The organism is Caulobacter sp. FG7 (assembly GCF_057808875.1).
The window spans coordinates 1-56,795 of record NZ_JBMDIW010000016.1 but is presented as its reverse complement, the minus strand read 5'-3'; the positions used below and the strand labels follow the sequence as shown (position 1 = coordinate 56,795).

Genomic DNA, 56,795 nt, shown 5'->3' with positions numbered 1-56,795 from the left:
CGCGGCCGACCTGCGAGGTGCTCCTGGCGATCAGGGCCTTGATCTCCTTGGCGGCTTCGGCCGAGCGCTGGGCCAGGGCCCGCACTTCCGAGGCGACGACCGCGAAGCCCTTGCCCGCGTCTCCCGCCCGCGCGGCCTCGACCCCGGCGTTCAGGGCCAGGAGGTTGGTCTGGAAGGCGATCTCGTCGATCACCCCGATGATGCTGGTGATCTTGCCCGAGCTTTCCTCGATCTCGCCCATGGCCGCGACGGCCTCGCCGACGATCTCGCCCGAGCGGGTGGCGTCGATGCGAGCGGCCGAAGCCACCTGCGAAACCTCGCGCGCGCCCTCGGCGCTGCGGTTGACGGTGGCGGTGATCTGGTCGAGCGCGGCGGCGGCCTCCTCCAGGTTCGAGGCCTGGATTTCGGTGCGGCGCGACAGGTCGTCGGCGGCGATCGAGATCTCCTGGGCCCCGGCCCCGACGCTCTGGGTGGCCGAGGCCACCACGCTCATGGCCCCGTCCAGCGCGGTCATGGCGCTGTTGAAGTCCTCGCGCACCTTGGCGAACTGCGGGTCGACCGGCTTGTCGATGCGATAGGTCAGGTTGTTGCGGGCCAGCTGGTCCAGCCCCGTGGCGATGGCGTTGACCGCATCGACGCGCCCGGTGACCACGGTGGCGAACTTCACAACCTTGGCGATGCGGCGCTTGTGGTCGAAGATCGGGTTGTACGAGGCCTGGATCCACACCGCGCGGCCGCCCTTGCCCAGGCGCTTGAACTCGGCGGCGACGAACTCGCCGGCGTTCAGCCGGGCCCAGAAGGCGGCATAGCCCGGCGCATTGGCCTCGGCCGGCTCGACGAACATCCGGTGATGACGACCCTGGATCTCGCCCAGCGTATAGCCCAGGGCGTCGAGGAAGTTCTGGTTGGCGGTCAGGATCTCGCCGGCCGGGGTGAACTCGATCACCGCCTGGGCGCGGCCGATGGCCTCCATCTTGCCGTGCTGCTCGGCGGCGCGGCGCTTCTGCTCGGTGATGTCGGTGGCGATCTTGACGATCCGGGTCACCGCGCCGCGCGCGTTGCGGATCGGATTGTACGAGGCCTGGATCCACACCTCGCGGCCGTCCTTGCCCACCCGCAGGTACTCGCGAGCGTCGAATTCACCGCGACCGAGCTTGGCCCAGAACGCCGCATAGTCGCTGCTGGCCGCGTAGTCGGGCTCGACGAACAGGCTGTGGTGCTGCCCGACGATCTCGGCCAGGTCGTAGCCCATGGCCGAGCAGAAGTTCTCGTTCGCCGTCAGGATCCGGCCCTTCGGATCGAACTCGATGGTCGCCAGCGACCGGTCGAGGGCCGCGAGGGTCTCGACGGCCTGCACTTGCGAGCGGTTGAACATGGAAGCCCTTCCAATGCCGATCCGGGGTTTTCCCTAGATCGTTTCAGGCAAGGAGAAGCTTCGGGACGGTCAATAAATGATTGATACTTTCAAGACTGAAGGTCGCGCCGAGTATATCCTGCCCCGGTTTTCCGATTTTGCACAAAATGTATCGTATCTAAGTCGTTGTTTTTTCGACCTCGCCCCACGGCGGCCGGCGACCGCAGCAATACTTCGTCACGAAGTGCGGCAAATGCGCTCCCGCGGCGAAGGCTGCACAATCGCAGCGCACAAACCGCCTCGCCTCGCGATAGAAGTGAGCGCTAACATCGTTATCTCGCCCCTCGCCCGACCCTCAACGCCTTGCCAGCCAGGGGCTGTGGACGATTTGCCAAAAGATCAGGCTTTTCGATCGTTCGGCCCAGGAAGGCGGCGCCGTTGTCCGTTCGGACAACGGATCGAAAATATGGGGGCGCCTTATCGTCCAAGTGCGGTTGCGCCTGCGAAATCACGCTCCTATAACGCCGCCACATTCAAGAACCGTCGCGGAAGACCGGTCCCCTCATGAACATTCACGAGCATCAAGCCAAAGCCGTCCTCGCGGAGTTCGGCGCCCCCGTCCCGCGTGGCTTCGCGGCGTTCACCGTCGACGAAGCCGTCGCCGCCGCCGAGAAGCTGGGCGGTCCGGTCTTCGTCGTGAAGAGCCAGATCCACGCCGGCGGCCGCGGCAAGGGCAAGTTCGAGGGCCTCGGCCCCGACGCCAAGGGCGGCGTCCGCGTCGTCAAGTCGGTCGAAGACGTCAAGACCAACGCCGCCGAAATGCTCGGCCGCGTGCTGGTGACGCACCAGACCGGCCCCAAGGGCAAGCAGGTGAACCGCCTCTACATCGAGGAAGGCGCCGCGATCGCCAAGGAATTCTACCTGTCGCTGCTGGTCGACCGTGAAACCTCGATGGTTTCGGTCGTCGCCTCGACCGAAGGCGGCATGGACATCGAAGACGTGGCCCACGCCACGCCGGAAAAGATCCACTCGTTCTCGATCGACCCCGCCACCGGCGTGTGGCCGACCCACCAGCGCGCGCTGGCCAAGGCCCTGGGCCTGACCGGCGGCCTGGCCAAGGAAGCCGCCGTGCTGCTGACGCAGCTCTACACGGCGTTCCTGGCCAAGGACATGGCGATGCTGGAGATCAACCCGCTGATCGTCACCGCCGACGACCACCTGCGCGTCCTGGACGCCAAGCTGTCGTTCGACGGCAACTCGCTGTTCCGCCACCCGGACATCCGCGCCCTGCGCGACGAGAGCGAAGAAGACCCCAAGGAAATCGAAGCCTCGAAGTACGACCTGGCCTACATCGCCCTCGACGGCGAAATCGGCTGCATGGTCAACGGCGCGGGCCTGGCCATGGCCACCATGGACATCATCAAGCTGTACGGCGCCGAGCCGGCCAACTTCCTCGATGTCGGCGGCGGCGCTTCGAAGGAGAAGGTCACCGCGGCCTTCAAGATCATCACCGCCGATCCGGCCGTGAAGGGCATCCTGGTCAACATCTTCGGCGGCATCATGCGCTGCGACATCATCGCGGAAGGCGTCATCGCCGCCGTGAAGGAAGTCGGCCTGACCGTCCCGCTCGTCGTTCGCCTGGAAGGCACCAACGTCGAACTGGGTAAGAAAATCATCTCGGAAAGCGGCCTGAACGTCATCGCCGCCAACGATCTGTCTGACGGCGCCGAGAAGATCGTCGCGGCCGTGAAGGGTGCTCGCTAATCATGTCGATCCTCATCGGTTCTGAAACCAAGGTCATCACCCAGGGCTTCACCGGCGCCCAGGGCACGTTCCACTCGGAACAAGCCATCGCCTACGGCACCAAGATGGTCGGCGGCGTCACCCCCGGTAAGGGCGGCCAGACGCACATCGGCCTGCCGGTGTTCGACACCGTCGGCGAAGCCAAGGAAGCCACCGGCGCCGACGCCTCGGTGATCTACGTCCCGCCGCCCTTCGCGGCCGACTCGATCCTGGAAGCCATCGACGCGGAAATCCCGCTGATCGTCTGCATCACCGAAGGCATCCCGGTGCTGGACATGGTGCGCGTGAAGAAGGCGCTGCAAGGCTCCAAGTCGCGCCTGATCGGCCCGAACTGCCCGGGCGTCCTGACCCCGAACCAGTGCAAGATCGGCATCATGCCGGGTTCGATCTTCTCGGAAGGCTCGGTCGGCGTCGTGTCGCGTTCGGGCACCCTGACCTACGAAGCCGTGTTCCAGACCACGAACGCGGGCCTCGGCCAAACCACGGCCGTCGGCATCGGCGGCGACCCGGTCAAGGGCACCGAGTTCATCGACGTGCTCGAACTGTTCCTGGCCGACGAAGCCACCAAGTCGATCGTCATGATCGGTGAAATCGGCGGCTCGGCCGAAGAAGAAGCGGCCCAGTTCCTGAAGGACGAAGCCAAGCGCGGCCGCAAGAAGCCCATGGTCGGCTTCATCGCCGGTCGCACGGCTCCTCCGGGCCGTCACATGGGTCACGCCGGCGCCATCATCTCGGGCGGCAAGGGCGGCGCCGAGGACAAGATCGCTGCGATGGAAGAAGCGGGCATCCGCGTCTCGCCGTCGCCGGCGAAGCTGGGCGAGACCCTGCTCGAAGTCCTCAAGGGCTAATAGACTAGACTACCGAAACCCCGCCCAGCGCGGGGCCCAGGTTTTTTGCGACCGCCAGTCGACGATCCGAAAAAATCACCTGGGCCCGCCGCAAGGCGCGGGCGACGGGAGATTGAGAGACTATATTTACGGGACCGGTGTCTAAACCGGTCCCGTAAACGGATCCGAAGCGCAGCGGCCGAAAATGGATAGCGGCCAACCGGTCGTCGCGCTTCATGTTTGAAACGAGCTCGTGATCCCGCCGGATGGCCTCGGCGGGCGAGCATCGAGGCGAAGACGATGGCGGACGACGCAGGCATCATCAATCAGGTCTTGACCGAGACCTCCTTCCTCTACGGCGCGAACGCCGCCTTTGTTGAGGACCTCTACGCCCAGTGGGCGGAGAACCCCGGGTCGGTCGAGCCCTCTTGGAACGCCTTCTTCTCCTCGCTGGCCGAGCAGGCCGACCAGGTCAAGCGCGCCGCCAAGGACCCGGCCTGGACGCCCAAGAGCGTTCCCGCCGCCCGTCCCGACTGGCTTTCGGCGCTTGACGGCCAGTGGGCCAGCGTCGCCCCCGCCGTCGAAGCCAAGATCGCCAAGGCCGTCGAGGGCAAGGCCCCCGGCGCTTCCGCCGAAGCCGTCCGCGCCGCCACGCTGGACAGCCTGCGCGCCATCATGATGATCCGGGCCTACCGGATGCGCGGCCACCTCGCCGCCAACCTCGACCCGCTGGGCCTGGATCCCGCCAAGGACGCCAGCGAGCTCGACCCGGCCACCTACGGCTTCGCCGAGGCCGACTACGACCGTCCGATCTTCCTCGACTTCGTGCTGGGTCTGGAGACCGCCACGATCCGCGAGATCCTGTCGATCCTGCGCCGCACCTACTGCGGCAACGTCGGCGTCCAATACATGCACATCTCCGACCCGGCCGAGAAGGCCTGGCTGCAGGAGCGCATCGAAGGCCGCGACAAGGAAATCGTCTTCACCAAGGAAGGCAAGGTCGCCATCCTCAAGAAGCTGATCGAGGCCGAAGGCTTCGAGCGCTTCCTGCACAAGCGTTTCCCCGGCACCAAGCGCTTCGGCCTCGACGGCGGCGAAGCCATGGTCCCGGCCATGGAACAGATCATCAAGCGCGGCGGTTCGCTGGGCGTGAAGGACATCGTCCTGGGCATGCCGCACCGCGGCCGCCTGAACGTGCTGGCCGCCGTGATGGGCAAGCCCTACCACGTGATCTTCCACGAGTTCCAAGGCGGTTCGTCGGTGCCTTCCGACGTCGAAGGCTCGGGCGACGTGAAGTATCACATGGGCGCCTCGTCGGACCGTGAGTTCGACGACAACAAGGTCCACCTGTCGCTGACCGCCAACCCGTCGCACCTGGAAATCGTCAACCCGGTCGTCATCGGCAAGGCCCGCGCCAAGCAGGCCTTCCTGCTGCGCGAGACCCCGGACGCCGGCCGCGGCCACGTGCTGCCGCTGCTGCTGCACGGCGACGCGGCCTTCGCCGGCCAGGGCGTCGTGGCCGAGTGCTTCACCCTGTCGGGCCTGAAGGGCTACCGCACGGGCGGCACCATCCATTTCATCGTCAACAACCAGATCGGCTTCACCACCAGCCCGCGCTACTCGCGCAGCTCGCCCTACCCGAGCGACATGGCCCTGATGGTCGAGGCCCCGATCTTCCACGTGAACGGCGACGATCCCGAAGCCGTGGTGTTCGCGGCCAAGGTCGCCACCGAATATCGCCAGATGTTCGGCAAGGACGTGGTCATCGACATGGTCTGCTACCGTCGCTTCGGTCACAACGAAGGCGACGATCCGACCATGACGTCGCCGCTGATGTACGCGAAGATCAAGGGCCACCCCTCGACGCGCGAACTGTACGCCAACCGCCTGATCGCCGAAGGCCAGATCAGCCAGGCCGAGTCCGACGCCTGGGTCGGCGAGTTCGAGACCTTCCTCGACAAGGAATTCGAGTCCGGCAAGAGCTACAAGGCCAACAAGGCCGACTGGCTGGACGGCAAGTGGAAGGGCCTGGCCCAGCCGGGCGACGAAGAGCGTCGCGGCAAGACCGACGTCCCGCTCGCCAAGCTGCAGGAACTGGCCGCCAAGATCACGGCCATCCCGGAACGCATCGACGCCCACAAGACCGTGCGCCGCGCGATCGAGAACCGTCGTGACGCCTTCACCAAGGGCGAGGGCCTCGACTGGGGCGCCGCCGAGCACATGGCCTTCGCCACCCTGCTCGACGAAGGCTTCCCGGTGCGCCTGTCGGGCCAGGACTCGGTCCGCGGCACCTTCACCCAGCGCCACTCCGACGTCATCGACCAGAAGACCGAAGAGCACTACACGCCGCTGAACAACATCCGCCCCGGCCAGGCCAACTACGAAGTCATCGACTCGGCCCTGTCGGAAGAGGCGGTGCTGGGCTTCGAGTACGGCTTCTCGCTGGCCGACCCGAACACCCTGACCCTGTGGGAAGGCCAGTTCGGCGACTTCGTGAACGGCGCCCAGGTGGTGATCGACCAGTTCATCAGCTCGGGCGAACGCAAGTGGCTGCGCATGAGCGGCCTGGTGATGCTGCTGCCGCACGGCTACGAAGGCCAGGGCCCCGAGCACAGCTCGGCCCGCCTGGAGCGCTTCCTGCAGTCGTGCGCGGAAGACAACATGCAGGTCGTCAACTGCACCACGCCGGCCAACTACTTCCACGCCCTGCGTCGCCAGATGCACCGTGAGTACCGCAAGCCGCTGATCGTGATGTCGCCCAAGAGCCTGCTGCGCCACAAGCGCGCCGTCTCGAACCTGTCGGACCTGGCCGAAGGCACCGCCTTCCACCGCGTGATGGTGGACGGCGCCGAAGCCGGCTGCGACGTCGGCGGGATCACGCTGAAGAGCGACGATCAGATCAAGCGCGTCATCATGTGCTCGGGCAAGGTCTACTTCGACCTGATCGACCAGCGCGCCAAGAGCGGCCGCGACGACGTCTACATCCTGCGCCTGGAGCAGTTCTATCCGTGGCCGATGAAGTCGGTCATGGGCGTCCTGAACCGCTTCAAGAACGCCGAGCTGGTGTGGGTGCAGGAAGAGCCGAAGAACATGGGCGGCTGGACCTTCGTCGATCCGTGGATCGAGCTGACCCTCGACAAGATGGACATCAAGGCCAAGCGGGCCCGTTACGTCGGCCGTCCGGCCAGCGCCTCGACCGCCGCCGGCCTGATGAGCCGCCACCTCAAGGAGCTCGAAGCCTTCCTCACCGAAGCCTTCGCCTAAGAGCACCAACCTTCAAGCCGCCGCGTCCTCGGACTTGTTCGATAGGCGCGGCGGCCTAAGTTCGTTTAGACCCCCGACCGCCAGATCAAAGAGACATCGGAACCTGACATGGCCGACATCATGACCCCCGCCCTGGGCGAATCCGTCACCGAAGCGACGGTCGCCCGCTGGACCAAGAAGGCCGGGGAGGCCGTGAAGAAGGACGAGCTGCTCGTCGAGCTGGAAACCGACAAGGTCAGCCTCGAAGTCGTCTCGCCGGCCGACGGCGTCCTGGCTGCGATCAGCGCCGAGGAAGGCGCCACCGTGGTTCCGGGCACGGTCCTGGGCGTGGTGACCGAAGGCGCGACCGCCTCGGCCGCTCCGGCCGCCGCCGCCCCGGCCCCGGCCGCCGCTCCGGCCCCCGCCCCGGCTCCGGCTCCCGCCGCCGCGGCTCCCGCTGCTCCGGCCGCCGCTCCGGTCAGCCCGGCCCCGGCCCGCGTCGCCGCCGAGAACAACCTCGACCTGTCGAAGGTCGTCGGCACCGGCAAGGACGGCCGCGTGACCAAGGGCGACGCTCTGGCCGCCCTGGAAGCCCGCGCCGCCGCTCCGGCTCCGGCCGCCGCCCCGGCCGCGCCGCGCGCCCTGCACGAGCGCGAAGAGCGCGTGAAGATGACGCGCCTGCGTCAGACGATCGCCCGCCGCCTGAAGGAAGCCCAGAACACGGCCGCCATGCTGACGACCTTCAACGAGGTCGACATGACGGCGGTCATGGCCCTGCGCGCCCAATACAAGGACGTGTTCGAAAAGCGTCACGGCGTGAAACTCGGCTTCATGTCGTTCTTCACCAAGGCCGTCGTGGCCGCGCTGAAGGCGATCCCGGACGTCAACGCCGAGATCGACGGCCAGGACGTCATCTACAAGAACCACTACGACATCGGCGTCGCCGTCGGCACCGACAAGGGCCTGGTGGTTCCGGTCGTCCGTGACGCCGACGTGCTGAACCTGGCCGAGATCGAAAAGACCATCGGCGACCTCGGCAAGAAGGCCCGCACCGGCGGCCTGGCCATCGAGGACATGCAGGGCGGCACCTTCACGATCACCAACGGCGGCATCTACGGCTCGCTGATGTCGACCCCGATCCTGAACGCGCCGCAGTCGGGCATCCTGGGCATGCACGCGATCAAGGAACGCGCCATGGTCGTCAACGGCAAGATCGAGATCCGCCCGATGATGTACCTGGCCCTGTCGTACGACCACCGCGTCGTCGACGGCGCCGGCGCCGTGACCTTCCTCGTGAAGGTCAAGGAAGCCCTGGAAGACCCGCAGCGCCTGCTGCTGGACCTGTAAGGGTTTCAGTCTTTCGAGATACGGAAAGGGGCCGCGAAAGCGGCCCCTTTTTCTTTGATCCTCCCCCTGAAGGGGGAGGTGGCCCGAAGGGTCGGAGGGGGTAGCGGCTGCTGATACGCCGCTATCACTTCCCCCTCAGTCGCTCCGCGACAGCTCCCCTTTCAGGGGGAGCATCTATTATTCAGCGTCCCACCGGAACGCCGCGTCGATCCAGTCGCCGATGCGGCCGTCCGGACGGGCCAGGCCGTACACCGCCGCCATCTCGTCGTCCGTCAGCGCGAAGTCGAAGATCGCGAAGTTCTCGGCCAGACGGGCCGGGTTCTTGGTGCGCGGGATGGTGACCACGCCCTGCTGCACCTGCCAGCGCAGGGTGACCTGGCCCGGTGTCTTGCCGTACTTGTCGCCGATCGCCTTCAGCACCGGATCCTCGCCGACCTTGCCTTGAGCCAGCGGCGACCAGGCGGTGATCGAGGCGCCCAGCTTGTCGGCGGTGGCCCGCAGGGTCTTCTGCGACAGGTAGGGATGGTACTCGACCTGGTTGGTGGCCAGCGGGGCCTCCGACAGCTTCGCCGCTTCCTCCCACAGCGCCGAGGGGAAGTTCGACAGGCCGATCGCCCGGGCGCGGCCGTCGGCCTTCACCGCGTTCAGCGCGGCGATGGTCTCGGCCAGGGCCGGCTTGGGCTTGGGCCAGTGCAGCAGCAAGAGGTCGACCTGGTCGACCCGCAGCTTCTTCAGGCTCTCGTCGACCGAGCGCTGCAGGTCACCTTCGGCGAACTTGTCGATCCACACCTTGGTGGTGACGAAGATCTCGCCGCGGGCCACGCCCGTCGCCGCCAGGGCCGCGCCGACATCCTGCTCGTTGCCGTAGATCTGGGCGGTGTCGACGTGCCGATAACCGAGCTCCAGCGCCTGCTCGGTCATGGTCTGGGCCAGGCCGTTCTCCAGCTGGTAGGTGCCCAGGCCGATGGCGGGGATCTCGACATCGCCCGAACGGACGCCGGGGGTGGGGTTCGACATGGAAAGCTCCGCAAAATCTGGTCAGGCGGATATAGGCGCCCTCACGGGCCTTCGTCATGGGCCCTGGCGACCTTCTTGGGCACGCAGGCGCGCCAGTGACGCTCGAGCAGGCGCGTGACCGTCCCCGCCTCGGCCGCCGACAGCCGCGCCAGCACCATCGGATAGTTGCGATAGTGGTCGGTGAAATAGAACGCCTCGGGCGCCGCCTCGATCAGCATCTCGCGCTCGTCGAACGGCACGCCGGGCAGCACCAGGCTGTCGCCGTCCTCCTTCAGCCGGGTCAGGAACTTGCCGTTCGCCTTGAGGCAGGGATAGCCATAGGACGTCCCGTCCGCGACCAGCGGCAGGGCCAAGGCGAACGCGCGGACCTCGTCATAGGTGATGGGCATGGGCGAAGCTCCCCTGGCGCGACTATAGAGGGACCATGAGCGCGGAAAACACCCTGAAGACGCCGATCCTCGTGCTGGGCGCCACCAGCCTGATCGGGACCTTCCTGATGGAACGGCTGCAGGCGGCCGGGCACGAGCCCATGGGCCTGTCGCGTCGCCCGCCCTATGGCTTCTCGGCGAGCGGCGACGCCTGCTGGATCGACGCCGACCTCAAGGGCGAGGATCTCGCCGAACAGCTGCCCGGCGCGGCCACGGTGTTCTCGCTGTCGCCGATCTGGCTGCTGCCGGCCGTGCTGCCGCTGCTTAAGGCGCGCGGCATGAAGCGCCTTGTGGCGTTCTCGTCGACCAGCCGCTTCACCAAGGAAGCCTCGCCCGAGGCCTCCGAGCGCGCCGTGGCCAAGGCCCTGGCCGAGGCCGAAGCCGCCGTCGAGGCCTTCTGCGCGGAGCACGGCGTGGCCTGGACCATCCTGCGCCCGACCCTGATCTATGCCGAGGGTCGCGACGGCAATGTCAGCCGCCTGGCCGGGCTGATCCGCCGCTTCAAGGTGCTGCCGCTGTCGGGCGCCGGCGAGGGCCTGCGCCAGCCGGTGCATGCCGACGACCTGGCCGCCGGGGCCATCGCCGCCGCGAGCGCGCCCGCCGCTTTCGACCGGTCCTACGCCCTGGTCGGCGGCGAGACCCTGCCCTATCGCGAGATGGCCCGCCGGGTGTTCGAGGGCCTGGGCCGACGGCCGGCGATCGTGGTGCTGCCGCCCTGGCTGTTCGGCTTGCTGCTGACCCTGGCCAGGCCGTTCTTCCCCGGCGCCACCGCGGCCATGGGCGCGCGGATGAGCCAGGACCTGACCTTCGACGCAGCCGACGCGATTCGGGATTTCGGGTGGGCGCCGAGGGATTTTCGGCCGCGGTTCTGACCCCCTCCGGCCCTCCGGGCCACCTCCCCCAGAGGGGGAGGATCTATCGGCGCAGATGCTCCCCCCCTGGGGGAGCTGTCGCGGAGCGACTGAGGGGGCCCGCGAAGCGGGTCAAGCCAGCCCCGCCCGTCCGTAATACAGCATCCCCGCCGCCGGCCGCCTCAGCCCGCGGCGGATCCGCGGCCCGAACTTGGTCATCGACAGCAGGCGCGAGACCATCGCCTCGTCGCCGGCCCGGCGGAACGCCCGGGCCGAAGCCGACCACAGGGCCGTGGTCGCCGGATGCGGCAGGACGACGCCCGCCGCCAGGCCCAGGGCCAGCAGGCCATAGCCGGCGATGCGGTTCGAGATCGGGTCGGGACGGGTCATTGGATATCTCCTTTCGTGGGGTGGAGGAGGACCGCCGGGGGCTGGGCGGGTGGCGGTCCTCCTCGGGCCGCCGAGCGAGCGTTTACTCGGCGGCGATGGGGGCCGCGTCGAACGCGATCCCCAGTCTCGAAGCGACGCCCGCGGCATAGGCCGGGTCGGCGCGGTGGAAGTGGACCAGCTGGCGACGCACGATCGCTTCGGGCACGCCCTGCATGGCGGCGGCGATATTGCCGAACAGCGCCGCCTGCTGGGCCGGGCTCATCAGCCGGAAGAGAGCGCCCGGCTGGGCGTAGTCGTCATTGCCGGCCCGGTGATCGAAGCGATCGGCGTCGCCGTAGAGCGGCAGCGGCGGTTCGGCCACGGATGGATCCTGCACCGGCCCGCCGAAGCTGCTGGGCTCGTACCAGGCCTGCGTCCGCTTCGGCGCATCGAAGCGCATGGCGCCGTCGGCGTGGTAGTGGTTCACCGGGCAGCGCGGACGATTGACCGGCAGGGCCTCGTAGTGCGTGCCCACCCGGTAGCGGTGCGCGTCGGCATAGGCGAACAGCCGCCCCTGCAGCACCTTGTCGGGCGAGAAGCCGATGCCGGGCACGATGTTCGATGGCGAGAACGAGCTCTGCTCGACCTCGGCGAAATAGTTGTCCGGGTTGCGGTTCAGCTCCAGCACGCCGACCTCGATCAGCGGGAAGTCGGCATGCGGCCACACCTTGGTCAGGTCGAACGGGTCGAAGGCCGTCTCGCGCGCCTGAGCCTCGGTCATGATCTGCACCTTCAGGGTCCAGCGTGGGTAGTCGCCGCCCTCGATGGCCTCGAACAGGTCGCGCTGGGCGCTCTCGCGGTCGCCCGCGATCACCGCATTGCCCTCGTCATTGGTCCAGGTGCGGATCCCCTGCTGGGACTTGAAGTGGAACTTCACCCACACCCGCTCATTGGCGGCGTTGACGAAGCTGTAGGTGTGGCTGCCGAAGCCGTGCATGTGGCGATAGCCCTGCGGCAGGCCGCGATCCGAGAACAGGATCGTCACCTGGTGCAGGCTCTCGGGGCTCAGGCTCCAGAAATCCCACATCGCCGTGGGCGAGCGCAGGTTCGACACCGGGTGGCGCTTCTGGGTGCGGATGAAGTCGGGGAACTTCAGCGGGTCGCGGATGAAGAACACCGGGGTGTTGTTGCCCACCAGGTCCCAGTTGCCCTCTTCGGTATAGACCTTCAAGGCGAAGCCGCGCACGTCGCGCTCGGCGTCGGCCGCGCCGCGCTCGCCGGCCACGGTGGAAAAGCGCAGCAGCACTTCGGACGTCGCGCCCGGCTGCAGCGCCTTGGCCTTGGTGTAGCGGCTGATGTCGTGGGTGATGGTCAGCGTGCCGTAGGCCGCCGAGCCCTTGGCGTGGACCACGCGCTCGGGAATGCGCTCGCGGTTCTGGTGCGCCAGCTTCTCGATCAGCTGGTAGTCCTGCATCAGCAGAGGGCCACGCGGGCCGGCCGACAGGCTGTTCTGGTTGTCCGCGACGGGCGCGCCGGCCGTGGTGGTCAGGATGGTCTTGATCATGTCGCCCTCGTCGAATTCCTTGACGCCACTGTCGCGGGCGGCGTTCGATAAATCCAACTGATCGTTTTTCTCGGCAGGATCGGAAAATCCTATCGAACGGTAGCGCGGACGATCACGCGCTTCTTGGAAGGACTCATCGGCTCGACCCGGAAGGCGCGGCGGTTTAAGCCAAGCCGCATGACCGCCATCCTGCCCGACGCCGCCGCCGCCAACTGGGTCGACCGCTACGCACCCGTGTCCTTGCGCCCGTGGCTGAAGCTGGGGCGGTTCGACCGTCCGGCCGGCATCTGGCTCTTGATGCTGCCCGGCTGGCAGGGCATCGCCCTGGCCGCGGCCGAGAAGGGCCAGTTGCCCAATCCCTGGCTGCTGATCGCCTTCTTCGTCGGAGCGGCGCTGATGCGAGCGGCCGGCTGCGCCTTCAACGACATCGTCGACCGCGACTTCGACGCCCAGGTGGCCCGCACCGCCCTGCGCCCGATCCCAGCCGGCCTGATCACCGTCAAACAGGCCTGGCTGTTCCTGGTGGGATGCAGCCTGACCAGCTTCCTGATCCTGATCTGCCTGGGCTGGGTCGCCATCGGCCTGGGCGTGGCCTCGCTGCTGCTGGTGGCCGGCTATCCGTTCATGAAGCGCATCACCTGGTGGCCGCAGGCCTGGCTGGGCCTGACCTTCAACTGGGGCGCCCTACTGGGCTACGCCGCCGCCACCCACACCCTGTCGTGGTCGGCCGCCCTGCTCTACGCCTCGGGCATCTTCTGGACCCTGGGCTACGACACGATCTACGCCATCCAGGACATCGAGGACGACGCCCTGGCCGGGGTAAAGTCGTCGACCCGCCGCCTCGGCGCCAAGGTCCGCGAGGGCGTGGCGGTGTTCTACGTCCTGGCCTTCGTGCTGGCGCTGGCCGCCGCCTGGGTCGGGGGCCTGGGGCCGCTGTTCCTGCCGCTGCTGGGCCTCTTTGGCCTGCACCTGTCGCGCCAGGCCGTGGCCGTGCGCGTCGACGACGGCCCCGGCGCGCTGAAGATCTTCAAGTCCAACGCCCAGGCCGGCGCGATCCTGGTCCTGGCCCTGGTGGCCGGCCTGTGGAGCCCGGCGGGGTTCTGAGAAGACCCCCTCAGTCGCTCCGCGACAGCTCCCCCAGAGGGGGAGCATCTTTTCGGGCTCGGCGTGAACCAGATCCTCCCCCTCTGGGGGAGGTGGCCCGGAGGGCCGGAGGGGGATCTCCCTAGAACGGCCCAGCCCGATAGATCCGCTCCATCGACCGTTCCAGTTCGCCCAGCCGGCGGTCATAGGCCCGGTTCAGGCAGCCGCGGTTGGCCTTGCAGCCCGCGCGATCGTTCAGCCAGGCCTGCTGGCCGTCCATCAGCGCGCCGCGCGCGCCCATGCCCATGGTGCGTTTGTTGATGTCGTAGAGAACGGCCATCCGCACGTCCTTGTTGTCGAGCCCCCGATCCGCGCAGATCGCCCGCTCGTCGGCCCGCCGGGCCTTGGCGCAGTCGAAGCTGGCCGCGTGGGCGCCTCCGGCGAGACCAAGCGAGACAAGGGCGACGGCGACGAGCAAGCGCATGAAAACTCTCCGGAAACAGGCCTGACCTAACGGCATTCTGTCGGCCAGAACCTGAATGTGCGATGATCCGTTCCATGGCCGTCGCCGCTCGCATCAAGCCGCAGGAGCTGTTCGCGCCCGAGGAATGGGCTCGCCTGTCGGCGCGCTCGTCCTGGCGCGGGATCGCCATGGTCGCCCATGCCTGGGGGGTGATCCTGGCCGCCGGCGCCCTCTTCGTGATCTGGCCCAATCCCCTGACCTACATCCTCGCGGTGATGCTGATCGGCGCGCGGCAGCTGGGCCTGGCGATCTTGATGCACGAGGCCGCGCATGGGGGACTGCACCCCAACCTCAAGCTCAACGACTGGCTGGGCGAGTGGCTGTGCGCCGCGCCCCTGGGCGCTTCGCTCAGCAGCTATCGCCCCTATCACCTGACCCACCACAAGTTCGCCCAGCAGGCGGAAGACCCCGACCTCGTCCTGTCGGCGCCGTTCCCGACCACCCGCGCCTCGCTGCGCCGCAAGATCATCCGCGACCTGACCGGCCAGACCTTCTTCAAGCAGCGGCTGGGACCGATCATCGCCGGCTTGAAGAAACGCAGCCACGGCCAGGCCCCGGGCACGATCTTCGCCCGCGCGGCGGCGGGCCAGAAGCGGTTCCTGCTGACCAACCTGGCCATGCTCGTGGTGCTCAGCGCCGCCGGCCTGTGGTGGGCCTGGCTGGCGCTCTGGATCGTGCCGATGGCCACCTGGTTCCCGCTGGTCACCCGCCTGCGCAACATCGCCGAGCACGCCCTGGTGGCCAAGGACGAGCCCGACCCCTTCCGCCACGCCCGCACCACCCGCGCCAACTGGCTCGAACGCGCGCTCGTCGCCCCCTACCACGTCAACTTCCACGCCGAGCACCACCTGTTCATGCACGTGCCCTGCTGGAACCTGCCGCGCGCGCATCGGCTGCTGCGGGAGAAGGGGCTGACGGACGGCATGCTGACCGCGCCGGGCTATCTGACGGTGCTGAAGGCGGCGTCGGGCAAGGTGGCGGCGTAGACCCCCTCCGGCCCTCCGGGCCACCTCCCCCAGAGGGGGAGGATCTAGAGGCGCCGCACCAAGAAGATGCTCCCCCTCTGGGGGAGCTGTCGGCGAAGCCGACTGAGGGGGTCTCGCGCGGCGCAAAGCGGCTATAACCGCCCCATGATCGTCCAGACCCTGGAAGGCCGCCGGGCCTTCATCGCCGACAACACCCGCCTGCTGCCCACCCCGCACGCGCCCGAACTGGTGCTGCACCTGGCCGACGAGATCACGCCGCTGTGGAAGCTGACGGAAGAGGCGCTGGAAGAGATCGGCCTGCCGCCGCCGTTCTGGGCCTTCGCCTGGGCCGGCGGCCAGGCCCTGGCGCGCTACGTGCTGGATCACCCGGAGATCGTGCGCGGCAAGACCGTGATCGACTTCGCCACCGGTTCAGGCATCGTCGCGGTGGCGGCCATGAAGGCAGGCGCCAAGAGCGTTCTGGCCGCCGACATCGACGTCTTCTGCGAGGCGGCCGTGGCCATGAACGCCGCGGCCAACGGCGTCGAGATCGCCTTCACCGACGCCAACCTGCTGGACGCCCCGCCGCCGCCGGCCGACGTGCTGCTGGCCGGCGACATCTGCTACGAGGGCCCGATGGCGGCGGCCGTCATGGCCTGGCTGGGGAAGGGCCGCGCGGCCGGCGCCACGGTGCTGGTCGGCGACCCCGGCCGCACCTACTTTCCCAAGGACGGCCTGGAAAAGCTGGCCGAATACCAGGTGCCGACCACCCGCGAGCTGGAAGACCTGGCGATCAAGCGCACCAGCGTCTGGACTCTGCCTTGAGCAGAAACTAGAACACAATAGGAACAAATCGAGGAGCACGCTCATGCGCGAAGACGGCAAGATCGACTACATCGAATGGGCGGGCGGCGAGCTGCCGGCGACCAAGGCCTTCTACGCCGCCGCCTTCGGCTGGAGCTTCACCGACTACGGCCCCGGCTACACCGCCTTCGAGGGCCAGGGCGCCGACGGCGGCTTCGTGGGCGACGTCACCGAAGAGCCGGCCAAGCCGCTGGTCATCCTCTACGCCAACGACCTCGAAGCCATGGAGGCCAAGGTCACGGCCGCCGGCGGCGTGATCGTCAAGCCGATCTTCGAGTTCCCCGGCGGCCGCCGCTTCCACTTCATCGACCCGGCCGGCAACGAACTCGCCGTCTGGAGCGCTGCCGGGTTCGAGTAACCCCCTCAGTCGCTTCGCGACAGCTCCCCAGAGGGGGAGCATCTGGCGCGAAGATCCTCCCCCTCTGGGGGAGGTGGCCCGAAGGGCCGGAGGGGGGCCGTTTTCAGCTTGCAAGGCGGCAGGCGGTCATCACTTCCCCACCCATCGCTTCGCGATCGCCTCCCTGCTCCTCCCCCGTGAAACGGGGGAGGTGGCGCGGCGCTATCAGCGCCGTGACGGAGGGGGCGACCGCACGCGCCGAACCCAGTCACGCCCCCTCCACCGCTTCGCGGTCCCCCTCCCCCGCACGCGGGGGGAGGAGCTAGTTTCCGCATCCCCCGCCAATTCCCGGCAGCAGCCTGTCGGCAGGACGTTCCTTATCGGTCTCAACAGGCCTATCTAGCCGCCCATGAGCGATTTCGACGATGAAGACGAGACCACCGGCAAGCGCCGGGCGCTGTCCAACGGCCAGGTGCTGGGCTTCCTGGCGCGGTTCTGGCTGCGCCGGAAGACGATCTTCGCCGCCGGCGTCAGCCTGACCCTCGTGGCGGTGGCCTTCGACCTGGCCCTGCCCTGGGCCTCTGGCAAGCTGATCGACGTGGTCGCCGCCGGCCACAAGGACCAGGCCTGGGGCGCCTGGGCGGCCTTCGTCGGCGTCTACCTGGCCTTCTCGCTGATCCGCAACGTCGCCCACCGGTTCTGGATTCCCCTGGCCGCCCGCAACATGGAGGAGATGACCAACGAGGGCTTCGCCCGCGTCCAGGCCTTCTCGTCCGACTGGCACGCCGACAGCTTCGCCGGCGCCACGGTGCGCAAGCTGACCCGCGCCATGTGGGGCTATGACAGCGTCACCGACGCCTTCACCATCTGGCTCGTGCCCAGCCTGATCGTGCTGGTCGGCCTGTCGGTGATGATGCTGGTGCGACAGCCGCTGGCCGGCGCCATCTCGCTGGTCGTGGTGGTGCTGTACCTGGCGGTGAACCTGTGGATCACCGAGCGCTATGTCCGCCCGTCCAACCTGAAGTCCAACGCTCTCGACTCCGCCATCGGCGGAGCCCTGGCCGACGCCGTGACCTCCAACCCCACGGTGAAGGCCTTCGGCGCCGAGGCCCGCGAGACCGAGCGCCTGGCTGAGGTCACCGCCGCCTGGCGCGACGCGGTGATGGTCACCTGGAACCGCTTCACCGACGTCTGGCTGGGCCAGAACCTGCTGCTAGTCGTGCTGCAGGCGGGGCTGTCGGGCGCCATGGTCTGGGCTTGGCTGCAAGGCCAGGCCGGCCCCGGCGACGTCGCCTTCGCCATCACCGCCTTCCTGCTGATGAGCGGCTATCTGCGCAACATGGGCGAGAACATCCGCATGCTGCAGAAGGGCCTGGACGACAGCGAGGACGCCGCCGCCTGGGCCACGCTGGCCCCGCAGATCGCCGACCAGGCGGGCGCGCCCGACTTCGCGCCCGGCCCCGGCGAGATCGCCTTCCAGGGCGTGACCTTCGCCTATCGCAACGCCGGCGCGCCGCTGTACGACCGCTTCTCGCTGGATATCGCGCCGGGCGAGAAGGTCGCCCTGGTCGGCCCGACGGGCTCGGGCAAGTCGACCTTCGTCAAGCTGATCCAGCGCCTGCACGACCTGCAGGGCGGGCGGATCCTGATCGACGGCCAGGACGTGGCCCGGGTGACGCAAGGCAGCTTGCGCCGCGCCATCGCCGTGGTGCCGCAGGACCCGGCCCTGTTCCACCGGTCCCTGCTCGACAACATCGCCTACGGCCGCCCCGACGCGACCTTCGACCAGGTGGTGGAGGCGGCCAAGAAGGCCCGCGCCCATGACTTCATCCTGAAGCTTCCGCACGGCTACGACACCCTGGTCGGCGAGCGCGGCATCAAGCTTTCGGGCGGCGAGCGCCAGCGCGTGGCCATCGCCCGCGCCTTCCTGACGGACGCCCCGATCCTGGTGCTGGACGAGGCCACCTCGTCGCTCGACGTCGAGACCGAGGCCCTGGTGCAGGAAGCCGCCGAAGCCCTGATGCAGGGCCGCACGACGATCGTCATCGCCCACCGCCTGTCGACCGTGCGCGGCGCCGACCGCATCCTGGTGTTCCAGAACGGCCGCGTCGTCGAGGAAGGCCGCCACGCCGACCTCAAGGCCGCCGGCGGGGTCTATGCCCGGCTGAACGCGGTCAGCGAGGGAGCGGCTTAACGCTGCTTGCCGCAGGAGGCCAACGGATCAATGCGCATCCGTTGGCCGCCGACGACAAGGTCCTGGGCCGGCGGCGACGGCGCGACATGGATGTCGCCCGCCTCCAGTTCCTTGTTGATATCGCCGCAGAAGGGCTTGGTCTGGGCGGTTCTCGACCAGGAGCCTGCGGTGTCGACTTTATAGATGTCGAAGACGTTGCCGGATGACAGCAGCACCTCGGCGACGCCGTCGCCATCGATATCGGCGAGCACTGCCCGGCATTCCAGGAAGCCGGCAAGGCAATCAGGCTCCGCACTAATGTCCCAGAGCTGATCGACGAAGCTTTTGGGCAGGACCTGGCCCTTGGGATAGACCTTGGTCTTCTTGTAGCGGTCCGGCGCGGGGGTGCGGTCGATCCTGTAGGGTCGGCTTTCGAGCTTGGCCGTGAAGGTCGCCCTGGCCCGGATGACCGGATTGGGGTCGCGTTGCAGGCCCTCCAGCGCCTTGACGCCGAAGCGGCCGCCGTCGAACCGCAGGGCGACGTAGTCGAACGCCTCGGCCTTGACCTTGCCGCCGCGCAGTCGCGCGACCTGGTCGTTCACAGACAGCCGGCGCGGATCGGCGATCGGCGTCACCAGGGCCAGCAGCACGGCGAGGACCACGAAGGCCATGCCGATATTGACCGCCTCCAGGACCTTCATCCACGCGCCGGGCCGTACGGCCGCGACCGCGTAGCCCAGGGCATAGCCCGCCGCGACCAACACGCAGGCGGCGGCGATGATCCGGTCGGGGCTGAGCCCGTGCTGGCCGACGCGCAGGGAAAGGCCGTAGGCCGCCAGGACCGTGATCGGAACCAGCAGCAGTCCGGCCAGCCGCGCCGCCCATTTCAGGACGAGAGCGGTCGTCTCGGTTCCGTCCTGGTAAGCGGCGTTGGTCAGCAGCACGAGGAAGGCGGCGGCGACAAGCAGGCTGGCCGTGGCGCTGCGGGTCTTCCAAAGCGGCTCCAGCCCCGTGAACGGCAGGGTGAGCAGGAACGCCCCGGCGATCAGCACCATCAGCGGCAGCAGCCAGGCCAGAAGGGTCAGGGCCACGGTCCGCACCCCGCGCACCAGGCCCGCCCGCACGTCGGTCAGCTGCACGGCGGCGGCGAACATCGTGGTCGTGGCCGGAATGGCGAAGAGCTTGTTCTGGATGAGCGTCTCGATGGCCTCGACCCCGATCAGCTTGAACAGCACCGCCGCCAGCCACAGCAGCAGCCAGAAGGCGCCGGTGAAGCCGGCCGCCAGCACCAGCTGCACCCCGTGCTTCCAGGTGATGTCGAAATAGCTGGCGAAGCGGGCGATCACTCGCCGCTCGATGTCGGCCGGCTCGACCAGGTGGTGGCCGATGAACACCAGGGCCGCCGCGCCCAGCACACTGAGCGGACCCATGCCGTTGACGCCCGTGGCGGCCGGATCGCCGCTCCAGACGCCATAGGCCCCGATCCCGGCGGCCAGCACCACGACCACCGCCTTCCACGCCGCCAGGGCGGGCAAGCGCATCGTCGACAGTCCGGCCAGCACCACGAAAGGCGTGAACAGGAAAGCCAGCAGGAAGGCCGCATAGATCATCGGCTGACCGTCGGGCCAGAACTTCAGTTCGTCGGCCCGGTACAGCCAATACAGCAGCAGGCCCTGGACCAGGCCGACGGCCAGCCGCAGGACGGTCGTCCGGCGGACGGCGCGCGGATCGGCTTCGACGGAAAGGTCGGTCATCGTCGGCTCCTGCTATCCTAGAGGCGGCAGAGATCACGCCTCGCGCGCGGCGCCTAGGCCGAAGCCTGGCCTCCATCCTTTCTCCACACCCGCTCGACGTTTCCTCGACGCCCCTCTCGCCCTGCCCTCCCGCCGCCTTGCCCTCTCGCCTTGCTCTGGCGCGCCCCCGCCCCTAGGTTCCGCGCCGTTCCAGGAGTTTCCCGCCCATGGCCTACCGCTCGCTTCGCGAATTCATCGACGTGTTGGAGGCCCAGGGCGAGCTGGTGCGGGTCAAGGAGCCGGTCTCGTCCGTGCTCGAGATGACCGAGATCCAGACCCGCCTGTTGGCGACCGGCGGCCCGGCGGTGCTGTTCGAGCACGTGCTGCTGCCCGACGGGTCACGCTCGGCGATGCCGGCCCTGGCCAACCTGTTCGGCACGGTCAAGCGGGTGGCGATGGGCGTGACGCTGGGCGGCGAGCCGCGCACCACCGCCGGCGAACTGCGCGAGGTGGGCGAGCTTCTGGCCTTCCTGCGCCAGCCCCAGCCGCCCAAGGGCTTGAAGGACGCCATCGACATGCTGCCGCTGGCCAAGACGGTGCTGTCGATGCGCCCCGGCACGGTGAAGAAGGCGCCGGTGCAGGAGGTCGTGCTGACCGGCGACCAGATCGATCTTGCCAAGCTGCCGGTGCAGACCTGCTGGCCGGGCGAGCCCGCGCCCCTGATCACCTGGGGCCTGGTGGTCACCAAGGGCCCCAGCGACGACCGCGAGGACGACTTCAACCTCGGCATCTATCGCATGCAGGTGCTGGGCAAGGACAAGGCGATCATGCGCTGGCTGGCCCACCGCGGCGGGGCCCAGCACTACGCCCGCCACAAGAAGGCCGGCAAGAAGGAGCCCCTGCCCTGCGCCGTCGTGCTGGGGGCCGATCCCGGCACGATCCTGGCCGCCGTGACGCCGGTGCCCGACACCTTGAGCGAATACCAGTTCGCCGGCCTGATGCGGGGCGCCAAGCTCGACCTCGTCCCGTGCAAGACCGTGCCGCTGATGGTCCCGGCCCAGGCCGAGATCGTGCTGGAGGGCCACGTCCTGCTCGACGAGTACGAGGACGAGGGCCCCTACGGCGACCACACCGGCTACTACAACAGCGTCGAGAAGTTCCCGGTCTTCCAGGTGACCGCCATCACCATGCGCAAGGACCCGATCTACCTGACCACCTTCACCGGCCGTCCGCCGGACGAGCCCTCGGTGCTGGGCGAGGCGCTGAACGAGGTGTTCATCCCGCTGATCCGCCAGCAGTTCCCTGAGATCGTCGACTTCTGGCTGCCGCCCGAGGGCTGCTCCTACCGCATCGCCGTGGTGTCGATGAAGAAGGCCTATCCGGGCCACGCCAAGCGGGTGATGCTGGGCGTGTGGAGCTACCTGCGCCAGTTCATGTATACCAAGTGGGTGATCGTCGTGGACCACGACATCGACGCCCGCGACTGGAAGGACGTGATGTGGGCGATCAGCACCAAGATGGACCCCGCCCGGGACATCACGGTGATCGAGCACACGCCTATCGACTATCTCGACTTCGCCAGTCCGGTGAGCGGCCTGGGCTCGAAGATTGGCCTCGACGCCACCGACAAGTGGGAGCCCGAGACCAATCGCGAGTGGGGCGAGGAGATCCGCATGGACCAGTCGGTGATCGACGCGGTCAGCGAGAAGTGGTCACGCCTGGGCCTGCCGGGCGAAGGCAAGCCGATCTGGAAGGGCAAGTAGTCCGCAGCGTCTGAAATCGGGGGATTTCGTGGACCCATTCGAGTTCTTCTTCAGCTTCTACGGCCTGCTGCTCGGCTTTTCGGTGGCCGAACTGGTGGGCGGCTTCGCGCGCCTGCTGCACGAGCGGCGTAGCGTGCGGTTCGGTTACCTGACGCCGCTGCTGGCTCTGTTCGTGGCCATCGACATCGCCAGCTTCTGGAACCAGGCCTGGGTGATCTTCCGCCCTGCGCCCTACAACTACGCCCTGCTGATCGTCGGCCTGGTGGTGGCCAGCACCTTCTATGTCGCCGCCACCCAGGTGTTCCCGCGCGAACTGAAGCCGGGCGAGGACCTCGACGACCACTTCTGGACCCGCAAGCGCCTGGTTCTGCTCAGCGTCATGGGGGCCAACCTGCTGATCGTGGTCCTGTTCCTGGGCCTGGTGACCCTGAACGGCGAAATCGCGCGGCTGCGGCTGGGCCCGGGCTTCTGGGTGGGCACGCCGCTGTTCATGGGGCTGACGCTGCTGGCGGCCCTGAACCGCAAGCGGCTGGTGGTGGCGAGCGCCCTGGCGATCCTGCTGGCCTATCAGGCCTGGCAGATCTTCGGCTCGGCCAAGGCGCTGGTCGACAAGGGCGGCTGGTCGCTGTTCGGCGGCTGACGCGGCGCGTGGCCCTCGCCCTTCGACAGGCTCAGGGTGAGGACCATCTTCGAACGCCGGGCAGCAGAAAAGCCTCATCCTGAGCCTGTCGAAGCATGCCCTCGGGCGGGCCGCGCAGCGCGACCCGATGGGGACGAGGTTTTCGCCACGACGCCGCTTGTTGACAAGACTTGGCCCCTTGCCATCCCCACCTGGAGGCGCGACGACAGGGCCCATGCGCTCGACCGCTCTCCTCACCCTCGCCCTGCTTGCATTGGGAACGCCCGCCATGGCCCAGACCCCCGCCGCCAAAGCCCCCTGGGACCAGGCCTTCCTGCCCCCGGCCCCGCATTGGCAGGGCGCCAGCCAGGCGCTGATTCGCGACGCTTCGGATCCGTGGGTCACCGCCTTCGAGGCCGATCCGGGCCACGACTTCTCGCCCAACTACGTCGACACCCGCGCCTGGTTCGACAGGCTGGATAAGGCCAGCAAGCTGGTCCGCGTCGAGGACTTCGGCGTCTCGCCCGAAGGCCGGCCGATCTTCGCGGTGATCGCCAGCAAGGACGGCGACAAGCTGGATCCGAAGAAGCCCCTGCTGCTCGTGCAGTGCGGCATCCACCCGGGCGAGATCGACGGCAAGGACGCGGGCATGATGCTGCTGCGCGACATGGCCTTTCACGGCAAGGACGGCCTGCTCGACAAGGTCAACCTGGTGCTGATCCCGATCCTGTCAGTCGACGGCCACGAGCGCTCGGGCCCCTATTCGCGCCCCAACCAGCGCGGGCCGCGCATTCAGGGCTGGCGCAACACCGCCACCAACCAGAACCTCAACCGCGACTTCATGAAGCTCGACCAGCCCGAGATGCAGGCGCTGAAGCGGCTTCAGGCCAAGTACCACGCCGACCTTTACGTCGACGTCCACGTCACCGACGGCATGGATTACCAGTACGACGTCACCTACGGCTACAACGGCGAGGACGGGGTCTGGTCGCGCTCGCCGGCCACCGCCAAGTGGCTGGACGACGCCTTCAAGCCGGCGATGAACCAGAACCTGGAGGCCGAGGGCCATATCCCGGGCGAGCTGGTCTTCGGCATCGACGAGCGCAACCCCAAGGCCGGCCTGTCGGACGGGGGCTTAGGCGAGCGGTTCTCCAACGGCTGGGGCAGCGCCGCCCACGTGCCGACCATCCTGATCGAGAACCACAGCCTGAAACCCCACGCCCAGCGGGTGCTGGGGACCTATGTCTTCATCGAGACGGCGTTGAAGCTGCTGGCCCAGAAGGGCGACACCCTGCGCACGGCGATCGCCGCCGACAGCGCCCTGCGCCCGGCCACCATCCCGGCCAACTTCGTCGCCGACGACAAGCCGAGCGTGACCCGGGCCTTCAAGGGCATCCGCTACGAGACCTATGAGAGCGCCGCCTCGGGCAAGACCGAGATCCGCTGGCTGGGCGAGGCCGACCCCGAACTGTGGCAGCTGCCGTTCTACGGCTCGCATCCGACGCTGCATCTGGCGCGTCCCAAGGCCTATTGGGTGCCTAGCTACCGCGCCGACATGATCGAGCGGCTGAAGCTGCACGGGGTGAAGGTCGAAACGCTGGATGCGTCCAAGACCGTGCCGGTCGAGATGCTGCGCCTTGTCGAGCCCAAGCTCGCCCCGCGCGCCAACGAGGGCCACGTGCAGATGAGCGTCGAGCAGGTGACGACGGAAGCCCGTGACTGGACTTTCCCCAAGGGCTCGGTGCGGGTGTCGACCGACCAGCCGCTGGGCGACCTCGTCGTGCTGCTGCTCGAGCCGCAGTCGAGCGAGAGCGTCTTCGCCTGGGGCATGGTCCCCGAGGTGCTGAGCCGCGTGGAATATATCGAGCCCTACGCCATCGCCCCGCTGGCCGAGAAGATGATGGCCGCCGATCCGGCGCTGAAGGCGCAGTTCGAAGCCAAGCTGGCCGCCGAACCCAAGTTCGCCGCCGATCCCGACGCGCGCCTGGCCTGGTTCTACAGGCGCACGCCCTTCTACGACCAACGCCACCTGCTCTACCCGATCGCCCGGGAGAAGTGAGGAAAAGATCCTCCCCCTCTGGGGGAGGTGGCCCAGAGGGCCGGAGGGGGTAGCGCAGGCCTATGCCGAGCAGACCCCCTCAGTCGCTCCGCGACAGCTCCCCCAGAGGGGGAGCATCTGCCTCCCAGGGCCGCACCACCCCATATCGCTCGACCAGCGCATCCACCGCAGCCCGCAGCTTCGCGCTGGGATACGGCGTGCGGGGCCAGACGAGGTTGACCGGCAGGGGGCTGTCGAAGACGCTGTCGAGCACCGTCTCCAGCCGCCCGGCCGCCAGATCCTCGGCGACCAGCCAGCGGGGGACCATGGCGATCCCCGCGCCGGCCAGCGCGGCCTGCGCCAGCATCTGCGCATCCGCCAGCCGCACGCGGCCGTCGACCACCAGGCTGCGCGGCGCGCCGTCCGTGTCGACATGGGGCCAGGGCGTGGGACGGCCGTCGCGAGCCTCGACCAGGCAGTCGTAAGCGGCGAGGTCATCGATGGTTCCGGGCCGTCCGCGCGCGTCGAGATAGGCCGGGGTGGCGCAGACCACCCGCCGCTGCGCGCCCAGTGACCGGGCCACCAGGCCGGCGCGGTCGTCCAGCGCACCGATGCGCACCGCCAGGTCGACGCCCTCGCCGGTCAGGTCGACCGGCCGCGCCTCGAAGCTCGCCTCCAGTCGCAGGGCGGGCCAGCGGGCCAGCAGGTCCAGCAGCACCGGCATGACGAAGGCCCGGCCCAGCAGCGGCGGCAGGGCCACGCGCAGCAGGCCCGACGGCTCGCCCCGCCCCTGCTTCAGCTCGGCCTCGGCCTGGGCCAGGCCCGCCAGGGCCGCCACACAGCGGGCGTGATAGAGGCGGCCGTCCTGCGTCAGGGCCGCGCTGCGGGTGGTGCGGGCCAGCAGGCGCACGCCCAGCCTGGCCTCCAGCCGCGCCACCGCCTTGCCCACCGCCGACGGCGACAACCCCAGCATCCGCGCGGCGGCGGCAAAGCCGCCATGCTCGGCCACGGCCACGAAGGCCCGCACGCCGCTGTATCCGTCGATGGAAGGGATCGAAGTCATTCCCGAACTGACGTCCGCAATGATCGGAATTCAAGTCGTTTCCGTCGCCGCCCGCCGCCGCCTAAGCCTTGGGCCATGCGATACGATGACAAGACCCTGGTGGTGATCGGCGGCGGCTCGGGGATCGGGCTGGCCACGGCGAAGGCCTTCGTCCAGGGGGGCGGGCAGGTCGTGATCGGCGGCCGATCCCTCGATCGCCTGGAGGCCGCGCGCGAACGCCTCGGCCCCAACGCCCGCGCGGCGGCGGTCGACCTCTTCGACCCCGCCTCGGTGGCCCGCTTCTTCGCGCTGGTCGACCGCATCGACCATCTGTTCACCCCGGCCGCCACCTACACGATCGCGCCCTTCGACCACCCTGACGAGGCGGCTCTGGCCTCGCCGTTCGACGGCAAGTTCTGGGGTCAGGTCCGCTGCGTGCGCGCCGCCGCGCCCAAGCTTTCACCCGACGGCTCGGTGGTGCTGATGTCCGGCGCCGCCAGCGCCCGGCCGCCGAAGGGCGCGGCCCTCTACGCGGCCGCCAACGGCGCCATCGAGGCCTTGGGGCGCGGCCTGGCGGTGGATCTGGCGCCCATCCGCGTCAATGTCATCGCCCCGGGCACGATCGACGGCGACCTCTGGGCCCGCCGCCCGCCCGAGGTCCGCGACGCCGCCTTCGCCGGCCAGGCCGCCGGCTCGCTGGCCGGACGCCCCGGCTCCGAAGCCGAGATCGCCCAGGCCGTGCTGTTCCTGCTGACCAACGGCTTCACCACGGGGACGACCCTGTTCGCGGACGGCGGCTACAGCCTGCGGTAACCCCAGGCGCCCACCCAGAGCCAAGCTTCCGTCACGTCACCAGTTGCCATCGGCGTACAACCCAGGGCCTTATGCGGCCCCGCTTTCTGTACGAAGGGTCCGTCGATGGACGTTTCCGCTTCCGGCCATGCCGCCGCCCTGTGGGCCGGCCTGCATGTCTTCCTGCTGCTGGTGCTGTCGCTGCTGGTCGTTCGCGGCCGCCAGAAGCACAAGGTGGCGCTGGGCGACGGCGGCGTGCCCGAGCTCGCCCAGGCCGTGCGGGCTTTCGGCAACGCCAGCGAATACGTGCCCACGGGCCTGGGCGTCCTGGCCGTGCTGGCCGTCGTCGGCGCGCCGGCCATCGCCATCCACGGCGTGGGCCTTGTGCTGTTCGCCGGCCGCCTGATCCACGCCGTGGGCCTGTCGCGCAGCGGCGGCGCCTCGGTGCCGCGCGCCATCGGCATGATCTGCACCTGGCTGGCCTACGTCTTCGGCGGCGTGATCCTGCTGTTCTACGCCATTCCCTAAAACCGGAGGGGGCGCTTGCCCCGCCCCTCCCGCCTCGCCATAAGACGCCATGGACGAAAACCTGTTGCATGACGTCGTCGCCGCCGCGCGCAAGGCCGGGGCCGACGCCGCCGAGGCCGTGTTCGCCGAGCGCCAGTCCCTTTCGGTGGGCGTACGCCTGGGCGAGCTGGAGGAAGTCGAGCGCGAGGAGGCCAAGGATCTTGGCCTGCGCGTCTTCGTCGGCCGCCGCAGCGCCACCGTCTCCGGCTCGGACGTCAGCCCCGAGGCCCGCGCCAAGCTGGTCGAGCGCGCCGTCGCCATGGCCCGCCTGGCCCCCGAGGATCCCTATGCCGGCTTCGCGCCGAAGGACCGCCTGGCCAAGGGCCCGTTCCCCGACCTCGACCTGATCGACACCTACGAGCCCTCGGCCGAGACCCTGGAAGACCAGGCCCGCGCCGCCGAGGCCGGCGCCCGTGGCGTCGCGGGCGTGACCAATTCCGACGGCGGCTCGTCCAGCTGGAGCTCGACCGTCTGGCGCCTGGTCACCAGCGACGGCTTTTCGGGCCAGCACGCGGCCACGGGCTTTGGCATTTCCGCCTCGGCCATCGCCGGCGAGGGCGCTGGCATGGAGCGCGGCGGCGAGGGCCGTTCGGTGCGGCACGCGCAGGACCTGCCCTCCCCCGAGGCCATCGGCGCCAAGGCCGGCCAGCAGGCCGTCTCGCGCCTGGGCGCGCGCAAGATCGGCTCGACCACCGCCCCGGTGATCTTCGAGAACCGCCTGGCCATGTCGCTGATCAGCCCGCTGGTCGGCGCCATCTCCGGCCCGGCCATCGCCCGCGGCACCTCGTTCCTGAAGGACAAGCTGCACACGAGGATCTTCGCCGCCGGGGTGCAGCTGACCGACGACCCGCACCGGGTGCGCGGCCTGGGCTCGGCCCCGTTCGACGACGAGGGCGTGACCACCGTGCGCCGCGCCCTGATCGACGACGGCGTGCTGACCACCTGGCTGCTCAACAGCGCCAGCGCCCGCCAGCTGGGCCTCGAGACCACCGGCCACGCCTCGCGCGGCTCGGCCGGGGCGCCGGGCGTGTCGACCCACAACCTGACCCTGGAGCCGGGCGAGCTGGATCTCGCCGGCCTGATGGGCCAGGCCAAGGACGGCCTGTTCATCACCTCGATGTTCGGCCCCTCGCTGAACGGCAACACCGGCGACTGGTCGGTGGGCTGCTCGGGCTTCTGGTTCGAGAACGGCCAGATCGCCTATCCGGTCACCGAGATCACCGTGGCCGGCAACCTGATCGACATCTACGGCCGGCTGGTCGTGGGGTCGGACCTGGAGCTGCGCGGCGCCAGCAACAGCCCGTCGCTGCTGGTCGACGCCCTGGCGATCGCGGGCAAATGATGAGCGACCTCGACCTGATCCTCGACGCGGCCCGCGAGGCCGGGGCCCTGGCCCTGGCGGCCCGGGCCAAGGGCGTGAAGATCTGGTCGAAGGAGGGCGGCTCGCCGGTCACCGACGCCGACCTGGCGGTCGACGCCCTGCTGAAGGAGCGGCTGGGCGCGGCCCGGCCCGATTACGGCTGGCTGTCGGAGGAGACGGTCGACGACCCGGCCCGCCTGGCCACCGCCCGCCAGTTCGTGGTCGACCCGATCGACGGCACCGTCGCCTTCATGAAGGACAAGCCCTGGTTCGCCGTCTCGGTGGCCGTGGTCGAGAACGGCCGGCCGATCGCCGGCGTCGTCCATGCGCCCGCCCTGGACGAGACCTATGCGGCCACGGTTGGCGGCGGCGCGACCCTGAACGGCCAGGCCCTGGCCCCAAGCCTCTCCACTACGCTGGACGGCGCGGCCATGCTGGGCGACGCCAAGATGTTCGCTCACCCGGCCTGGCCCACCCCGTGGCCGGCCATGCGGGTCGAAGCCCGCAACTCGATCGCCTACCGCATCTGCCTGGTGGCGGCCGGCGCCTTCGACGCGGCGATCGCCCTGACCCCCAAGAGCGAGTGGGACCTGGCCGCCGCCGACCTGATCTGCGGCGAGGCCGGAGCGTTGCTTACCGATCACCTCGGCCGAAAATTCGCCTATAATCGGCCGAATCCGACGGTTCCGAGCCTGGTTTGCGCGAATAGGGCGCTTCACCCGTTGATCCTGTCACGCGTCGGGCATATCGACCTGCCATAATCAAAAACTCCGCAGGATCTTGCTCCCCCATGTCCGACAAGCAGCTTCTTCATATCGTGATCGGCGGCGAACTGAAGGATGTCGCCGGCACCGAATTCCGCGACCTCTCGAAGGTCGAATTCGTCGGCGCCTATCCGACCTACAACGACGCCCACGCCGCCTGGAAGGCCAAGGCCCAGGCCACCGTCGACAACGCCCACGCGCGCTACTTCATCATCCACGCCCACAAGCTGCTGGACCCGAGCGCGGCTTAAGCCCCCTCAGTCGCTACGCGACAGCTCCCCCAGAGGGGGAGCATCTTTCGGCGTAGATCCTCCCCCTCTGGGGGAGGTGGCCCGGAGGGCCGGAGGGGGTCATTCCCGCCGCAGCAGCTTGTCGGTCAGCACCTTGCCCAGCATGCCGGCGCGGAAGGTCTTCTTCATTTCCACCGGATCGTAGTCGTCGCTGTCGACCCACTGGGTGAAGGTCAGGCCCTTGGGGGCGCCCTTCTCCAGGTACTGGTCGAAGGTGTAGTCGAGCACCCCGGTGTTGCCCTCCTTGATGTGGAGGTAGCGGCCCGACAGCTGCTTCTTGGCCTCCTCGATCGGCAGGCCCAGGCGGTAGTGGGCGTAGAGCACGCTCATGATGCCCGCGCGGTCGGCCCCCGACTTGCAGTGGATCAGGGCCGGATATTCGATCGTCTCGAACAGTTCCTTGGCGCCGTGCACCCGCTGGCGGATCGGCACCTCGCGCGAGGTGATCACGAAGTCGACCATCTTGATGCCCAGGCGCTCGCAGGCGTCCTTCTCCAGCGCGTAGAAGCTGCCGTCGAAGCCGCCGCGCAGGTTCACCACCGTCTTGATGCCCTGCTTCTTCCACCAGGCCAGCTGGAACGGCCAGGGCTGGTTGGTGCGCACCAGTTCAGGGCTGATCCAGTGGGCGTTGGTGAAGCCCACGCGCAGATAGGCGTGGTCGTTCCACAGGAAGTGGAGATAGGTCTTAAAGCGCCCCCAGCGCGTGGAAAGGTCGAAACCGGCCAAGTGGCGATCCTCTGAAAACGCGCCTAGATAGGGCCCACAGGGGATTATTGCAAAACCCCGTGTCGTTTGCCGCTGCACTGCGGCGCCGGCGTCCTTGACAGCCCCCCTCTGAAATCCGACCCCTCGCCCATGACAGACGCCGCCGAGACCGAGATGACCAACCGCGCCCTGGCCGCGCGGGTCTGGCGCGACTACCTGCGGCCGCGCTGGAAGGGGTTCGTGGTCTCGGTCGTCTGCGCCGCCGTCGTCGCCGGCCTGACCGCGCTCCTGCTGTGGCTGGTCGGCCCGGCGGTGGACAAGCTGATCACCCATCCGACGCGCCAGGCGATCTGGACGATCCCGCTGGCGATCGCCTGCATCGCCGTGGTCCGCGCCGTCTTCCAGGTGCTGCAGGCCCGGATCATCAACGGCATCGGCAACGGCATCGTCGGCGACGTGCAGGTCGGGCTGTTTCGCCGGCTGGTCCGCGCCGACCTGGCGCGGCTGCGCGGCGCGCATTCGGGCTCTTACGTCGCCTCGGTGCTCTATGACGCCGGCCTGATCCGCGAGGCCTCGACCACGGGCGTCGTGAACTACGTGCGCGAGAGCCTGGTGGTGATCGGCGCCATCGGCACGATGTTCTGGTACGACCCGATCCTGACCGGCGCGGTGCTGCTGATCGCACCGGTGGTCAGCATGATCACCCGCCGCTTCTCCAAGAAGACCACCAAGGCCGCCAAGGGCGCCATGGGCGAGACCTCGAACCTGTCGACGGCGATCATGGAAAGCCTGGACGGCATCAAGATCGTCAAGATCGAGAACCGCGAGGCCGACGAGGAGGCCCGGGTCGGCGAGGTCATCGCCCGCCGCCAGAAGCACCTGGTCAAGGGCAGCAACGCCAAGTCGATGGCCGCCCCGGCCACCGAGGCCTTCACGACGATCATCGTCGCCCTGGTGCTGCTCTACACCGGCTGGCGCGCCATGACCGGCGGCATCACCGCCGGCGACTTCACCGCCTTCCTGGCCGCGCTGATGGCGGCCGGCCAATCGCTGCGCCAGGTGACCAACCTGCAGACGGTGATGGCCGAGGGCTTCACCGCCGCCCGCCGCCTGTTCGCCGCCCTCGACGTCACGGCCAGCATCGTCGATCCCGCCGACGCCCGCGCTCTCCCCCCCGGCGACGGCTCGGTCAGCCTCGAGCATGTGGACTTCGCCTACGGGGAAGGCGCGCCGGCCCTGTCGGACGTGTCGCTGCGGGTGCGCAAGGGCGAGACCGTGGCCCTGGTCGGCCCGTCGGGCGGCGGCAAGAGCTCGATCCTCAACCTGATCCCGCGCTTCTACGACGTCACCGGCGGAACGGTCAGCGTCGACGGCCATGACGTGCGCGCGGTGACACTGGCCTCCTTGCGCGACCGCATCGCCCTGGTGACGCAGGAGCCGTTCCTGTTCGACGACACCATTCGCGCCAACATCGCCTACGCCAAGCCCGGCGCGACCGACGCCGAGATCGAGGCCGCCGCCCGCCAGGCCGCCGCCCACGACTTCGTCAGCGCCCTGCCCGAGGGCTACGCCACCCGCGTCGGCGAGGCCGGGACGCGGCTGTCGGGCGGCCAGCGCCAGCGCATCGCCATCGCCCGCGCCTTCCTGAAGAACGCCCCGATCCTGCTGCTCGACGAGGCCACCAGCGCGCTGGACACCGAGAGCGAAGCCCTGGTGCAGGCGGCGCTGGAGCGGCTGATGGCCGGCCGCGCCACCATCCTGATCGCCCACCGGCTGTCGACCGTGAAGCACGCCGACCGCATCTACGTCATCGACAAGGGCCGCGTCGTCGAGACCGGAACCCATGCGGGCCTGGTGCGCGCCAAGGGGCTCTATTCCCGCCTGGCCAGGGCGCAGGACCTCGACCACGCCCCCGATCCCATTCCCGTCCCTCCCATTCCCGGCTCTGAGGAGACCGCCTCTTGAGGCCTCTGCGTTCCCCCCTGGTCATCAAGATCCTGTCCTCGATCTTCGCCGGCTATTCCAAGCTCGTCTTCATGACGCTGCGCATGACCGTCGAGGGCCAGGACCAGGCCGAGGCCGTCTGGGCCCAGGGCCGCACCAAGGGCGCGGGCGCGATCCTGTGCTTCTGGCACTCGCGTATCCCGATGTCGCCGCTCAGCTGGCCGCAGAGCCCGGCCCGCCAGGACATGCGCGCCCTGATCTCGCTGTCCAACGACGGCGAGTTCATCGCCCGCACTGTGGAGAAGCTCGGCTTCCCCGCGATCCGCGGCTCGTCGGCCAAGAAGACGGACCTGGCCAAGAACAAGCACGGCGAGCAGGCCTTCCGCGACATGGTCAAGTGGGTGAAGGACGGCGGCGGCATCGCCATCACCCCCGATGGTCCGCGCGGCCCGGCCGAGCACATGGAGAAGGGCACCCCGTCCCTGGCCCGCGTCACCGGCGCGCCGGTGATCTTCGTCGGCCTGGCCGCCAAGCCCTGCATCCGCCTGGGTTCGTGGGACCGCACGCTGATCCCCCTGCCCTTCGCCAAGGCCGCCATGGTCTGGGACGGCCCCACGGGCGCGGGCCGCGGCGACGACCCCGACACCCTGGCCGAGGACTGGGCCGACCGCCTTTCGGCCGTCACGCGGCGGGCCGAAGAGATCGTCGGGTTGGAGGACTAAAAATCCTCCCCCTCTGGGGGAGGCGTCGGCGAAGCCGACGGAGGGGGGCCGTTTTCAGCCTCCGCGGAGCCGGCCGACTTCTCCCCCCACCGATCGCTTCGCGATCGCCTCCTCCACGGGGAGAGGTTCTCGACGATTGATCCCCGCCCGCCTTGGTGGGATGTAGACCCCATGCCGCACGACCATCCGGGCCACGATCACGACCACGATCATCATGACCACGACCATGGTCATGAGCACGATCACGCCGATGGGCACGGCCACGGTCATGCGCATGGTCACGGTCACCACCATCACGGCCACGGCCACGGACATCACGGCCACAGCCACGCCCCCGCCGACTTCGGCCGCGCCTTCGCCATCGGTACGGCGCTGAACCTGGCCTTCGTGGCGGCCGAGGCCGCGGCCGGCTTCTTCACCGGCTCGCTGGCCCTGCTGGCCGACGCCGGCCACAATCTTTCGGACGTTCTGGGCCTGCTGCTGGCCTGGGGCGCGGCGGTGCTGGCCAAGCGCGCGCCCACGGGTCGGCGCACCTACGGCCTGCGCAAGGGCACCATCCTGGCCTCGCTGACCAACGCGGCCCTGCTGCTGGTGGCGGTCGGCGCCATCGCCTGGGAGGCCGTCCGCCGCTTCGCCGATCCGCAGCCGGTGCAGACCGGACCGGTGATGGTCGTCGCGGCCATCGGCATCGCCATCAACACCGCCACGGCCCTGATGTTCATGAAGGGCAGCAAGGACGACCTCAACGTCCGGGGCGCCTTCCTGCACATGGCCGCCGACGCCGCCGTCTCGGCCGGCGTGGTGATCGCGGCCCTGGCCATGTGGGCCACCGGCTGGCTGTGGCTGGATCCCGTGGTCAGCCTGGCCATCGTCGTGGTCATCGTGCTGGGCACCTGGGGCCTGCTGCGCGACTCGCTGGACCTGGCCTTGGACGCGGCTCCCCGCGGCATCGATCCCAGGGCCGTCGCCGACTGGCTGGCCGCCCAGCCGGGCGTGGCCGAGGTGCACGACCTGCACATCTGGGCCATGAGCACCACCGAGACGGCGATGACCGCCCATCTGGTGCGCCCCGACGAGGTCGACCACGACCAGTTCCTGCACGACGTCTGCGGCCAGCTTTCCAAGCGCTTCAACATCGGCCACTCGACCATCCAGATCGAGCGCGGCGGCCACGCCCACCCCTGCGCCCTCGCCGCCGAAGGCAGCGTGTGAGCCTGCCCTTCTCCCTGGCGCTGTACCGCGCCGCGACCACGGCCCTGACGCCGGTCGCGCCGGCCCTGCTGCGCAAGCGCGCGGCCAAGGGCAAGGAGGATCCCACCCGCCTCAACGAGCGCCTGGGCCGCCCCGCAATCCCGCGCCCGCCCGGCGTGCTCATCTGGCTGCACGGCGCCAGCGTCGGTGAAAGCCTGTCGATCCTGCCGCTGGTCGAACGCCTGCGCGCCGAGCGGCCCGACGCCAGCGTGCTGGTCACCTCCGGCACCGTCACCTCCGCCGAGCTCCTGGCCAAGCGCCTGCCGCCGGGCGCCATCCACCAGTACCTGCCGATCGATACGCCCAGCGGCGCGGCCCGCTTCCTCGACCACTGGCGGCCGGACCTGGCCGTCTTCGTCGAGAGCGAGCTGTGGCCCAACCTGCTGCTCGGCGCGAAGGCGCGGGGGACGAAGCTGGCCCTCGTCTCGGCCAAGCTGTCGGACAAGAGCTACCGCAGCTGGCAGGCCCGGCCGCTGGCGGCGGCCTGGCTGTTCGCGGGCTTCGATCTGATCCTGGCCCAGGACGGCCGCGCCGCCGACCGCTTCGCCAGCCTGGGCGGGACCGTGGCCGGCGAGGCCGACCTGAAGTTCGGCTCGCCGCCCCTGCCCGTGGACGAGGCGGAATACGCCCGCCTGCGCTTCCAGCTGGACGACCGGCCGCTGCTGCTGGCCGCGAGCACCCATCCCGGCGAGGACGAGATCGTGCTCGACGCCGTGGCCGGCTTCCACCTGGCCCCGCGGCTGGTGATCGTTCCGCGCCACCCCGCGCGCGGCGAGGCGATCCTGGAGATGGCCAGGGTCCGCGGTCTCGAGGCCGTGCGCCGCAGCCAGGCCCCGGGCGCCGTGGCCGAGGTGATCGTCGCCGACACCCTGGGCGAGATGGGCCTGTGGTGCCGCCTGGCCGACCTGGCGCTCGTCTGCGGCAGCCTGGTTCCCGGCATCGGCGGCCACAATCCGCTGGAGCCGGCGCGGCTGGACTGTCCTATCGTCTCGGGCCCCCACGTCGAGAACTGGCTGACCGCCTATGCCGACCTGGCCGCCGTCGAGGGCTGCGCCCATGCCGACGCCTCGGTGCTGGGCCAGCGCCTGTCGGCCATGCTGGAGACGCCCGAGCGCCTGAAGGCCCAGGCCGCCCGCGCCAAGGCCTTCGTCGAGGCCCGAGACGCCGCCGCGCGGGCCGGCCTGTCGCGCATCCTCGAACTCGCGCCGCCCAACCTTGAGCAAGGGGTTTCCGCATGAAGCTCTCGACCCCCCGCTGGTGGTATCGCCGCGAAGGCGGCCCCGCGCCGCTGACCCGCGCCCTGCTGACCCCGCTGTCGTGGATCTGGGCCGGCGCCACCGCCCGCCGCATCGCCAAGGCTACCCCAGCCGATCCGGGCGCGCCGGTGATCTGCGTCGGCAACCTCACGGCCGGCGGCGTCGGCAAGACCCCGATCGTGCGCGAGCTTCTGCTGGTGTTGAACAATGGCGGCGTGGCGGCCCATGGCCTGTCGCGCGGCTATGGCGGCTCGCTGAAGGGTCCGCTGCGGGTCGATCCCTCCCGCCACAAGGCCGGCGAGGTCGGCGACGAGCCGCTGATGCTGGCCCAGGACTTCCCGATCTGGATCTCGCGCGACCGCGTGGCCGGCGCGACCGCCGCCGCGGCCGCCGGCGCCCAGGTCATCGTCATGGACGACGGCCACCAGAACCCGGATCTGGCCAAGACCCTGTCGCTGGTGGTGGTCGACGGCGAGACCCGCGACGACGAATGGCCGTTCGGCGACGGCCGGGTGTTCCCCGCCGGCCCGATGCGCGAGCCGCTGGCCGTGGGCCTGGCCCGCGCCGACGGGGTGATCGTGCTGCTGCCGGCCGACCTGCCGCAGGCCGATCCGCAGCTCCTGGCCCTGCTGGCCTCCAAGCCCGTGCTGATCGCCCGGCTGGAGCCGGCCGCCCCGCCGCCGGGCGGGCCGCAGGTCGGCTTCGCCGGCGTCGGCAAGCCGTGGAAGGTCGAGCGCGCCCTGCAGGCCGCCGGCTGCGACCTCGTCGACTTCGCCCCCTTCCCCGACCACGGAACCTACAGCGAAGACACCCTGCGGGGCCTGGCCGAACGCGCCCGCGACCTGGGCGCCAGCCTGATCACGACGGAAAAGGACTGGATCCGCCTGCCGCCGGCCTGGCGCGAACGCGTCGCCGCCTGGCCCGTGCGGGCGCGGTTCGAGGATGAGGAAGCGCTGGCGCGGGTGCTGGCGGGGGTCAGCGCATAGGGGACCTCCCCCTGTGGGGGAGGCGATCGCATAGCGATCGGTGGGGGAGAGACGCCCAAGATCCTCCCCCTGAAGGGGGAGGTGTCGGCGAAGCCGGCGGAGGGGGAAGTCATTGCTGACTTCCAACCCTCGCGGCAGCTGAAAACGTCCCCCCTCCGGCCCTTCGGGCCACCTCCCCCACAGGGGGAGGATCTTCGCCCCTTACTTCACGACCACCCCGCCCTTGACCACCGTCTCCACCTTCTGGAGCACCGACACGTCGGCCAGCGGGTCGCCCGACACGGCCACCAGGTCGGCCGCCTTGCCCGGAGCCAGCGAACCGACCTCGGCCGAGATGCCCAGGTGGTCGGCGGCGTTGACGGTGGCGGCGCGGATGGCGTCCAGGGGCGACAGGCCCGCGCGGTTCAGCAGCACGAACTCGTAGGCGTTGTCGCCGTGGGCGCTGACGCCGCTGTCGGTGCCGAAGGCGATCTTGACGCCGCCGGCGTTGGCGCGGCGGGCCATGTCCAGCATCTTGGGGCCAGCTTCCAGGGCCTTGGCGGTCTGGGCCGGCGTGAAGAAGTTGCCCGGGCTGGCGGCGATACGGGCCACGTAGTCGCCGGCCATCAGGGTCGGCACCAGATAGGCGCCGTTCTTCTTGAACAGGGCGATGCTGTCGTTGTCGAGATAGGTGCCGTGCTCGATGGAGTCGCCGCCGGCCTTGAGGAAGGCGTTGATGCCGTCCACCCCGTGGGCGTGGGAGGTGACGCGGCGGCCCATGCGGTGGGCGCTCTCGACGATGGCGGCCAGCTCGCCGTCGGAGAACTGCTGGGAGAGGCCCGCGGCGGTGTTGGACAGCACCCCGCCCGTGGCGGTGATCTTGATGATGTCGGCGCCGCGCCAGACCTGCTCGCGCACCGCGCGGCGGCAGTCGTCGGGGCCCGAGCACACCGATTCCGGCCGCAGCACGTGCATGACCTCCTCGCTGTAGCCGTTGACGTCGCCGTGGCCGCCGTGGATCGACACCGCCGAGCCGGCGGCGATGATCCGCGGGCCCACCACGTCGCCGCGCTTGATGCCGGCGCGCAGGGCGAAGATGGCGGCGTTGTCGGCCCCCAGGTCGGCGACGGTGGTGAAGCCGGCCATCAGGGTCTTGCGGGCGTAGCCGGCCCCGACCATGGCCTGGTCGGCCGACGACTGGGTCACCTCGTCGAGCCGCGAGGTCGGGCCCTGCTGGCCGGTCAGGTGCACGTGGCTGTCGATGAAGCCGGGCAGCACGAAGCGGTCCTTGAGGTCGACCACCACGCCGCCGGGCTCGGACACGTAGCCGTCGGCGATGCGCACCACCTTGCCATCCTGCAGCACCACCGTCTTGGCGGTCTCGACCTTGCCGCTGGCCGGGTCGGCCAGCAGCTTGCCGGCCTGGACGAAGGTCAGCGGACCCGCTGCCTGGGCGGCGGCGAACGACAGGGCGGCGGCCGCGACGCCGAGCGCGGCGGCGGCCAGGAAACGGATACGCATGAAGAGAGCCCCTCTGAACGATCTCGCCCCTCCCCAGGGGCGTTTGCGGCAGGATGGCGGGGTCAGGGCGAGGCTGTCACGCCATTTTATCCTCCCCCTGAAGGGGGAGGTGGCCCGGAGGGCCGGAGGGGGAAGTGTCTGATGACTCAGCGACGACCGCAGCCTCCGCAATCCCTTCCCCCTCAGTCGCTTCGCGACAGCTCCCCCTTCAGGGGGAGCATCTTGAGCTACGCCCCCGCCTTCTGCGCGAACATCCATGCCCCCTTGGCCAGCACCGGCACCCGGGCCTCCATCAGCTGCGCATGCGCGCTGGCGGCGGTGCCGTCGCGCACGCGGCCGACGATGCCCTGGCAGATGCCGGCCAGGCGGAAGAGATTGTAGCTGAAGTACCAGTCCAGCTGCGGCAGGCCTTGGCGCCCCGTCGCGACGCAGTAGCGGGCCACGGCCTCCTCGATGGTGGGGATCCCATAGGCGGTCAGGTCGGTGATCTCGGCCAGGCCCCCGCGCTGGTCGGACGGCATCACCCAGTTCATCAGGAAGTAGGTGAAGTCGGCCAGCGGATTGCCCAGGGTCGACAGCTCCCAGTCCAGCACCGCGATCACGCGCGGCTGCGTCGGATGCAGGATCATGTTGTCGAGGCGGTAGTCGCCGTGGACGATCGAGGTCTGGTCGTCGGCCGGCGCGCTGGCAGGCAGCCACTCGATCAGCCGGTCCATCTCGTCGATCCTGGTCGTCTCGCTGGCCCGGTACTGCTTGGTCCAGCGGTCGATCTGGCGCGTGAAGTAGTTGCCGGGCTTGCCGTAGTCGGCCAGGCCCACGGCGGCGTAGTCGACGGTGTGCAGGGCCGCCAGGGTGTCGATCTGGGCTTCGTAGATCGCCCGCCGCTCAGGCGGCGCGTAGTCGGGCAGCGTGCCGTCCCACAGGATGCGGCCCTCGACGTTGTCCATCACGTAGAAGATCGTGCCGATCACGCCCTCGTCCATGCACAGGGCGTAGGGCCGCGCGACCGGGAACCTGGCCTGGTGCAGGCCCGAGATCACCTTGAACTCGCGGTCGACCGCGTGGGCGCTGGGCAGGAGCTTACCGGGCGGCTTGCGGCGCAGGACGTAGCGCCGCTCCGGGGTCACCAATTGATAGGTGGGATTGCTCTGCCCGCCCTTGAACTGGCGCACCTCCAGCGGGCCGGCATAGCCCTCGACGTTCGCCTCCAGCCAGGCGGCCAGGGCGGCCTCGTCGATCGCATGCCGCGGATCGACCGGCTTGGTGCCCGAATTCAGCTCCTGAGCGGACGGCTCGGCCACGGCGCTTCACTCCCAACGTTTGTTTGAATGGGAGTTTAGAGGGTGGGAGCGCTTAGGCAATCCCCCTTCCCCCTTGATGGGGGAAGGGTCGGGGATGGGGGTGGCTACGGCGTTTGCAACAAGCGGCGGCGCAGACAGCCAACTCAGCAGATCACCCCCAACCCTGCCCTTCCCCCATCAAGGGGGAAGTGTTCTTCTATGGATCGGCCGTCAATGCTGGCTGAGCGCCCGCCAGCCGATGTCGCTGCGGTAGAAGCCGCCTTCCAGGCTGACCGTGCCCAGCGCGGCATAGGCCACGTCGCGGGCCTCGTGCAGGGTCGCGCCCAGGGCGCAGACGTTCAGCACCCGGCCGCCCGAGGCCACGAGACGGCCCTCGGCGTCGCGGGTCGTGCCGGCGTGGAAGATCTCGGCCTCGTGGCCGTAGTCGGCCTCGGCGCCCTGGATCAGGCCGCCGGTCTTGGGCGCGTCGGGATAGCCTTCGGCGGCCAGCACCACGCAGATCGCCGCCTCGTCGCGCCACTTGGGCGACTCGGCCAAGGCCAGTTCGCCCTTGGCCGCCGCCAGCAAGGTCGGGACGATGTCGCTTTCCAGGCGCAGCATCAGCACCTGGCACTCCGGATCGCCGAAGCGGGCGTTGTATTCCACAAGCTTGGGGCCCGCGGGCGTCAGCATCAGCCCGGCATAGAGCACGCCCACATAGGGGTTGCCCTCGGCGGCCATGCCCTCGACGGTCGGCACGATCAGCTCGCGCCAGGCCTGCTCGACCAGGGCGTCCGTCAGCACGGGCGGCGGCGAATAGGTGCCCATGCCGCCGGTGTTGGGGCCCTCGTCGCCGTCATAGGCGCGCTTGTGGTCCTGGGCCGCGCCGAACAGCACGGCGGTCTTTCCGTCGCACACCGCGAAGAGCGAGGCCTCCTCGCCGTGCATGAACTCCTCGATGACCACCCGGGCGCCGGCCGAGCCGAAGCGGCCGCCCAGCATGTCGACCACTGCGGCGTCGGCGCTCGCGCGGTCCGGAGCGATGACCACGCCCTTGCCGGCGGCCAGGCCGTCGGCCTTGATCACGAACGGCGCTTCCAGGGTGTCGAGGAAGGCGCCGGCCGAAGCGGCGTCCTCGAACACGCCGTAGGCGGCGGTCGGCAGGTCGTGGCGCTTGCAGAAGTCCTTGGTGAAGGCCTTGGAGGTTTCCAGCTGGGCCGCGCGCTGGCTACCGCCGAAGCAGGGAATGCCGATTTCGGCCAGCTTGTCGGCGAGACCCACTTCGAGGGCCGACTCCGGGCCGACCACCACCAGGTCCGCGCCGATCTCCTGCGCCAGCGCCACAAGCCCGTCGGCGTCGGTCGCCTTCACGGGGTTCAGCTCGGCGACGGCCGCGATACCGGGATTGCCCGGGGCGGCGACGAGGCGGCCGCACAGCGGTGATTGCGCGATCTTCCAGGCCAGGGCGTGCTCGCGCCCGCCGGACCCGACGAGGAGGATGGTCAGCTTTTCCATGAGCCGGGGATGTCGCGCGGGCCGGGGCGCGGGTCAAGCATCCGCTGCGTCTGATCGTCCATCACCCATCCTGCGACGCTTGGCCCGATTGCCAGCCGCCCCGCGCGCGGGCTTTTTGTGTGCAAATTCGCACGTCCAGGGCAGGACGCGCGCCACGGGGCTATCTTAAAGACACATGGCCAAGGACGACCATCACCTTCCGCGCGACCCGGCGGCCGCGACGGACGCCGCTTCCCACCCGGCCAAGGCCCTGCACTCCTGGGCCTTCCTCGACGCCGTGGTCGAGAGCGTGCCGGCCATGCTGGTGGTCAAGAATGGCCGCGATGGTCGCTTCGTGCTGGTCAACCGCACCGGCGAGGAACTGCTGGGCGTGCCGCGCGAGGACCTGATCGGCCGCAACGACGCCGATTTCTTCCCGCCCGAGCAGGCCGCCTTCTTCGCCGAGATGGACGCCAAGGTGCTGGCCAGCGACCGGCTGTGGGTGATCGACGAGGAGCCGCTGAAGACGCCGCACAACGGCGACCGCTGGCTGCAGACCAAGAAGATCGCCATCCCCGGCGAGGGCGACGAAAAGCTGCTGCTGATCATCAGCGAGGACATCACCGAGCAGAAGAAGTCGGCCATCGCGCTGGAGGCCGCCCTGGAGCGCGCCCGCGCCGCCAGCGTCGCCAAGTCCGAGTTCCTGGCCAATATGAGCCACGAGATCCGCACGCCCCTGAACGGCGTGCTGGGCATGGCCCAGGTGCTGGCCCAGACCGAACTGACCCCGCGCCAGCGCGAGATGATGGACGTGATCCTCAGCTCCGGCCGCACCCTGAACGCCCTGCTCAGCGGCATTCTGGATCTGGCCAAGATCGAGGCCGGCGAGGTCGAGCTGGAGACCGCGCCCTTCGACCTGCGCGCGGCGGTGACCGCCTGCGCAGCCACCTTCGAGGGCCTGGCCCACCAGAAGGGCCTGTCCTTCTCGCTGGATTTCGACGAGCCCTTCCAGCAGCGGGTCGACGGCGACGCGCTGAAGTTCGGCCAGATCGTCAACAACCTGATCAGCAACGCTGTGAAGTTCACCAGCGAGGGCTCGGTGGCGGTCCACGCGGGCACGCGCGCCGACGGCGACGAGGTTCTGCTGACCCTGACCGTCGAGGACACCGGCGAGGGCTTCACGCCCGAGGTGCAGGCCAGCCTGTTCGAGCGCTTCGTGCAGGGCGACGGCTCGATCACCCGCCGGTTCGGCGGCTCGGGCCTGGGGCTGTCGATCGCCCAGCGGTTCGCCAAGCTGATGGGCGGCGACATCGCCTGCGTCTCGACGCCCGGCGAAGGCGCCCGCTTCACCCTGACCACGCGCCTCGCCCCGGCCGCCCCGGAAGCGCCAGCGCCGGCCCGACGCGCGCCGAAGGCCGCCACGCCCGAGCGCCTGCGGGTGCTGCTGGCCGAGGACCATCCGGCCAACCAGCGGGTGGTCGAACTGATGCTCGACGGCGTCGCCGACGTGGTCGTCACCGAGGACGGCGAGGCGGCCCTGCGCGCCTACCAGGCGCAGGATTTCGACCTCGTCCTTATGGACACCCAGATGCCGGTGATGGACGGGCTGACGGCGATCCAGGAGATCCGCCAGCGCGAGCGCGCCGCCGGCCGCGTGCGCATCCCGATCATCTCGCTGACCGCCAACGCCATGCCCCACCAGGTGGAAGCGTGCCTCTCGGCCGGCGCCGACCTGCACTTGGCCAAGCCGGTCACCGTCTCGGCTCTGTTCGACGCCATCGCGCAAGCCTGCGAACTGGCGGCGGAGCGGGTTTAGGCAGACCGCGCCCCCTTCCTCTCTCTAAGAGAGAGGGATCCTGGACGGCGAGAATGACGGGAGTTTGGGCGGTGGAGAGAGCCCCACAACGACCGGAACATCCAAGCCTTCCGCGCTGCTCGCGCGCCTCCTGGTGATCTCAGCCGTCAGGAGCCTCGCCATGTCCGACGCCTATCCCAGGGGCCGCACCGCCCTGCTGTTCGTGGATCCCTACAACGACTTCCTGGCCGACGGCGGCAAGCTTTGGCCCCGCGTGGCGGCGACGGCCGGGGCCGCGGGGCTGCACGAACGGCTGGCGGCCGTGACGGCGGCGGCGCGGGCGGCCGGCCTGCCTGTGTTCATCGTGCCCCACCACCGCTTCGCCCTGGGCGACCTGGACGGCTGGAAGCATCCCTCGCCCTATCTGCAAGGCAGCGCCCGGGCGATGGTGTTCGAGAAGGACGGCTGGGGCGGCCAGTGGCATCCCGACTTCGCGCCCCTGCCCGGCGACGTGATCGTCACCGAGCATTGGGGCTCCAGCGGCTTCGCCAACACCGACCTCGACTATCGCCTCAAGCAGCGCGAGATCACCCACGTGATCCTGATCGGCCTGGTGGCCAATACCTGCATCGAGGGCACCGGCCGCTTCGCCTCGGAGCTGGGCTACCACGTCACCCTGGTCACCGACGCCACGGCGGCCTTCACCGACGAGGCCCTGCACGCGGCCCACGCCATCAACGCCCCGACCTACGCCCACGCCATTCTGACGGCCGAGGCGGTCACGGCGGCGCTGGGCCGGCCCTAAGCTTGCCTTGCGGAACGAAAACCTCGTCCTTCGACACGCTCAGGATGAGGTTTTCGGTCACCGCGCCCAAGTTGGTCCTCACCCTGAGCCCGTCGAAGGGCGAGACCCAGCACATCTCAGCGCTTCCGCGCCGCCACGCTGAAGCGGGCGGGCGCCGGCGGGGCCTTGGCCTGGCGCAGTTCGCCGCGCGCCTGGCGGACGATCTCCCAGCCGCCTTGCAAGGCCAGCAGCGCCATCACCCCGGCCACCAGCAGGTCGGGCCAGCGCGAGTTCGTGCCGAACACGCCCAGCGCCGCCAGCATCACCGCCACGTTGCCGATGGCGTCGTTGCGCGAGCAGATCCACACCGAGCGCATGTTGGCGTCGCCGGTGCGGAAGCCGTAGAGCATGACCGCCACGGCGACGTTGGCGATGAGCGCGGCCAGGCCCAGGGCCCCCATCACCGGGGCCTCGGGCGTGCGGCCCTCGAACACGCCCCACAGGGCAGCGCCGCTGACCCAGGCGCCGAAGACCAGCATGGTCGCGCCCTTCAGCATCGCCGCCCGGGCCCGCCAGACCAGGGCCATGCCGGCCACGCCCAGGCTGATGGCGTAGTTGGCCGCGTCGCCGAGAAAGTCGAGGCTGTCGGCCTGCAACGCCGCCGAGCCCGACAACAGGCCCGCCGCCCCCTCGACCAGGAACATGCCGCCGTTGACCACCAGGGCGATCCACAGCGCCAGGCGCCAGCGGCCCGCCGGTGGAGCGCTCTCGGGCTTGCAAAGATCGTCGCCGCAGCAGCCGGACATCTGGACCTCCATCGAGAAGGCCCCATCTCTGCACCCTGTAGTCGCTAAAGGGTCAAGAGCATGTCGACGCTATCCATCGGAGATCTCGCCCGCCGCACCGGCGTGCCGGTCGAGACCATCCGCTATTACGAACGCATGGGCCTGTTGCCCAAGCCGCCGCGCACGGAAGGCAACTACCGCGCCTACGAGGCGGCGCACGAGCGGCGGCTGGCCTTCGTCAAGCGCTCGCGCGATCTCGGGTTCGGGCTCGACGCCATCCGGGCCCTGCTGGACCTGGCCGACGGCGCCGACCGCCCCTGCGGCGAGGTCGACGCCCTGGCCCGCGACCAGCTGGCGGAAGTGGAGCGCAAGATCGCCGACCTGACGGCCATGCGCGCCGAGCTGCAGGACATGCTGGGTCATTGCCGCAACGACACGGTCGCCGACTGCGAGATCATCGGGCGATTGCGGGGGCGGTAGAATAGATGCTCCCCCACTGGGGGAGCTGTCGCGGAGCGACTGAGGGGGGACGTTTTCAGCTGCCGCGGAAGCTGAAAACGTCCCCCCTCCGGCCCTCTGGGCCACCTCCCCCAAAGGGGGAGGATCTGACGCCTCTCAGGCCGCCTCGACGTCCAGCGAGTAGCCGGCCGAGCGGACGGTGCGGATCGGGTCGGCTTCGGTGGAGCCGTTCAGCGCCTTGCGCAGGCGGCCGATGTGGACGTCGACCGTGCGGGCCTCGACATAGACGTCCGAGCCCCAGACGGCGTCCAGCAGCTGTTCGCGGCTGAACACCCGGCCCGGGTGCTGCATCAGGTAGTCGAGCAGGCGGAATTCGGTCGGGCCAAGGTGCACTTCCTTGCCCTGGCGCTTCACCCGGTGGGCGACCCGGTCGATGACGATGTCGCCGACCGTGATGCGGTCGTCGGCCAGGGCCGGGCGGATGCGGCGCATCACGGCGCGGACCCGGGCGGTCAGTTCGACCATCGAGAACGGCTTGACCACGTAGTCGTCGGCGCCGGTGTCCAGGCCGCGGATGCGGTCGCTCTCCTCACCGCGCGCCGTCAGCATGATGATCGGCACGTTGCGGGTGTCGGTGCGGCCGCGCAGGCGCCGGCAGACCTCGATGCCCGAGACCTTGGGCAGCATCCAGTCGAGGATGACGAGGTCGGGCGCGCGCTCGCTGGCCAGGGTCAGGGCTTCCTCGCCGTCGGCGGCCACCGCGACCTGGTAGCCTTCCTTGTCGAGATTGTAGTGAAGCAGGGTGGCCAGGGCGTCCTCGTCCTCGACCACCAGAACGTACGGAGTCACTTCTAAAGGCCTCCCGAAAGCTTACTGAGCGACGACATCGAGCTTGGGACGCTGGGAGATGATCTCCTCGCCCGTCAGCTCGAAATGGATGATCTCGGCGATGTTGGTGGCGTGGTCGCCGATCCGCTCGAGGTTCTTGGCGACGAACAGCAGATGCGTGCACGCGTTGATCGTGCGCGGATCGCCCATCATGTAGGTCAGCAGTTCGCGGAAGATCGAGTTGTAGTGCTCGTCGACTTCCTCGTCGCTGCTCCAGACGTTGATGGCGCGCTGCAGGTCCGAGGCGGTGTAGGCGTCGAGCACGTCCTTCAGGCGGCTCTGCACCAGGCGGCCCATGCGCTCGATCGAGCGGGTCAGGGCGCTCATCGGCTCGGCCTCGGTCAGGATCAGGGCGCGCTTGCCGATGTTCTTGGCCATGTCGCCGCAGCGCTCGAGGCTCATCGAGATCTTCAGGGCGGCGACGGCGTGGCGCAGGTCCACGGCCATCGGCTGGCGCAGGGCGATCAGGCGGAAGGCCTTGCGCTCGATCTCGGTCTGCAGCGTGTCGAGGCGCTCGTCGCGGCCGACCACCAGCTGGGCCAGGGGGGCGTCGCGGCGGGCGATGCAGTCGACGGCGTCGGCGACCTGGGCCTCGGCGAGGCCGCCCATGCGGGTCACCTCGGCGGTCAGGTGGTTCAGCTCTTCGCCGTAGGATTTGACGGTATGTTCGGTCATGTCCTTGGTCCCCGGGTCAGCCGAAGCGGCCGGTGATGTAGTCCTGGGTGCGGCTGTCGCGAGGATTGGTGAACATCTCCTCGGTCGGGCCGCTCTCGACCAGCTTGCCCAGGTGGAAGAAGGCCGTCTTCTGCGACACGCGGGCGGCCTGGGCCATCGAGTGGGTGACGATGACGATGCAGAACTGGCTGCGCAGCTCGTCGATCAGCTCCTCGATCTTGGCCGTGGCGATCGGGTCCAGCGCCGAGCAGGGCTCGTCCATCAGGATCACTTCGGGCGAGACGGCGATGGCGCGGGCGATCACCAGGCGCTGCTGCTGGCCGCCCGACAGGCCGGTGCCGGGCTGGTGCAGGCGGTCGGCGACCTCGTTCCACAGGCCGGCCTTCTTGAGGCTGCTCTCGACGATGCTTTCCAGCTCGTCCTTGCGCGTGGCCAGGCCGTGGATTTTCGGGCCGTAGGCGACGTTCTCGAAGATGGTCTTGGGGAACGGGTTCGGCTTCTGGAACACCATGCCGACGCGCGAGCGCAGCACGACGGGATCGACGCTCTTGGCGTTGACGTCGGCGCCGTCGATCTCGATCGAGCCCTGCACGCGGGCCGACGGGATGGTGTCGTTCATCCGGTTGATGCAGCGCAGGAAGGTCGACTTGCCGCAGCCCGACGGGCCGATGAAGGCGGTGACCGACTTGGCCGGGATGTCGAGATTGACGTCGAACAGCGCCTGCTTCTCGCCGTAGAAGACTTTGACGTCGCGAGCGCGGATCTTGAAGTCGCGGCTCTCGACCACGCCATGGCCCTGGGGCACGGCGGTGTGGATGACGGGCGCGGCGACGGAGGCGTCGCGGTTCTGGGTCGGCATGGCGTGTCCCTGGACGAGGGCCTGAGCTTTGGGATGGGTGAAGGTCATCGGGATCCTACCACCGGCGTTCGAAGCGGCGGCGCAGGATGACGGCCGCGGCGTTCATGACGATCATGAAGATCAGGAGGACGAGAATGGCCGCGGCGGTGCGCTCGTGGAAGGCCCGCTCAGACGCGTTCTCCCAGATGAACACCTGCACCGGCAGCACGGTCGAGGCGCCGGTGAAGCCTTCCGGCACGCCGGGCACGAACGAGACCATGCCGATCATCAGGAGCGGAGCGGTCTCGCCCAGCGCGTGGGCCAGCGACAGGATGGCGCCGGTCATCACGCCGGGCATGGCCAGCGGCAGCACGTGGTGGAACACGGTCTGGGCCTTGGAGGCGCCGACGCCGAGGGCGGCTTCCCGGATCGACGGCGGCACGGCCTTCAGGGCCGAGCGGGTGGCGATGATCACGGTCGGCAGGGCCATCAGGGCCAGCACCAGGCCGCCGACCAGCGGCGAGCTGCGCGGCACGTGCAGCCAGTTGATGAACAGCGCCAGGCCCAGGAGGCCGTAGACGATCGAAGGCACGGCCGCGAGGTTGTTGATGTTGACCTCGATGACGTCGGTCCAGCGATTCTTCGGCGCGAACTCTTCCAGGTAGACGGCGGCCAGCACGCCGACCGGCACCGCGATCAGGGCGGTGATGACCAGCATCAGGGCCGAGCCGACCACCGCGCCCAGCACGCCGGCCTGTTCGGGCTCGGTCGAATCGGACTTGGTGAAGAAGCCGAAGTTGAAGCCGCCCTTGACGGTGCCGTCCTTTTCCAGCTGGTCCAGCCAGGCCAGCTGCTGGTTGTCGAGCTTGCGGTCTTCCTCGGCGGTCGAGCGCTTGATCTCGCCCTTGAAGTAGAGGTCGGCGTCGGCCTTGACCGGGCCGGTGACGGTGATCGTCTTGCCGATCACCGACGGGTCGGCCTTGATCTTGTCGAGCAGCTGGAAGCCGAGGTCGCGCGAGACGAGGTCCATGACCTTGCCCGACGTCGTGCCCAGGTCGTCGTCCTGGATGTTCAGCTTCTTCATCACCGCCTCGGCGACGATGTAGTCGTAGTTGACCCCGTCCAGCGCGGTGCGGTCGATGCGGTCCGGGTTCAGATAGACCGGCACGCTGATCGAGTGGGTCTCGAAGGTGGTGTAGCCCTGGGCGACGATGCGGCCGACCAGCACGACCAGGAAGATCATCGCCACGACGATGGCGGCGATGCCTTGCGCCTTGAACCACATCTCCGAGCGGTAGCGCTTCTTCAGGCGCGCCTCGGCGGCCGAGAGCTGCGGGCGGGGACCCTGCTCGCGCGGGGCGGCGCCGGCGTTGATGGCGGCGTCAGTCATATTGTTCCCGATACTTCTGGACGATGCGCAGGGCGATGATGTTGAGCGCCAGGGTCACGACGAACAGCGTCAGGCCCAGGCCGAAGGCCGAGAGGGTCTTGGGGCTGTCGAACTCCTGGTCGCCGGTCAGAAGGGTGACGATCTGCACCGTGACGGTGGTGACCGTGTCCAGCGGGTTGGCGGTCAGCTTGGCCTGCAGGCCAGCGGCCATGGTCACGATCATGGTCTCGCCGACGGCGCGGGACACGGCCAGCAGCATGGCGGCCATGATGCCCGGCAGGGCGGCGGGAAGGATGACCTTCTTGACCGTCTCGGACTTGGTGGCGCCCATGGCGTAGCTGCCGTCACGGAGCGACTGAGGCACGGCGTTGATGATGTCGTCCGACAGCGAGGAGACGAACGGGATCAGCATGATCCCCATCACCACGCCGGCCACCAGGGCCATCTGGTTCTGCACCTGCATCAGGTACTGGGCGATCCCGTCCAGCGGGCCGCCGGCCATGCCCTCGCCGATCGCATTGAAGAAGGCGCGGAACAGCGGGCCCACGGTCAGGGCGGCGAAGAAGCCGTAGACGACGGTCGGCACGCCGGCCAGCACCTCAAGCAGCGGCTTGACCACCGAGCGCACGCGACGGTCGGCGTATTCCGACAGGTAGATCGCCGAGTAGAGGCCGACCGGCGCGGCCACCAGCATGGCGATCAGCATGATCAGGAAGGTGCCGGCGAACAGCGGCACGGCCCCGAAGGCGCCCGACGAGGCCACCTGGTCGGCGCGCATGGCGATCTGCGGGCTCCACTCGGTGCCGAACAGGAACGACAGCGGATTGACGCTCTGGAAGAAGCGCCAGCTTTCCCAGACCAGCGACAGCACGATGCCCAGGGTGGTCAGCACGGCGGCGACCGAGCAGGCGATCAAGAGGCCGTTGATCCAGCCCTCGACGCGGTTGCGGGCGCGGAACTCCAGGCCCACGCGCGGCAGGGCCAGCAGCACGCCGATCAGCGCCACCAGGGCGGCCAGGCCGATGGTGGTGTAGCGCACCGTGGCGGTGATCTTGGCGGACTCGGCGACCTTGGCGTCGAGCGCGGTCTTCAGTTCGCCCTCATAGACGACTTCGGACGGGGATTCCTTGGCCGCGATGGCCCGGGCGTCGCTGAAGAACACGTCCTGGCGGTCGGGGGTCAGCGAGGCGATGGCGGCCGGGCGCTCGGCCTGCAGCACGGCTTCCTCGATGCGGCCGCCGAACACGGCGCCGAGAAGAAGCAGCAGGGCGGCCGGGGCGCCGGCCCAGAGGGCGGCGTAGGCGCCGTAATAGTTGGGCAGCGAGTGCAGGCGCACCGAGGCGCCGCCGGCGGCCTTGAGCGCTCGGCCGCGGCCGAGCAGGAACGCCGCCAGCGCGAACAGCGCCAGGAACAGGAGCGAGAGCCAGGTCAGCATGCGTGAAGCGGTCTTGCGCTGGATGCGAAGACGGCGCCCGTTGCACCGCCCCGCCCGTCAACCGATCTATGCCGGCCGGGCGACGACCTTATGCGACGTTTCTACGACAGTTTTACGACACCGGCCGGGGCGGGGTCTTCCGGCGCCGCGGAATCCTTGTTCTGCAAGGTCTTGGCCATCGGCAGGTAGACCCCGAAGGTGGCCCCCTCGCCGCGCACCGACTCCACGTGCAGCCCACCGCGATGGCGGTTGACGATGTGCTTGACGATGGCCAGGCCAAGGCCCGTGCCCTGGCGCTCGCCGCTCTTCTGGCCCTCGACGCGGTAGAAGCGCTCGGTCAGGCGCGGCAGGTGCTCGCGGGCGATGCCCGGCCCCCGGTCGCTGACCCGCAGGCCGGCGTAGAATTCCTCGATCGCGGAATGGTCGGGCGTCAGCAGCGCCAGGCGGGCGGCGGCCGGGTCGCGCGCAGCCACGGCCGTGGCCGGAGTCAGGCCGGGGAAGATCTCGACCCGCACCGTCCCGTCCTTGGGCGTATACTTGATGGCGTTGTCCACGAGGTTCTGGATCACCTGGACGATCTGGTCGCGGTCGCCCTCGACCACGGCGGCCCCGCGCGGCGGCAGGATGGCGTCGAAGGCGACCTGCTTGTCGCGGGCCTGCGGGGCCAGGGCGTCGATGACGTCCTGGGCGGCCATGGCCAGGTCGACGCGGCCGGCCGGGGCGATGTGCTCGTTCAGCTCGATGCGCGACAGGCTCATCAGGTCGTCGATCAGCCGCGACATCCGCTCGGCCTGGGCCTGCATGATGGCCAGGAACCTGTCGCGGGCGCCGGGATCCTCCTTGGCGTGGCCGCGCAGGGTCTCGATGAAGCCCGACAGCGAGGCCAGCGGCGTGCGCAGCTCGTGGCTGGCGTTGGCCAGGAAGTCGGCGCGGGTGCGCTCGGTGCGGCGCACGTCGGTCTCGTCGCGCAGCACCAGCAAGGCCAGGTGCGAGCCGGCCTCGTCGCGCCCCAGCGGCCGGGCCTGGGCGGTCCAGTCGCGTCCCTGCGAGCCGACGCCGGTCCATTCGACCGTGCGCTCGACCCCGCCGAACAAGGCCTCGTCCACCGCTTCCAGCACCTGCGGGCTGCGCACGGCGGTGACCAGCAGGGCCCCCTCGCGGATGCGGAAGCGCTCGCGGGCGGCGGCGTTGGCGAACACGAAGCGCCGGCCGGTCAGGTCGTCGGCCTCCTCGGCGGCGATGACCATCAGGGGGTCGGGCAGGTTTTCGGTGATGACGGCGAAGGGCGGCGCGCGGTCGGCCGAGGCGGCCGCGGGGGCCAGGCTGAGCACCGAGTCGTCGAGTCGGCGACGAAGCCGGCGCAGCAGGATCGCGCCGCCGACGCCCAGCAGGATCGCCGCCGGCAGGGCCACGCCCGGCCTGGCCGCGCCCAGGGCGGTCATCGCCACCAGGGCCGTCGGCCCGGCGGCCACGGCGGTCCACGCCCCGACCCAGGCTCCGGCCAGGCCGCCGCCCCAGCGCTCCGGCGCGACCGGCGAGAGGGGAGTAAGGCTGGGCATGGCGAGCGTCCGGGCTCCTTGGAAAGGGCGATGGCCACCGCCGTAGGTCGGGGCGGGGGTCAAGGCTCCTAGGCCAGTTTTGTGACGATGCGATGATTCGACGATCCAGATATGGCGCCGCCGTTGAGCATGGGATAGACGGGGAGCCCCCGGATGCGTGTCGGGTGCGGAAGTCACCGCAATTTCGCCGCAACCTGACGCAATCTGGGGATCGAGGGAATTCTCCTTAGGGTGGTCTGTTCGTATGCAGCGCAAGGTCCTGGTCGCGACGGTCGCGGCCGCTCCTCTTATGGCCATGGCCTTGGCCGCGCAGGCCGAGACGGTGGTGAACACCGCGCGGACCACGCCTATCGCCACCGGCTCGGCCGGGACGAACGGCGCGGCCGACGATGTCAAGATCGACACGGCCGGCTCGATCAAGCTGACCGCCAGCGGCGCGCTGGTGACGCTGAACAGCAACAATAAGGTCAACAACGCCGGGACGCTCAGCACCCAGGGCGTCAACGACTCGACCGGCATCCTGATCAACGGCGGCACGAGCGGCACGGTCACCAACACCGGCACGATCACGCTGGACGAGGACTACACCCCGACCGACACCGACTCGGACGGCGACGTGGACGGCGCCTTCGCGCTGGGCTCCAACCGCTACGGCATCCGCCTGGCCGGCCCCGGCGCCTTCACCGGCGACATCCTGTCCACCGGCGGCACGATCACCATCGAGGGCAACAACTCGGCCGGCATCAAGCTGGACAGCGCGCTGAACGGCAACCTGACCAGCGGCGGCGCGATCGCCGTGACCGGCAACAACAGCTACGGCGTCCACGTCAACGCGCCGGTGACCGGCAAGGTCACCGTCAACGGCAGCGTCTCGGTCCTGGGCCAGAACTCGACCGGCGTGGCGATCGACAACAACATCAACGGCGCCTTCGTCGTCCAGGGCGCGGTCACGGCCACCGGCTACCGCTATACCGCCCGCCCCGCCGACAAGACCGTGCGCGACAAGCTCGACGCCGACGACCTGCTGCAGGGCGGCCCGGCCGTCCGCGTGGCCGGCAGCGTCACCGGCGGCGTGCTGCTCGACATCCGCCCGGCCGACAACGACAGCACCAAGACCGACGAAGACGGCGACGGCGTCGAGGACGCCAACGAGGGCAACGCCGCGCTGGCCGTCTACGGGTCGGCTCCGGCCCTGCTGATCGGTTCGGACACCGGCGCGATCAACATCGGCGTCATCGGCACGGGCGACAACGCCTACGGCCTGCGCGCCCGCGGCGCGATCGTCGCCAACGGCGTCTATGACGGGATCACCTCGACCGCCGTGCAACTGGGCGGTAATACCGGCCAGGCGACCAACATCGCCAATGGCGCCGTGTTCGAGACCACCATGACCTCGCAGGCCTACGAGGCCAACGCCAACGGCGTGCGGGTGACGGCCGGCGCCAACGCGCCGGTGATCTACAACAAGGGCTCGATCACCACCTACAGCGTCTCGGAAGGCGCTTTCGACGCCCGCGGCATCGTCATCGAGGCCGGCGCCAACGTCCCCAGCCTGCGCAACGGCGGCGTCATCAACTCCAACGTCGTCGGCGAGAAGGGCTCGGCCTACGGCGTCATCGACTATTCGGGCGGCCTGACCTCGATCGAGAACACCGGCTCGATCATCGCGGCGATCTCGCCCACCGACGACGCCGACGACAAGGACGACGCCGACACCGATCCGTCGAACGAGACGATCACCGGCAAGGCCGTGGCCATCGACGTCAGCCGCAACACCACCGGCGTCACCCTGACCCAGAACGGCATTGTCAGCAGCGACAAGACCCTGCCCGACGCCGACGGCGACGGCGTGCCCGACAACGCCGAGCCGTCGATCATCGGCGCCATCCGCTTCGGCTCGGGCGCCGACACCTTCAACGTGCTGAACGGCGCCGTGGTCGGCGACATCGCGTTCGGCGCCGGGGCCGACACCTTCCGCATCGACGGCGGCGCGGCCGTGATCGGCGCGATCAGCGACAGCGACGGCCAGCTGGACATCACCATCGGCAAGGGCTCGCTGGGCCTGACCAACGCCCAGACCCTCAACATCTCGAACCTGACCCTGGGCGCCGAGAGCAAGCTGGTGTTCACCGCCGACCCGACGGCCGGCACCCACACCCAGCTGGCGGTCTCCGGCGCGGCCAACATCACCTCGGGCGCGCAACTTGGCCTGCGCCTGACCAGCCTGCTGACCGAAGAGACCTCGTACAAGGTGATCTCGGCCGGCTCGCTGACCGCCGGAAGCTTCGGCCAGGGCCTGCTCGACAATGCGCCGTACATGTACGTCGCCACCGCCAAGGCGCAGGGCAACGACGTCTATCTGGACGTGCGCCGCCGCACCGCCTCGGAAATCGGCCTGGCCCGCTCGGGCGCCTCTGCCTACGACACCCTGTTCGGCTCGCTGGCCGGCGACAAGGACGTGGCCAGCCTGTTCCTGGGCATCAACGACAAGAGCACCTTCGTCCACAACTACAACCAGCTGCTGCCCGACCAGGGCGAAGGCATGTTCGCGACCCTGCAGAACATCAACCAGCAGATCTCGGCCGCCACCGCCATCCGCCCCGATCCGGGCGACCGCTACGGCCCCGACAGCATCTGGGTGCAGGAGATCAACGGCCTGGTGCGCCGCGAGGACGGCGCGACCCTGGGCACCGACACCCAGGCCTTCGGCTTCGTCGCCGGCTATGAAGCCATGGGCGACGCGGGCGGGGCCCTGGGCGTGACCCTGGCCTACACCGCGCTGGAAGAACACGACACCGTCGCCCAGGTCGGCGAGCAGACCACCGCCTCGATCGTGCAGACCGGCGTCTACTGGCGCCGTTCGCTCGGCCCCTGGCGCTTCAACCTCGGCGGCGGCGCCGGCTACGGCTGGTTCGAGAGCAACCGCGTGCTGTTCCTCGACCTCAACGGCGACGGCGCCACCGACGAGGACCGCGTGACCAAGGCCGACTGGGGCGCGGTCACCGCCAACGCCTTCGCCGGCGCGGCCTACGAGGCCAAGCTGGGCCGCTACTTCCTGCGTCCCGAAACGCGCCTGGACTACACCTACCTCAACGAGTCCAGCCACGACGAAGTCGGCGGCGGCGACGTGATGGACGGCGCCATCGGCTCGCGCAAGTGGAGCAACCTGTCGGGCGACCTGGGCCTGGTGATGGGCGCGGACTTCGGCCGCGAGGTGTGGCTGCGTCCGGAAGTGCGCGTCGGCTACCGCAAGACCATCGCCGGCAGCCTGGCCGACACCGTCGTGACCAAGAAGAACGGCAAGTACGTGCTGGAAGCCTTCGACAACCGCGAAGGCGCCCTGACCCTGGGCTTCGCCCTGCGGGCCGGCACGGCCATGTCCTACGTCGCCCTGGAAGGCGGCGCGGAAAGCACCAAGCGCCAGAAGCGCTACAACGTGAAGCTCACCGGCCGGACGATGTTCTAACCATCGGCCGCCCCGGCGGAGTAGAGTTCCAGGCCCCGCACAACGTGCGGGGCCTTTTTCGTTCGATCGTCCGCCTTCGGAGCGACACTTGGCCGCAGCGGCCAGCAAAACCAAGGACTTGGTCCGTCAAAACTCCGTTAGAGCCTGCCCGTTAGTCATGTTCTCCTGAACAATAGGACGGTGGCGCAGAGCCGCCGCGAGGGGAAGACCGTGACCATCAACCGCCTTGCCTCGCGCATGGCCCTGATCGCCTGCGCCTCGACGCTGGCGATCGCGGGGAGCGCCAGCGCCCAGACGCCCGCCTCTCCTGCTGCAGCCGACCAGCAGGCCCGCATCGAGGCCCTGGAAGCGCAGCTGAAGCTGCTGCAGCAACAGATCAACGAACTGAAGGCGACCACCGTCGCCAGCCGTCCGGTCGCCACCGCCCCCGCCGCCGCGACCCAGGCGGCTCCGGCCCAGACCCAGGTCGCCGCCGCCGCGCCGGCGCCGAAGGCCGCCTCGCCGCTGCCGGCCGCCACCGTCAGCATCGCCGCCGGCCGCCCGACCATCGCCTCGACCGACGGCGCCTTCACCGCCAGCCTGCACGGGGTGATGCAGCTCGACACCGCCCACTACTTCCAGGACAAGGGCCTGCCGGCGGTGATCGGCAACGGCCGCGACCTCAACAGCGGCAGCAACTTCCGCCGGGCGCGCCTGGGCCTCGACGGCCGGTTCTTCAAGAACTTCGACTACTCGATCCTGCTCGACTTCGGCGGCAACGGCACCGACGGCCCGGGTATGCTCCAGGAGCTGTTCGTCCAATATAACTACGCGCCGTTCAGGGTGCGGGCCGGGGCCTTCGCCCCGAACGTGGGCCTCAGCGACGCGGCGTCGCAGAACAGCGCGCTGTTCCCCGAGCGCGCGGCGATCGCCGAGATGGTGCGGGGCCTGGCCGCCGCCGACCGTCGCTACGGGCTGCAGGTGCAGACCTCGGGCGAGAACTGGCTGCTGTCGGCCGCGGCCACCGGCGGCAAGAGCGGCGACGCCCAGACCTTCGACGAGCAGCAGGCCTATGTCGGCCGCGCCGCCTTCGCCCCGGTCAAGAGCAAGGACTGGCTGCTGCATCTGGGCGTCAACGGCGGCTATATCGCCACCCCGGCCCAGACGGCGGTGGGCGGGGCCTACGCCCTGACCCTGACCGAGCGGCCAGAACTGCGCGTCGACGGGACCACCCTGGTCTCGACCGGCGCCCTGGACGCCAAGAACCTGCGCCACCTGGGCGCCGAGCTGGCCGTGCAGCACAAGAGCCTGCTGATCCAGAGCGAGGTGTTCGACATCGCGGTCGAGCGCCGCAACGCCGCCGCCGGGGTCAGCGACCCCAAGTTCGGCGGCTGGTACGTCGAGGGCGGCCTGGTGCTGACCGGCGAGACCCGTCGCTACAACGCCGCCACCTTCGCCTTCGACGCCCCGTCCATCGCCCACCCCTTCGATCCGAAGGCCGGCCAGTGGGGCGCCTGGGAGCTGGCGGCGCGCTATTCGGTGCTGGACCTGAACCATCACGAACTGGCCGCCCTGGCGGCCGATCGGGTGCGTGGCGGCGAGCAGACGATCTGGAGCGCGGGCGTGAACTGGTTCCCCAATTCGGTGACCAAGGTCTCGCTGGACTACCTGGACGTCGACATCGACCGGCTGGATCCGGCCGGCGGCGTGGTTCCGCTCAGCCAGGGCTACCAGGCGGTCAACCTGCGCAGCCAGTTCGCGTTCTAGGGTCGTCAGATGCTCCCCCTCAGGGGGAGCTGTCGCGGAGCGACTGAGGGGGATCCGGCGCCGCGCCGGGGGGGGGGGGGGGGGGGGGGGGGGGGGGGGGGGGGGGGGGGGGGGGGGGGGG

The 56,795-nt window shown here is 69.4% G+C and carries 47 protein-coding genes (1 of these 47 running past the window's edge); 28 read left to right on the top strand and 19 right to left on the bottom strand.

Features of this window, described 5'->3' with window-relative positions; genetic code table 11:
* A protein-coding gene (locus ACODR1_RS14560; protein WP_488881085.1) for a methyl-accepting chemotaxis protein crosses the window boundary here: on the bottom strand, positions 1-1,375 show its 5' portion. 302 nt of this gene lie to the left of the window's left edge; only the first 1,375 of its 1,677 coding nucleotides appear in the window; the start codon lies at positions 1,373-1,375; the stop codon falls past the left edge of the window.
* A gap of 543 nt (positions 1,376-1,918) precedes the next feature.
* Between ACODR1_RS14560 and sucC the strand changes: the two genes are divergently transcribed.
* The 4 genes from sucC (at position 1,919) to odhB (ending at position 8,574) form a co-directional block, all read left to right on the top strand.
* The gene (sucC, locus tag ACODR1_RS14555) at positions 1,919-3,118 is read left to right on the top strand and encodes an ADP-forming succinate--CoA ligase subunit beta (RefSeq protein WP_101716975.1); all 1,200 of its coding nucleotides are present in this window, start codon (positions 1,919-1,921) and stop codon (positions 3,116-3,118) included.
* A gap of 2 nt (positions 3,119-3,120) precedes the next feature.
* Positions 3,121-4,005, top strand: coding sequence for a succinate--CoA ligase subunit alpha (sucD, locus tag ACODR1_RS14550; RefSeq protein WP_058348626.1), 885 nt, complete (start codon positions 3,121-3,123; stop codon positions 4,003-4,005).
* Positions 4,006-4,284: 279 nt separating this feature from the next.
* Positions 4,285-7,248, top strand: coding sequence for a 2-oxoglutarate dehydrogenase E1 component (locus tag ACODR1_RS14545; protein WP_488881084.1), 2,964 nt, complete (start codon positions 4,285-4,287; stop codon positions 7,246-7,248).
* Between the two features lie 108 nt (positions 7,249-7,356).
* A complete protein-coding gene (gene odhB / locus ACODR1_RS14540) occupies positions 7,357-8,574 on the top strand; it encodes a 2-oxoglutarate dehydrogenase complex dihydrolipoyllysine-residue succinyltransferase (protein WP_488881083.1) in 1,218 nt (405 codons plus the stop codon).
* A 177-nt stretch (positions 8,575-8,751) separates the two neighbouring features.
* Here the strand turns inward: odhB and ACODR1_RS14535 are convergent, their stop codons facing one another.
* On the bottom strand, positions 8,752-9,591 hold the full coding sequence (locus tag ACODR1_RS14535; protein WP_488881082.1) for an aldo/keto reductase: 840 nt from the start codon (positions 9,589-9,591) through the stop codon (positions 8,752-8,754).
* A gap of 41 nt (positions 9,592-9,632) precedes the next feature.
* Complete coding sequence (locus ACODR1_RS14530; protein ID WP_488881081.1) at positions 9,633-9,980, bottom strand: MmcQ/YjbR family DNA-binding protein; 348 nt, start codon at positions 9,978-9,980, stop codon at positions 9,633-9,635.
* Positions 9,981-10,015: 35 nt separating this feature from the next.
* Between ACODR1_RS14530 and ACODR1_RS14525 the strand changes: the two genes are divergently transcribed.
* Entirely contained in the window at positions 10,016-10,891 is an 876-nt protein-coding gene (locus tag ACODR1_RS14525) for an NAD-dependent epimerase/dehydratase family protein (protein WP_488881080.1), read from the top strand.
* A gap of 111 nt (positions 10,892-11,002) precedes the next feature.
* On the opposite strand, the gene ACODR1_RS14520 is transcribed toward ACODR1_RS14525, so the two are convergent.
* Positions 11,003-11,260, bottom strand: coding sequence for a hypothetical protein (locus tag ACODR1_RS14520; protein ID WP_488881079.1), 258 nt, complete (start codon positions 11,258-11,260; stop codon positions 11,003-11,005).
* A gap of 82 nt (positions 11,261-11,342) precedes the next feature.
* Positions 11,343-12,803 carry a catalase gene (locus ACODR1_RS14515; RefSeq protein WP_488881078.1) on the bottom strand — a complete coding sequence of 487 codons (1,461 nt, stop codon included), beginning with the start codon at positions 12,801-12,803 and terminating at the stop codon, positions 11,343-11,345.
* Between the two features lie 177 nt (positions 12,804-12,980).
* Here ACODR1_RS14515 and ubiA point away from each other — a divergent pair, with 177 nt between their 5' ends.
* Complete coding sequence (gene ubiA, locus ACODR1_RS14510; RefSeq protein ID WP_488881077.1) at positions 12,981-13,907, top strand: 4-hydroxybenzoate octaprenyltransferase; 927 nt, start codon at positions 12,981-12,983, stop codon at positions 13,905-13,907.
* Positions 13,908-14,028: 121 nt separating this feature from the next.
* Here the strand turns inward: ubiA and ACODR1_RS14505 are convergent, their stop codons facing one another.
* Positions 14,029-14,370, bottom strand: a complete 342-nt coding sequence (locus ACODR1_RS14505) for a lysozyme inhibitor LprI family protein (protein WP_488881076.1) — start codon at positions 14,368-14,370, stop codon at positions 14,029-14,031.
* Positions 14,371-14,444: 74 nt separating this feature from the next.
* Between ACODR1_RS14505 and ACODR1_RS14500 the strand changes: the two genes are divergently transcribed.
* The 4 genes from ACODR1_RS14500 (at position 14,445) to ACODR1_RS14485 (ending at position 18,769) form a co-directional block, all read left to right on the top strand.
* Positions 14,445-15,395, top strand: a complete 951-nt coding sequence (locus tag ACODR1_RS14500; RefSeq protein WP_488881075.1) for a fatty acid desaturase family protein — start codon at positions 14,445-14,447, stop codon at positions 15,393-15,395.
* Between the two features lie 144 nt (positions 15,396-15,539).
* The gene (locus ACODR1_RS14495; RefSeq protein ID WP_488881074.1) at positions 15,540-16,199 is read left to right on the top strand and encodes a class I SAM-dependent methyltransferase; all 660 of its coding nucleotides are present in this window, start codon (positions 15,540-15,542) and stop codon (positions 16,197-16,199) included.
* A gap of 43 nt (positions 16,200-16,242) precedes the next feature.
* Positions 16,243-16,596 (top strand): VOC family protein, encoded by a 354-nt coding sequence (locus tag ACODR1_RS14490; RefSeq protein WP_488881073.1) that lies wholly within the window; start codon positions 16,243-16,245, stop codon positions 16,594-16,596.
* Between the two features lie 388 nt (positions 16,597-16,984).
* A complete protein-coding gene (locus ACODR1_RS14485) occupies positions 16,985-18,769 on the top strand; it encodes an ABC transporter ATP-binding protein (RefSeq protein WP_488881072.1) in 1,785 nt (594 codons plus the stop codon).
* Here the strand turns inward: ACODR1_RS14485 and ACODR1_RS14480 are convergent.
* The gene (locus ACODR1_RS14480) at positions 18,766-20,502 is read right to left on the bottom strand and encodes a DUF4153 domain-containing protein (protein ID WP_488881071.1); all 1,737 of its coding nucleotides are present in this window, start codon (positions 20,500-20,502) and stop codon (positions 18,766-18,768) included. The genes ACODR1_RS14485 and ACODR1_RS14480 overlap by 4 nt on opposite strands.
* A gap of 206 nt (positions 20,503-20,708) precedes the next feature.
* Between ACODR1_RS14480 and ACODR1_RS14475 the strand changes: the two genes are divergently transcribed.
* The 3 genes from ACODR1_RS14475 to ACODR1_RS14465 all read left to right on the top strand — a co-directional run bounded on the left by ACODR1_RS14475 (position 20,709) and on the right by ACODR1_RS14465 (position 24,922).
* Positions 20,709-22,244, top strand: coding sequence for a UbiD family decarboxylase (locus tag ACODR1_RS14475; RefSeq protein WP_488881070.1), 1,536 nt, complete (start codon positions 20,709-20,711; stop codon positions 22,242-22,244).
* A gap of 28 nt (positions 22,245-22,272) precedes the next feature.
* Complete coding sequence (locus ACODR1_RS14470) at positions 22,273-22,884, top strand: hypothetical protein (protein ID WP_488881069.1); 612 nt, start codon at positions 22,273-22,275, stop codon at positions 22,882-22,884.
* A gap of 214 nt (positions 22,885-23,098) precedes the next feature.
* A complete protein-coding gene (locus ACODR1_RS14465; protein WP_488881068.1) occupies positions 23,099-24,922 on the top strand; it encodes a M14 family metallopeptidase in 1,824 nt (607 codons plus the stop codon).
* Positions 24,923-25,001: 79 nt separating this feature from the next.
* Here ACODR1_RS14465 and ACODR1_RS14460 read toward each other — a convergent pair whose 3' ends face one another.
* The gene (locus ACODR1_RS14460; RefSeq protein WP_488881067.1) at positions 25,002-25,964 is read right to left on the bottom strand and encodes a LysR substrate-binding domain-containing protein; all 963 of its coding nucleotides are present in this window, start codon (positions 25,962-25,964) and stop codon (positions 25,002-25,004) included.
* 75 nt (positions 25,965-26,039) lie between these two features.
* On the opposite strand from ACODR1_RS14460, the gene ACODR1_RS14455 reads away from it, so the two are divergent.
* The 5 genes from ACODR1_RS14455 to ACODR1_RS14435 all read left to right on the top strand — a co-directional run bounded on the left by ACODR1_RS14455 (position 26,040) and on the right by ACODR1_RS14435 (position 29,677).
* Positions 26,040-26,756 carry an SDR family oxidoreductase gene (locus tag ACODR1_RS14455; protein WP_488881066.1) on the top strand — a complete coding sequence of 239 codons (717 nt, stop codon included), beginning with the start codon at positions 26,040-26,042 and terminating at the stop codon, positions 26,754-26,756.
* 105 nt (positions 26,757-26,861) lie between these two features.
* Positions 26,862-27,263 carry an MAPEG family protein gene (locus tag ACODR1_RS14450; RefSeq protein ID WP_101711010.1) on the top strand — a complete coding sequence of 134 codons (402 nt, stop codon included), beginning with the start codon at positions 26,862-26,864 and terminating at the stop codon, positions 27,261-27,263.
* 49 nt (positions 27,264-27,312) lie between these two features.
* Entirely contained in the window at positions 27,313-28,644 is a 1,332-nt protein-coding gene (locus tag ACODR1_RS14445; protein ID WP_488881065.1) for a TldD/PmbA family protein, read from the top strand.
* Positions 28,644-29,423, top strand: a complete 780-nt coding sequence (locus ACODR1_RS14440) for a 3'(2'),5'-bisphosphate nucleotidase CysQ (protein WP_488881064.1) — start codon at positions 28,644-28,646, stop codon at positions 29,421-29,423. The genes ACODR1_RS14445 and ACODR1_RS14440 overlap by 1 nt, the downstream gene beginning before the upstream one ends.
* Before the next feature lie 29 nt (positions 29,424-29,452).
* Positions 29,453-29,677, top strand: coding sequence for a DUF4170 domain-containing protein (locus ACODR1_RS14435; RefSeq protein WP_101716954.1), 225 nt, complete (start codon positions 29,453-29,455; stop codon positions 29,675-29,677).
* Between the two features lie 99 nt (positions 29,678-29,776).
* Here ACODR1_RS14435 and ACODR1_RS14430 read toward each other — a convergent pair whose 3' ends face one another.
* On the bottom strand, positions 29,777-30,442 hold the full coding sequence (locus ACODR1_RS14430; RefSeq protein ID WP_058349681.1) for a fused DSP-PTPase phosphatase/NAD kinase-like protein: 666 nt from the start codon (positions 30,440-30,442) through the stop codon (positions 29,777-29,779).
* A gap of 129 nt (positions 30,443-30,571) precedes the next feature.
* Between ACODR1_RS14430 and ACODR1_RS14425 the strand changes: the two genes are divergently transcribed.
* From ACODR1_RS14425 to lpxK, 5 genes are all read left to right on the top strand, one after another.
* Positions 30,572-32,386 (top strand): ABC transporter ATP-binding protein, encoded by a 1,815-nt coding sequence (locus ACODR1_RS14425; protein WP_488881063.1) that lies wholly within the window; start codon positions 30,572-30,574, stop codon positions 32,384-32,386.
* Positions 32,383-33,087, top strand: coding sequence for a lysophospholipid acyltransferase family protein (locus ACODR1_RS14420; RefSeq protein WP_488881062.1), 705 nt, complete (start codon positions 32,383-32,385; stop codon positions 33,085-33,087). The genes ACODR1_RS14425 and ACODR1_RS14420 overlap by 4 nt, the downstream gene beginning before the upstream one ends.
* A gap of 171 nt (positions 33,088-33,258) precedes the next feature.
* Positions 33,259-34,299, top strand: a complete 1,041-nt coding sequence (locus ACODR1_RS14415) for a cation diffusion facilitator family transporter (RefSeq protein ID WP_488881061.1) — start codon at positions 33,259-33,261, stop codon at positions 34,297-34,299.
* Between the two features lie 2 nt (positions 34,300-34,301).
* The gene (locus ACODR1_RS14410) at positions 34,302-35,576 is read left to right on the top strand and encodes a 3-deoxy-D-manno-octulosonic acid transferase (protein WP_488881148.1); all 1,275 of its coding nucleotides are present in this window, start codon (positions 34,302-34,304) and stop codon (positions 35,574-35,576) included.
* Positions 35,573-36,580: a tetraacyldisaccharide 4'-kinase gene (gene lpxK / locus ACODR1_RS14405; RefSeq protein WP_488881060.1), complete on the top strand. Its 1,008-nt coding sequence runs from the start codon at positions 35,573-35,575 to the stop codon at positions 36,578-36,580. Before ACODR1_RS14410 ends, lpxK begins: the two co-directional genes overlap by 4 nt.
* A 201-nt stretch (positions 36,581-36,781) precedes the next feature.
* Here lpxK and ACODR1_RS14400 read toward each other — a convergent pair whose 3' ends face one another.
* The 3 genes from ACODR1_RS14400 to purD form a co-directional block, all read right to left on the bottom strand.
* A complete protein-coding gene (locus ACODR1_RS14400; RefSeq protein ID WP_488881059.1) occupies positions 36,782-38,080 on the bottom strand; it encodes a metal-dependent hydrolase family protein in 1,299 nt (432 codons plus the stop codon).
* 227 nt (positions 38,081-38,307) lie between these two features.
* On the bottom strand, positions 38,308-39,381 hold the full coding sequence (locus tag ACODR1_RS14395) for a phosphotransferase family protein (protein ID WP_488881058.1): 1,074 nt from the start codon (positions 39,379-39,381) through the stop codon (positions 38,308-38,310).
* Between the two features lie 210 nt (positions 39,382-39,591).
* Complete coding sequence (purD, locus tag ACODR1_RS14390; RefSeq protein ID WP_488881057.1) at positions 39,592-40,875, bottom strand: phosphoribosylamine--glycine ligase; 1,284 nt, start codon at positions 40,873-40,875, stop codon at positions 39,592-39,594.
* 175 nt (positions 40,876-41,050) lie between these two features.
* On the opposite strand from purD, the gene ACODR1_RS14385 reads away from it, so the two are divergent.
* Both ACODR1_RS14385 and ACODR1_RS14380 read left to right on the top strand, forming a co-directional pair.
* Complete coding sequence (locus ACODR1_RS14385) at positions 41,051-42,670, top strand: PAS domain-containing sensor histidine kinase (protein WP_488881056.1); 1,620 nt, start codon at positions 41,051-41,053, stop codon at positions 42,668-42,670.
* A 160-nt stretch (positions 42,671-42,830) separates the two neighbouring features.
* Positions 42,831-43,454 (top strand): cysteine hydrolase family protein, encoded by a 624-nt coding sequence (locus ACODR1_RS14380; protein ID WP_488881055.1) that lies wholly within the window; start codon positions 42,831-42,833, stop codon positions 43,452-43,454.
* A 116-nt stretch (positions 43,455-43,570) separates the two neighbouring features.
* Here ACODR1_RS14380 and ACODR1_RS14375 read toward each other — a convergent pair whose 3' ends face one another.
* Positions 43,571-44,239 (bottom strand): cation efflux transmembrane domain-containing protein, encoded by a 669-nt coding sequence (locus tag ACODR1_RS14375; RefSeq protein ID WP_488881054.1) that lies wholly within the window; start codon positions 44,237-44,239, stop codon positions 43,571-43,573.
* Positions 44,240-44,299: 60 nt separating this feature from the next.
* On the opposite strand from ACODR1_RS14375, the gene ACODR1_RS14370 reads away from it, so the two are divergent.
* The gene (locus ACODR1_RS14370) at positions 44,300-44,698 is read left to right on the top strand and encodes a MerR family transcriptional regulator (RefSeq protein ID WP_488881053.1); all 399 of its coding nucleotides are present in this window, start codon (positions 44,300-44,302) and stop codon (positions 44,696-44,698) included.
* Positions 44,699-44,833: 135 nt separating this feature from the next.
* On the opposite strand, the gene phoB is transcribed toward ACODR1_RS14370, so the two are convergent.
* The 6 genes from phoB to ACODR1_RS14340 form a co-directional block, all read right to left on the bottom strand.
* Positions 44,834-45,526: a phosphate regulon transcriptional regulator PhoB gene (gene phoB, locus ACODR1_RS14365; protein WP_058349669.1), complete on the bottom strand. Its 693-nt coding sequence runs from the start codon at positions 45,524-45,526 to the stop codon at positions 44,834-44,836.
* A gap of 21 nt (positions 45,527-45,547) precedes the next feature.
* Positions 45,548-46,240, bottom strand: a complete 693-nt coding sequence (gene phoU, locus ACODR1_RS14360) for a phosphate signaling complex protein PhoU (protein WP_165261255.1) — start codon at positions 46,238-46,240, stop codon at positions 45,548-45,550.
* Positions 46,241-46,256: 16 nt separating this feature from the next.
* On the bottom strand, positions 46,257-47,099 hold the full coding sequence (gene pstB / locus ACODR1_RS14355) for a phosphate ABC transporter ATP-binding protein PstB (protein WP_488881147.1): 843 nt from the start codon (positions 47,097-47,099) through the stop codon (positions 46,257-46,259).
* Positions 47,100-47,154: 55 nt separating this feature from the next.
* Positions 47,155-48,468, bottom strand: a complete 1,314-nt coding sequence (gene pstA, locus ACODR1_RS14350; RefSeq protein WP_488881052.1) for a phosphate ABC transporter permease PstA — start codon at positions 48,466-48,468, stop codon at positions 47,155-47,157.
* The gene (gene pstC, locus ACODR1_RS14345) at positions 48,461-49,903 is read right to left on the bottom strand and encodes a phosphate ABC transporter permease subunit PstC (protein WP_488881051.1); all 1,443 of its coding nucleotides are present in this window, start codon (positions 49,901-49,903) and stop codon (positions 48,461-48,463) included. The genes pstA and pstC overlap by 8 nt, the downstream gene beginning before the upstream one ends.
* Before the next feature lie 101 nt (positions 49,904-50,004).
* A complete protein-coding gene (locus tag ACODR1_RS14340) occupies positions 50,005-51,462 on the bottom strand; it encodes a sensor histidine kinase (RefSeq protein WP_488881050.1) in 1,458 nt (485 codons plus the stop codon).
* A 244-nt stretch (positions 51,463-51,706) separates the two neighbouring features.
* On the opposite strand from ACODR1_RS14340, the gene ACODR1_RS14335 reads away from it, so the two are divergent.
* Together ACODR1_RS14335 and ACODR1_RS14330 are read left to right on the top strand one after the other, a co-directional pair.
* Positions 51,707-54,928 (top strand): autotransporter outer membrane beta-barrel domain-containing protein, encoded by a 3,222-nt coding sequence (locus tag ACODR1_RS14335; RefSeq protein WP_488881049.1) that lies wholly within the window; start codon positions 51,707-51,709, stop codon positions 54,926-54,928.
* Positions 54,929-55,138: 210 nt separating this feature from the next.
* Positions 55,139-56,674, top strand: coding sequence for an OprO/OprP family phosphate-selective porin (locus tag ACODR1_RS14330; RefSeq protein ID WP_488881048.1), 1,536 nt, complete (start codon positions 55,139-55,141; stop codon positions 56,672-56,674).
* The last annotated feature ends 121 nt before the right edge of the window (positions 56,675-56,795 follow it).

What these genes read in the sequence shown, in the direction of transcription:
- ACODR1_RS14515 (WP_488881078.1), bottom strand. Translation starts at nt 12,803, where the DNA reads ATGATCAAGACCATCCTGACCACCACGGCCGGCGCGCCCGTCGCGGAC.
- sucD (WP_058348626.1), top strand. Translation starts at nt 3,121, where the DNA reads ATGTCGATCCTCATCGGTTCTGAAACCAAGGTCATCACCCAGGGCTTC.
- odhB (WP_488881083.1), top strand. Translation starts at nt 7,357, where the DNA reads ATGGCCGACATCATGACCCCCGCCCTGGGCGAATCCGTCACCGAAGCG.
- ACODR1_RS14545 (WP_488881084.1), top strand. Translation starts at nt 4,285, where the DNA reads ATGGCGGACGACGCAGGCATCATCAATCAGGTCTTGACCGAGACCTCC.
- ACODR1_RS14455 (WP_488881066.1), top strand. Translation starts at nt 26,040, where the DNA reads ATGCGATACGATGACAAGACCCTGGTGGTGATCGGCGGCGGCTCGGGG.
- ACODR1_RS14500 (WP_488881075.1), top strand. Translation starts at nt 14,445, where the DNA reads ATGGCCGTCGCCGCTCGCATCAAGCCGCAGGAGCTGTTCGCGCCCGAG.
- ACODR1_RS14490 (WP_488881073.1), top strand. Translation starts at nt 16,243, where the DNA reads ATGCGCGAAGACGGCAAGATCGACTACATCGAATGGGCGGGCGGCGAG.
- ACODR1_RS14380 (WP_488881055.1), top strand. Translation starts at nt 42,831, where the DNA reads ATGTCCGACGCCTATCCCAGGGGCCGCACCGCCCTGCTGTTCGTGGAT.
- phoU (WP_165261255.1), bottom strand. Translation starts at nt 46,240, where the DNA reads ATGACCGAACATACCGTCAAATCCTACGGCGAAGAGCTGAACCACCTG.
- ACODR1_RS14450 (WP_101711010.1), top strand. Translation starts at nt 26,862, where the DNA reads ATGGACGTTTCCGCTTCCGGCCATGCCGCCGCCCTGTGGGCCGGCCTG.
- ACODR1_RS14425 (WP_488881063.1), top strand. Translation starts at nt 30,572, where the DNA reads ATGACAGACGCCGCCGAGACCGAGATGACCAACCGCGCCCTGGCCGCG.
- ubiA (WP_488881077.1), top strand. Translation starts at nt 12,981, where the DNA reads ATGACCGCCATCCTGCCCGACGCCGCCGCCGCCAACTGGGTCGACCGC.
- pstA (WP_488881052.1), bottom strand. Translation starts at nt 48,468, where the DNA reads ATGACTGACGCCGCCATCAACGCCGGCGCCGCCCCGCGCGAGCAGGGT.
- ACODR1_RS14335 (WP_488881049.1), top strand. Translation starts at nt 51,707, where the DNA reads ATGCAGCGCAAGGTCCTGGTCGCGACGGTCGCGGCCGCTCCTCTTATG.
- ACODR1_RS14535 (WP_488881082.1), bottom strand. Translation starts at nt 9,591, where the DNA reads ATGTCGAACCCCACCCCCGGCGTCCGTTCGGGCGATGTCGAGATCCCC.
- ACODR1_RS14475 (WP_488881070.1), top strand. Translation starts at nt 20,709, where the DNA reads ATGGCCTACCGCTCGCTTCGCGAATTCATCGACGTGTTGGAGGCCCAG.
- pstC (WP_488881051.1), bottom strand. Translation starts at nt 49,903, where the DNA reads ATGCTGACCTGGCTCTCGCTCCTGTTCCTGGCGCTGTTCGCGCTGGCG.
- ACODR1_RS14485 (WP_488881072.1), top strand. Translation starts at nt 16,985, where the DNA reads ATGAGCGATTTCGACGATGAAGACGAGACCACCGGCAAGCGCCGGGCG.
- ACODR1_RS14400 (WP_488881059.1), bottom strand. Translation starts at nt 38,080, where the DNA reads ATGCGTATCCGTTTCCTGGCCGCCGCCGCGCTCGGCGTCGCGGCCGCC.
- ACODR1_RS14520 (WP_488881079.1), bottom strand. Translation starts at nt 11,260, where the DNA reads ATGACCCGTCCCGACCCGATCTCGAACCGCATCGCCGGCTATGGCCTG.
- ACODR1_RS14440 (WP_488881064.1), top strand. Translation starts at nt 28,644, where the DNA reads ATGAGCGACCTCGACCTGATCCTCGACGCGGCCCGCGAGGCCGGGGCC.
- lpxK (WP_488881060.1), top strand. Translation starts at nt 35,573, where the DNA reads ATGAAGCTCTCGACCCCCCGCTGGTGGTATCGCCGCGAAGGCGGCCCC.
- ACODR1_RS14445 (WP_488881065.1), top strand. Translation starts at nt 27,313, where the DNA reads ATGGACGAAAACCTGTTGCATGACGTCGTCGCCGCCGCGCGCAAGGCC.
- ACODR1_RS14530 (WP_488881081.1), bottom strand. Translation starts at nt 9,980, where the DNA reads ATGCCCATCACCTATGACGAGGTCCGCGCGTTCGCCTTGGCCCTGCCG.
- ACODR1_RS14480 (WP_488881071.1), bottom strand. Translation starts at nt 20,502, where the DNA reads ATGACCGACCTTTCCGTCGAAGCCGATCCGCGCGCCGTCCGCCGGACG.
- ACODR1_RS14525 (WP_488881080.1), top strand. Translation starts at nt 10,016, where the DNA reads ATGAGCGCGGAAAACACCCTGAAGACGCCGATCCTCGTGCTGGGCGCC.
- ACODR1_RS14435 (WP_101716954.1), top strand. Translation starts at nt 29,453, where the DNA reads ATGTCCGACAAGCAGCTTCTTCATATCGTGATCGGCGGCGAACTGAAG.
- ACODR1_RS14460 (WP_488881067.1), bottom strand. Translation starts at nt 25,964, where the DNA reads ATGACTTCGATCCCTTCCATCGACGGATACAGCGGCGTGCGGGCCTTC.
- ACODR1_RS14385 (WP_488881056.1), top strand. Translation starts at nt 41,051, where the DNA reads ATGGCCAAGGACGACCATCACCTTCCGCGCGACCCGGCGGCCGCGACG.
- ACODR1_RS14465 (WP_488881068.1), top strand. Translation starts at nt 23,099, where the DNA reads ATGCGCTCGACCGCTCTCCTCACCCTCGCCCTGCTTGCATTGGGAACG.
- ACODR1_RS14415 (WP_488881061.1), top strand. Translation starts at nt 33,259, where the DNA reads ATGCCGCACGACCATCCGGGCCACGATCACGACCACGATCATCATGAC.
- ACODR1_RS14375 (WP_488881054.1), bottom strand. Translation starts at nt 44,239, where the DNA reads ATGTCCGGCTGCTGCGGCGACGATCTTTGCAAGCCCGAGAGCGCTCCA.
- ACODR1_RS14505 (WP_488881076.1), bottom strand. Translation starts at nt 14,370, where the DNA reads ATGCGCTTGCTCGTCGCCGTCGCCCTTGTCTCGCTTGGTCTCGCCGGA.
- sucC (WP_101716975.1), top strand. Translation starts at nt 1,919, where the DNA reads ATGAACATTCACGAGCATCAAGCCAAAGCCGTCCTCGCGGAGTTCGGC.
- ACODR1_RS14495 (WP_488881074.1), top strand. Translation starts at nt 15,540, where the DNA reads ATGATCGTCCAGACCCTGGAAGGCCGCCGGGCCTTCATCGCCGACAAC.
- purD (WP_488881057.1), bottom strand. Translation starts at nt 40,875, where the DNA reads ATGGAAAAGCTGACCATCCTCCTCGTCGGGTCCGGCGGGCGCGAGCAC.
- pstB (WP_488881147.1), bottom strand. Translation starts at nt 47,099, where the DNA reads ATGCCGACCCAGAACCGCGACGCCTCCGTCGCCGCGCCCGTCATCCAC.
- ACODR1_RS14340 (WP_488881050.1), bottom strand. Translation starts at nt 51,462, where the DNA reads ATGCCCAGCCTTACTCCCCTCTCGCCGGTCGCGCCGGAGCGCTGGGGC.
- ACODR1_RS14370 (WP_488881053.1), top strand. Translation starts at nt 44,300, where the DNA reads ATGTCGACGCTATCCATCGGAGATCTCGCCCGCCGCACCGGCGTGCCG.